Source organism: Demequina lignilytica (assembly GCF_030418305.1).
GTDB lineage: Bacteria > Actinomycetota > Actinomycetes > Actinomycetales > Demequinaceae > Demequina > Demequina lignilytica.
Genome location: NZ_JAUHPX010000003.1, coordinates 1 through 55389, shown reverse-complemented (window position 1 = coordinate 55389; position 55389 = coordinate 1). Strand labels below are relative to the sequence as shown.

Here is a 55389-nt window from a genome sequence, read left to right as displayed (position 1 = left end):
GCGCCGACCGACGCCGTCCCGACCGACACCGTGCCGATCGCCGTCCGACGCTCGCCCTACGCCGACCTGGCCCCGCGCGACGTCGACGAGGAGCCGCAGCCGGTCCGACGGTCGCCCTTCGCCGATCTCGCGCCACCGGCCGACACCCCTCCCGCGCAGGAGCCCGCCCCCGTGACGCCCACCTTCCTGGTGGTGCCCCCGCTGCCCGCACCGCCGACCGAGGACCTGCCCGTCGCCGCGCCGGTCGCAAACGCGCGGACCGAGGGCATCGCATCCGTCGAGCCCGACACGCCGGCCGACGCTCCGGCGGCGCTTCCCGGACCCGACGCCACGCCCGCGGGCCCCGTGTCGCCGTACATGCGTGGAGGCGCCGCCGCTCCGCCCGCCGCGCCCAGCATGGTGCCGTCGTTCGCCCTCCCGGTCGCCGTCGAGCCGGAGCCGACGGTCGAGCCCGAGGCGGAGCCTGAGCCCGAGACTGAGCCTGTGCCCGCGCCGTCGCCCGACCCCGCTCCTGCCCCGGCCCCCGGTGCCGACGTCCCGCGCGAGGCGACGCCAGCATCGTCCCCCGCCGCGGCCCGGATCGCTCTGCCCCCGGCGGAGCCGATCGCTCCGCCGCCTCCCGCACCTCCCCGCGCCGCCGAGGCGCCCCCGACCGTGCTCGATCCGGTGCCGGACGAGGGCGGCTCGCCGGCGTGGGCGGGCGGCGCGGCGTTCCCGGGCATGGCCGGCGCGGCCGCCTCATCCGCGGACGCACCCGCGCAGGACGATGCCGCGGAGGACGATCGCACTCAGGTGGCCGCCCGGGTCCGTGAGCGGTGGGAGCTGGTGACGGCGGAGGGGCGCGCCTACCCGCTCACCCCGCCGGCGGTCCTGGTGGGCCGGCCCGGCGGCTTCCCTCCGCTGGACGGCACCCCTCGCCTCGACATCGACGACGCGACCCGCACGGTCTCGAAGTCGCATGCCCGGCTCGCGCTGGACCAGGGACGATGGACGGTCGAGGACCTCGGGTCGACCAACGGCACCTACCTGATCGACGCGAACGGTGGTGAGAGCCAGGTCGAGCCAGGCGCGGCCCGCGTCGTCGAGGGCAGGCTCGCGTTCGGCGACGTCGAGCTCGAGCTCAGGCGCAGGGACGGCGCATGACGCAGGAGTCGCCCGCGCGGTTCCGGGGCGCCGGACGCACCGCCGTCGGCGGCCGCCAGCGCAACGAGGACGCCTTCGTGGCGGAGGCGCCGGTGTTCATCGTCGCCGACGGGATGGGCGGCCACATCGGCGGTGCCGAGGCGGCTCAGGCGACGGTGCACGCGTTCCGCGCGCTCGCGGGTGGCGAGCCCGTCGCCCCCGAGGAGGTGGCGGCGGCTCACCTCGCGGCCCGCGGCGGCGTCGCCCAGGTGTGCGAGGACCTCCACGGTGACGCCGGCGCGACGCTCACGGGCGCGATCGCGGTCACGCACGCCGGCGAGCCCTGGTGGATGGTGATCAACGTCGGAGACTCGCGGGTGTACGCGCTCGACGGCGGCGTCCTGACCCAGGTGACGCACGACCATTCGCGAGTCCAGGAGCTGGTCGACTCCGGGACCATCTCGGAGGCGCAGGCGCTCGTCCATCCGGACCGCAACCTGCTGACCCGCGCGATCGGGGACGACTACCCCGAGATGGACGCGTGGCTGGTGCGGCTCGTGCCGGGCCGCCGCCTCGTGATCGCCAGCGACGGGCTCATGAAGGAGATCGAGGACCCGGTGATCGGTCGCATCGCCGCGCTTCACGGGGACCCCGCGGCATGCGCGGAGGCCCTGGTCGACGCGGCGCTCGCGATGGCCGCCCGGGACAACGTGACGGTCGTCGTCGCCGACGCGCTCGGGGCGACCGACCCGGCCGCCGACCCCGCGCCGTGGCCCGAGTGGCCGCCGGTCGCGACGGAGGACGACGACACGACCCCACGCACGCGACGGGCATCGTGACCGACGGTCGGGGAGAAGCCGAGGAGCCGGCCTCGCGCGACGGCGCTCCCGCCGAACCCGCGGAGGTGGCCGAGGAGCCGACCCAGGCGGACGACTCGACCCGTCTGGCGGCTCGCGGACTCGATCAGACGCGTATCGCGAGCCGCGGGCCCGCCCGGGAGGCCGAGGAGCGGATCGAGGCGCCCCGCTTCGCCCCCCGCCCCCCCGAGACGGACGGACCGAGCTCCGCCCGGCGCCGCGACACCTACGCGCCTCGCACCGCCGTGCCCCACGGCTCCGGGGACGCCGCCCGGCCCATCGCCGCGTCCCCCGGGACGCCCGCCGCCGACGGTGCCGGCATCGTCACCCCGGAGGGGCGCGCCGATCGTGAGCGCCACGATCGCTGGACCCGGGCGCGGCGGGTCGCGGCCCTCACCGGCGGCGCGGTGCTGGCGATCGGCGCGGCGATCGCGCTCGCGGTCGCCCTGCTCTGACGCGGGCGCCGCGCGTCTACGCTGGAGCCATGGCAGACGCTCCGCTCCGGTCCCCGCTGCACGACGAGCACGTGGCGCTCGGCGCCACCCTGGTCCCGTTCGCCGGCTGGGAGATGCCCGTCCGGTACACCGGTGACATCGCGGAGCACACCGCGGTGCGCACCGCGGCCGGCCTGTTCGACCTCTCGCACATGGGCGAGATCGCGGTGCACGGCGACGGCGCCGAGGACTTCCTCGACCACGCGCTCGTCGGCCGCATGTCCGCGATCGCCCTCGGCGGCGCGAAGTACACGATGCTCTGCACGCCCGACGGCGGCGTGATCGACGACCTGATCGTGTACCGCCGCGACTGGGACCACTACGTGATCGTGGCGAACGCCGCGAACAAGGACGTGGTCGTCGCCGAGCTGGAGTCCCGCCTGGACGACTACGACGCACGGCTCGAGGACATCTCCGCGGAGATCGCCCTGATCGCCGTGCAGGGTCCGCGCGCCGAGCGGATCGTCGCGGCGATGTGCGCGCGCGGCGACGACGACATCGTCGCCATGAAGTACTACTCGGCAGCGAACGTCCTGCTCCGTGGCGACATCCACGCCTTCGCCGCCCGCACCGGGTACACCGGGGAGGACGGCTTCGAGCTGTTCGTCAACGCCGCCGACGCGGTCGCCGTGTGGCGCCTCGCGTTGGAGACCGGCGCGTCCGACGGCCTGATCCCGTGCGGGTTGTCGGCGCGGGACACCCTCCGGCTCGAGGCCGGCATGCCCCTCTACGGGCAGGAGCTGACGCGCGACACGACCCCGTTCGAGGCCGGTCTCGGGCGCATCGTGGTGTTCGGCTCGGCGGCCCGCCCCCGCGGGCCCTTCGTCGGCCACGACGCGCTGCTCCGGGCCAAGGTCGAGGGGACCGCGAGCACCCTGGTGGGCCTGGTCGGCGACGGTCGGCGCGCCGCCCGCGCCGGGTACCCGATCGTGGACGAGTCCGGCGACCAGGTCGGCGTCGTGACCTCCGGGGCTCCGTCGCCGACGTTGGGCCGGCCGATCGCGATGGCCTACGTCCCGCACGCCATGGCCGAGCCCGGCACCGAGGTCGCGGTGGACGTGCGGGGGCGGCGCGAGCCGATGACGGTCACGTCGCTACCGTTCTACCGCCGAGACTCGTAGGCTCATCCCGAGGCCCCGCCGCGCGGCGCAGGACCCCCATCCGTTCCGAGAGAGGTGCAGGCCATGACGAACGTTCCCGACGAGCTGGCGTACTCCGCCGAGCACGAGTGGGTGTCGGGCGACCCCGACGCCGGTGCCGTCGTCACGGTGGGGATCACGGAGCACGCCGCGGCCGCCCTGGGCGACATCGTCTACGTCGAGGCGCCGCGCGTGGGCGACGCGGTCGTCGCCGGCGAGGTCTGCGGCGAGCTGGAGTCCACCAAGGCCGTCAGCGAGCTCTACTCGCCGGTGTCCGGCACCGTCACCCAGGTGAACGAGGCGCTCGAGTCCTCTCCCGAGACCATCAACTCGGACGCGTACGGCGAGGGCTGGATCTTCAAGGTCGAGCTGTCCGAGTCCGCGACCGACCTCCTCGACGCCGAGGCCTACGCCGCGACGATCGAGTAGACGATGGGCGTCAACACGCGGCTCGTGGTCGCGGCGGCGATCACGGACTCGCTCGACGCCCCGCGACAGCTGCTCGCCGCGCGCCGGTGCGCCCCGGCCGCGCTCGCCGGCCTGTGGGAGTTCGCCGGCGGCAAGGTCGAGCGGGGAGAGACCCCGGAGGCGGCGCTCCGCCGTGAGCTGCGTGAGGAGCTCGGCGTCGAGGTCGAGATCGGCGACGAGATCGTCGGACCCGACGACGGCTACGGGGTCGAGGCCTCCTGCGGTCACGAGCCGGTGTGGATGCTGCGCCCCGGCGACGCCGACGTCGAGCGCCTGGTGATGCGCGTGTGGTGGGCGCGGATCCTGCCCGGAGCGGACGGGGCCCCGGTCGAGCCGCGGCCGCTCGAGGATCACGACGAGCTGCGCTGGCTCGAGCCCGGGGCATGGCGCGACGTGCCGTGGCTGCCCGCTGACAAGCGCATCGTCGAGGCGCTGCTGCTCGACGCGATCGAGCGTCATCGCCGCGCGTACTGCTGATCCGCCGTCAAGGATTCCTCACGCGGGACCAAAGCCCCTGGATCAATCGGACATTTCCCACATCGGTGGACAACGCGGTGGAAAAGTCCGCGCGAATCATGCGTCCACGGCCACGCAGTCCGCGAGATGGTCGTCGACCAGGCCGCACGCCTGCATGGCCGCGTACATCGTGGTGGGACCGACGAACACGAATCCTGCGCGCTTGAGCGCCTTCGCGAGAGCGATCGACTCGGGGGTCGCCGCGGGCACGTCCTCCCAGGTGGAGAGCCGGGTGCCGCGCGGCTCGGGCGCGAACGACCAGAACAGCTCCGTCAGCGATCCCCCCGCCTCCCGCAGGGCCACGGTCGCGCGCGCGTTGGTGATCGCGGACTCGATCTTGCGGCGGTTGCGGACGATCCCCGGGTCGGCCATCAGCCTCTCCACATCCCCGTCCGAGTACGCGGCCACCGCGGCGGGCTCGAACCCGGCGAACGCGGCCCGGTAGCCATCGCGCTTGCGCAGGATCGTGAGCCACGACAGCCCCGACTGCGCGCCCTCGAGCACGATCCGCTCGAGCAGCGCCGCATCCCCCCGGACCGGCCGCCCCCATTCGTGGTCGTGGTACGCCTCGTACAGCGGATCACCGGTGCCGAAGCAGCGGACCGGGGCGGTGGTGTCGGTGCTCATGTGCCGAGTCTGCCGTGGGGGTCCGACGCCCGCGAGCGGCGCGACGACTCCGCCGGGACGGCGAGCGGTGCGCGGGCGTCGGGGGACATCGGGGATGGCGGGTGCGGCACGCAGGCGTTATCGTGAGGCCCGCCATGACGATCCGTGACCTGCTCGCCCTGCGTCGCCCGACGCTGTCGTACGAGCTCTTCCCTCCGCGCACTCCTGCGGCGGAGTCGACCCTCGAGGAGACCATGCGGCTCCTCACGGCCACGCGTCCGGACTTCATCTCGATCACCTACGGCGCCTCCGGCTCGACGCAGTCGACCTCGCGCGCCGTCGTGCGGGGCCTCGCGGAGCACCACGTGGTGCCGCCGCTCGCCCACCTCACGTGCGTCGGGCAGTCGCGCGCGGAGCTGACGCGGGTGATCGAGGACTACCTGGCCGAGGGCGTCCGCGACTTCCTCGCGCTCCGCGGCGACCCGCCGCAGGGCCAGACCGACTGGCGGCCGCACCCCGAGGGGCTCCTGTACGCGTCGGACCTGGTGACGCTGCTGCGCGAGGTCGCCGGCGCTCACGGGATCCGCGATCTCAGCATCGGCGTGACCGCGTTCCCCGCGCAGCATGCCCAGGAGGGGTCGCGCGGGCTCGGGCTCGAGGTGCTCGAGGCGAAGGTTCGCGCGGGTGCAGACTTCGCCATCACCCAGGTGTTCTACGAGGTCGAGCAGTACGCGAGGCTGGTGGCCGACGCGGCCGCGCGCGGGCTCGACCTGCCGATCGTGCCGGAGGTCATGCCGCTCGTCAGCAGCCGTCGCGCGCATCGCGCGGAGGAGCTGACCGAGGTCGCCACCCCGCCCGCGCTGCTCGCGGAGCTGGAGGCGGCGCCCGACGCGGACGCCGCACGCGCGGTCGGCGTCGCCCACGCCGCCGCGCTGTCGCGCGGTCTCGTCGACGCGGGCGCGCCCGGCATCCACATCATCACGTTCAACCAGTCCGCCGCGGCGCTCGCCCTGGTGGATGCGATCGGGCTCGCGCGCACGTAGCCGCGACCGTCCGAGGCCCGTCCGGCGAGGCCGTCACGCCATGCGAGGATCGACGCATGACCCGTGAAGCCACCCCCCGCACCGTCACCCTCGCCCGCGAGTCCGAGGGCGTGTACATCGCGACGAACGCGAAGGGCCACGAGCTGCGCTTCGGCCGCGGCGAGGGCCTCCTCAGCCCGGTGGAGCTGCTGCTCGCCGCCATCGCCGGATGCTCGAGCATCGACGTCGACAAGATGACCTCGCGACGCGCCGAGCCCGAGCGCTTCGACGTGACCGCCACGGCCGACTACGTCACCGAGGACGGCGCCAACATCCTCGAGAACATCCAGGTGCTGTTCGACCTGGCCTTCCCCGCGGGCGAGGACGGCGATGCCGCGCGCAAGCGGGTCGGCGCTGCTCTGCGCGCCTCGCACGAGCGCCACTGCACGGTGTCGCGCACGGTCGAGGCGGGCGTGCCGGTCGCGCTCGTCGAGGCGCCCGCAGCCGAGTGAGCGCGGCGGGCCTCGACCTGATCCTCGACGCCCCGGCCGCGGATCTTCCGGCGGCCGTCGCGGTGATGCATCGGGCGTTCGCCGAGTATGCGCGCACCGGCACCCCGTCGGGCGCGATGCTCGAGACCGCGCCGAGCCTGCTCGCCGAGCGTGAGGACGGCGTTCGCGTCGCGCTGGCCCGCCGCGACGGCACGGTGGTGGCGATGGTGAAGCACCAGGACGCTGCCGACGGGAGCCGATACTTCGGCAGGCTCGCGGTGGACCCCGGGCAGCGGGGTCGAGGCGTCGCGCGGGCGTTGATCGAGGCGCTGAGGGACGATGCGCTGGGTGCCGGACGCTCCGGTCTCACCTGCCTCGTGCGGGCCGACGAGCCTCGCGCCATCGCCTTCTACCAGGCGTTGGGCATGGTGGTCGAGGGCAGCGGGGAGCGCGTGAGCCGGACCGGCGCGACCATCCGGGTGGTCGAGATGGCGGACCCCCGCGCACGCACTGTTTGACCACTGTTCGGGACGCCTTGTCCGCATCTTGGACATTCCCCTTGGACTTGCGCGGAGCGCCGGGATATGATCTCTCGGCAACCTCGGCACCACGACGTGTCGATCAAGCGCAATGGCGAGCCCGCCGCGCACCGAGCCTCGTTGAGGAATCATGACTGAGCAGAACACCGTCCCTGCCCCTGCGCCCGCCTTCCCCGGTGGCACCATCCTCGGATACCCGCGCATCGGTCGAATGCGTGAGCTGAAGAAGGCGCTCGAGTCGTTCTGGACGGGCGCCACCGCCGCCGACGACCTCGAGGCCTCCGCCAAGGAGCTCCGGCTCGCGACCCTGGCCCGCCTCGCCGAGCTGGGGCTCGACAAGGACGCGTCCGCGATCCCGAGCAACTTCTCGTTCTACGACCACGTGCTCGACGCCGCGGTCACGCTGGGCGCCGTCCCGACCCGCTTCGCGGACCTCCGTCTGGCCGACGGCAGCGTCGACCTCGCCGGCTACTCGACCATCGCCCGCGGCGAGGGCGCGAAGGCGCCGCTCGAGATGACCAAGTGGTTCGACTCGAACTACCACTACCTGGTTCCCGAGATCGGTCCCGAGACGCACTTCGCGGTCTCCAGCACGCGCTGGGTCGACCAGTTCGTCGAGGCCAAGGAGGCCGGCTACCTCACGCGTCCCGTCATCACGGGTCCCCTCACGTTCCTGTACCTGTCGAAGCCGTCTGACGAGGCCCCCGAGGGCTTCCGTCCCATCGAGCGTCTCGAGGACGTGCTCGAGGTGTACGGCAACCTGCTCGAGGCCTTCAAGGCCGCGGGCGCGGAGTGGGTGCAGATCGACGAGCCGATCCTGGTGGCGGACATCGACGCCGACCGTGACGAGGTGCTCGCGAACGCTGCGAAGGTCTACGGGTCGCTCGCCACGCTGGCCAACCGCCCGCAGCTCTTCGTCGCCGCGCCGTACAACTCGCTCGACGACGCGCTGCCGGTCCTCAAGGACTCGGGCGTCGAGGCGATCGGGCTGGACCTGGTGCGCGGCGGGGTCCCGTCGGGCACCGACCTCTCGGGCGTGACCGTCGTGGCCGGCGTGGTCGACGGTCACAACATCTGGCGGACGGACCTCGACGCGGCGCTGCGCAAGGCCGCCGAGATCGAGGCGCTGGGCGCGACCGTCGCCGTCTCGAGCTCGACGTCGCTGTTCCACGTGCCCCACACGCTGGACGGCGAGGAGCACCTGGGTGCCGAGCTGCTGAGCTGGCTGGCGTTCGCGGAGGAGAAGGTGGCGGAGGTCGTCACCCTGGCGACCGCGCGCGCCGAGGGTGCGGACGCCGTAGCCGATGCGCTCGCGGCCACCCGTGCCGCGCTCGCGTCGCGGAAGGCGCACCCGGGCACCAACAAGGCGGACGTCCGCGCGGCGCTCGCGGCCGTCACCCCCGCCGACTTCTCGCGACCCGCGTACGCGGTGCGCGAGGCGGCGCAGGACGCGCGTTTCGGCCTGCCGGAGCTGGCGACCACCACGATCGGCTCGTTCCCTCAGACCACCGACATCCGCAAGGCTCGCGCGGCGTGGGCCAAGGGCCAGATCGACGATGCGGCCTACGAGGAGGCGATGAAGGCCGAGATCGAGCGCGTGGTGCGCCTGCAGGAGGACCTCGACCTCGACGTCCTGGTGCACGGTGAGGCCGAGCGCAACGACATGGTCCAGTACTTCGCCGAGCTGCTCGACGGCTTCGACGTCACCGTCAACGGCTGGGTGCAGTCCTACGGCTCGCGTTGCACGCGCCCCTCGATCCTGTGGGGCGACGTCACCCGACCGGAGCCGATGACGGTGCGGTGGACCGCCTATGCGCAGTCGCTCACGGAGAAGCCGATGAAGGGCATGCTCACCGGCCCCGTCACCATCCTCGCGTGGTCGTTCGTGCGCGACGACCAGCCGCTGGGCGTGACGGCCAACCAGGTGGCGCTCGCTCTTCGCGACGAGATCCGCGACCTCGAGGCGGCCGGCATCGGCATCATCCAGGTCGACGAGCCGGCGCTTCGTGAGCTGCTGCCGCTGAAGAAGAAGGACCAGGCGGCGTACCTCCAGTGGTCCGTCGACTCGTTCCGTCTGGCGACCGCGGGCGCTCACGACGAGACCCAGGTCCACACCCACCTGTGCTACTCGGAGTTCGGCGAGATCATCGACGCGATCGACGGCCTCGACGCCGACGTGACGTCGATCGAGGCGGCCCGCTCGCGCATGGAGGTGCTGCCGGCGATCCGCGACCACGGCTACGAGCGCCAGATCGGCCCCGGCGTGTGGGACATCCACTCGCCGCGCGTGCCCTCGACCGAGGAGATCACCGAGCTCCTCGCGCTCGCGAAGGAGTCGATCCCCGGCAAGCAGCTGTGGGTCAACCCCGACTGCGGCCTGAAGACCCGTGCGTACGCGGAGACCACGGCCTCCCTCGAGCACATGATGGCGGCGACGCAGGCCGTACGCGCGTAGCGCCATCCGCCCGAGAGCCCGACGGCCCGGTTCCCGCGAGGGGGCCGGGCCGTCGGCGTGTCGGGGTGCGCGTGCCGGAGGCTGAACCCGCCCGGGCGTCGCCACGGGGCGGAGGGGGCGTGTACGAATCGCTCCCGATTTCATGCACGAACGCACCGTCGTCGCGGGCGCTCGCGCGGACGAGCGAGACGCGTCCGTTCGTGCATGAATACGGGAGTGCTGGGCGGGGCGGTGCCGGGCGGCCCTGGGCGGTGCCGGGGCGGCCCGGTGCCGGGGCGGCCCGGTGTCGGGCGGCCCGGTGCGGCGTGCGTGGTGTGGTCGTGCATGAATACGGCAGCGGCGCGGACTGCTTGTCCCCGTACCGCGCACCGGCGTGGACGCGTTGCGACCTGAGGGGGACCGCTTGCTGCGTGCGCTCGGACCGATGTCCCGAGGCGCCGTCGCGATCCGGGGCATCACGCGCCCGCCGCGGCTCGCCACGTCTGTCCGACCTCGCCGTCCATGCTGGCGTCGAAGGAGGTCGACGCGATGAGCGATGCCGGTCGACCCGCAGAGGGTCCGGGGGCTCGTGCGCCGTTCGATTCGCCCCAGCTGTGGCGCGCGCTGGTCGGCGACCACAGCGCCGCAGCCCCCGTCGCCCTCCCCCTGTTCTCGACCCGAGAAGCGCTCGCTGCCGGGCTCACCGCTCGCCGCCTCACCAGCCTCCGAAGCCGGCGACGTGTCGAGCCGATCGCCCGTGGCCGCCACATCCTGATCCCGCCAGGTGCGCCTCGCGACTGGCGGATCGCGCCGCTCGAGGCAGCGTGGCTGGTCGCGGTCAGCGTGTTCGGATGGGACCTCCCCTACCTGTCGGGGCTCACGGCCGCAGCGTGCCACGGCGCGATCGCGCACCCGCCGGGCGTCGTGCACATCACCGGCCCGAGCCAGGTGCGTGACATCGACCTGCCCGGGGTCGGATGCACCGTGCGCTTCCATCAGCGCAGCGAGCGCACGTGGAGCGAGTCTCGTGGCGCCCACCACGGCGACCCCGCCGCAGTCGACATCCTCGCAGGAGAGCTGTGTCGCATGCGGATCACCACGGAGAACCAGACGTGCCTCGACCTCGAGCACAGCCTGCGACGCACGGGACATCCCCGCGTGGCGGCAGCAGCGCGCCTCACGCTCCAGCGCCGCGCCGCGTACCGAGCCCTCTGGGATGCCTGCCAGCTGCAGCGCCGGTGGACCGCCTACGGCAGGCTCACCGGGTGGCGAAGCCAGGAGCCGATCGATCCGCGCGAGACCTACCGGAGCTTCTAGCAGGCGGCGTTCTCGACGTACCCGTTCTTCGAGTCGAACCGCACGCCCGGGCTCGCCGAGTGGTAGCCGCGGGGGTGCTTGAGCTGGACGCACCACTCGTCAATGGCTCCGCCGGTCCACTTCACGAACTCCACGCCAGGGGACACGCCGAGCACGGGATCGCCGTCGATCGTGTAGCTGTCGCCGTCGGTGTCGACGTCGAGAGCTCCAGCCTGATCCTCGTCGAAGGCGGCGCGGATCATGATGCCGAGGTTCATGGCGTCCGACTGAGCCGCCGAGTCGGAGGCCTTCGCCTGATGGTCCAGATAGAGCGGGATCGCGATCGCCGCGAGTATCCCGATGATGATGATGACCACGAGCAGCTCCACCAGGCTGAAGCCGTTCTCGTCGTCGCGCAGATCCCCCCACATGTCGTCCCCCTCAAGACTCCCTGTCACGCCAGTGTGGCCCGCGACGCACGGTGCCGCAAGGGTGGGCGCTCAGAGCACCAGCTGCCAGAAACCCACATCGATCCACCGGTCGAGCTTGTAGCCCGCCTGCGCGACGGTGCCCACGTGCTCGAACCCCAGCCGCTCATGGAGCGCCACGGAGCCAGGATGAGGCAGCGCGAGCACCCCCAGGACGGAGTGAACGGGCGCGTGAGGGGATTCATCGAGGCGCCTCAGCCGATCGAGCAGCTCCGTGTACAGGGCGGTGCCCCACCCGCCGCGTCGTACCTGATGGTCGAGGTACACGGTGGACTCGAGCGTGTGCCGGTAGGCCGCGCGGTCCCGGTAGGGACCCGCGTACGCGTAGCCGACCACGCTGCCGGAGTCCTCCGCGACCAGCCATGGCAGCCCGCGGCCCTGGATCGCCTCCACCCGCGCCCACATCGCGTCCGCGGTGACGGGCTCGGTCTCGAACGTGGCCGTGTCGTGGACCACGTAGTGGTTGTAGATCTCGGCGAGGCGGGCGGAGTCGGTCGAGGCCGACGCGGAGCGGATCACGCGCCCATTATGCGCGCGGCTCGCGCGCCGAGGCCGACGCGGGGCCGTGGAGCGACGGGCACGCTCACGGCACGGCGAGCGGGGCGTCTCGCGACACGGACTCCTCGTACGCACGCCGCGACCGCAGGTAGCGCCAGGACACGGCAGCGATCGCCACGCCGGTGAGCCCCGCGATCGACGTCACCAGGAACCCGCCCGACGAGCCGTGCCGGTCGATGATCCATCCGGCGAACCACGCTCCCGCGGCGACGCCCATGTCCATGCCGGTACGGGTCCAGGTCATGCCCTCGGTGAGGCGCGACCGCGGGATGAGCGCGTGCACGACGCCGTCGCTGACCGCCATGGTCGGCGCGATCGCGAGCCCGGTGAGGAACATCAGCACGCCCAGCCACAGCATCGACGGCGCGAGGATGAACGTGGCAGCGCCCACCCCCGTCGCCGTGACCCCCCACAGCAGCCGCGACGCGAGCGTCCGGCTCCACATGCGCGATCCGTAGGCGAGCCCGCCGACCAGCGAGCCGAGCGCCCACACCGCGAGCACGACGCCCGACCACTGCTTCTGGCCCAGCTCCTCCGCGAAGGCCACCGTTGCGGCGTCGGTCGACGCGAAGACCGCGCCCTGCGTCGCGAAGATCGCGGTGGTGATGACGAGCGCCGGCGTGGTGACGAGCAGGTGGCCTCGCAGCGCGCCGCGGTACCGGCGCAGTCCGCGCGGCGCGGGCGGCAGCCCCACACGCTCCATCGATCCGTCGACGACGAGCGCCCGTGAGGCACCGTCCCGTCCCTGACGCCGGCGGGCGTCGCGCCGGAGCGCCGGCGGCTCGGTCGCCTTCAGGCTCAGGAACGCGTAGCCGCCGATCGCGAGCGAGACCACCGCGATCGCCGACGGCACCCAGGAGCCGACCTGCGTGGCCAGCACGGTCGCGAGCGCCGGCCCGGCGATGAAGAGCACCTCCTCGAGCGAGGACTCGAGCGAGAACGCGGTGTTGAGGGCGTGCTTGTCGGGGACGATGTGGGTCCACCGCGCGCGCGTGTGCGTGGACTGGGTCCCGCCGGCGGCGAAGAGCGGCGCGAGCACCACCAGCACCCACACGGGCTGATGCGTCAACGCGGCGGCGATCATCGCGAGCCGCCCGAGGATCGCGACGGCGAAGCCCCAGCGGAGCACGCGGCTCTGGCCGAACGCGTCGACCAGGCGGCCCACCTGCGGCGAGACCACCGCGTAGGACACCGCGATCGCGGCGAGCACCATGCCGCCGTACTCGTAGCGGCCGTACTCGATCTGGACCAGCAGGAAGGTCGACAGGCCGGTGAGGCCCATCTGCAGGCGCGCGACCAGGCCCCAGAGCGTGAAGGCGCGGGCACCGGGCAGCGCGAGGATGCCCCGGTAGGGGGAGAGCATGACACAACCTCACAGGAAGGAATGAGAAGTCGCGCGTCCTCGCGCGGAAGCCACACCAACTGCGCGACGTGGCCGGCGCATCGTCCCGGCGCCGGGCCCGAGGGCCCGGCGCGGCACGACCGGAGCATCGTCTCACACCGCGGGTGGGACCCCACGCCGTGGAGGGGCCTTGAGCGGCGACGGGATCCGGTCCGCGAACCGCATGAGGATCGAGCCCGCGACCGCGAGGATCAGCACGTACGCGGCGGCGAACGGCCCGAGCATCGCCTCCGCCCCGGCCGCGACTCCCAGGCCGGCGATGACGATCGAGAACTCGCCGCGGGGCACCAGGGACAGGCCCGTGCGCCACTGGCCCTTGGGGCCGATCCCCGCCTGCCGCGCTGCCCAGATCCCCGTGCCCACCTTGGTCACCGCGGTCACGAGCGCGAGCGCGAGCGCGGGCAGCAGCACCGGCACCAGGTCCCGCGGGTCGATGCCGATCCCGAAGAACACGAAGAAGATCCCGCCGAAGACGTCGCGGAGGGGAGGCATCAACCCGCGCACCTGGTCGGCGACGTTGCCGGACAGCGTGAGGCCGAGCAGGAACGCTCCCACCGCAGCGGAGACCTGCACCGCCTCCGCGAGGCCCGCGACCAAGAACGCGAGGCCGAGCACGCCCAGCAGCAGCAGCTCCCGCGAGTGCGAGTGCACCACGGTCGAGACGTGGCGCGAGAACTTGAGGGCGAAGAAGAACGCCGCCGCGACGATCGCGATCGCGATGCCCGCCGCGATCGCGCCCTGCACGATGGTCGCCCCGACCAGCAGCACGGCGAGGATCGGCAGGAACACCGCCATCACGATGTCCTCCATCACCAGCAGGCTGAGGATGACGGGGGTCTCGCGGTTCGCGAGCCGGTCGAAGTCGTCGAGGAGCCGCGCGATGATGCCGGAGCTCGAGATGTACGTGACGCCGGCCAGCAGGATCGACGCGGTCACGGACCAGCCGAGCAGGAGGCCCACCGCGAATCCCGGCACGGCGTTGGCGACCCCGTCGAGGATCCCGGCCTTCCAGGTGGTCCTCAGGCCCACCCGCAGGTCGTCCGGCGAGTACTCGAGGCCCAGCAGCAGCAGGAGCAGCACCACGCCGATCTGCGCGCCGATCGCGAGGAAGTCCTCTCCCGCCGCGATCGGGATGAAGCCTCCCTCGCCCATGATCAGCCCGGCGAGCAGGTACAGCGGGATCGAGGGGATGCCGATCCGGCTCGCGAGCCGGCCGAGCAGCGCGAGCACCAGGAAGACCACGCCGAGCTCGATGAGCACGGTCGAGGTCTCCGAATGCGGGCTGGCGGCGACGACGCGCAGGCCCGACAGGGGTGCGGTCGCGGTGAGCATCGTCTACCCCGTGAGGATGTGCGCCGCCCTGTCGACGGCCTCGTCGGAACCCATGACCAGGACGGTGTCGCCCGCCTCGAAGACGAACGACGGCTCGATGCCCGGGATGCCCTGGTCGCCGCGGATCACCGCGACGACGCTGGCCGAGGTGAGCGTGCGGATCTTGCCCTCCGCCAGGGTGCGGTTCACCAGGCCGCCTGCCGCCGGCATCGTCACCCATTCGATGGCGAGGCCGACGATGCTGTGCCGCAGGTCCTCAAGCCGCGCCGTGATGTTCGTGCCGCCGAGAAGCTCCGCGAGCTTGCTGGCGTCGCCCTCGGACAGCTCGAGGGTGCCGCGGCAGGCGTCGGGGTCCTCGCGGTCGTACAGCGCGATGTCCCGCTTGCCGTCGCGGCGGACCACCACGCCGACGTGGTCGCCCGCCTCCGCGGTGAACTCGTAACGGACGCCGACTCCGGGGAGAGGGGTCTCGTAGATCTCCATGGGCCTACTGTTCCACGCGGGGGCGTGCCAGGGCTACGCCTCGCGGGCCGGATCCTGCCCACGGAGCGGATCGGGGCCGGTCGGGAGGGACAGCACGAAGGCCGCTCCGGCGCCCGGGCCGGGGGACGATGCGGTGACGTCTCCGCCGTGCGCGCGCGCCAGGGAGCGCGCGATGGTGAGGCCGATGCCGCGGCCGGCGGCGCCGCGGCCGGCGGCGCCGCGGTAGAAGCGGTCGAACACGCGGTCGAGCTCGTCGGCGGTGAGCCCGGCGCCGGTGTCGACCACCCTGACCGTGGCCATGCCTCGGGCCGCGCCCACCGCGACCGTGACGGAGCCCCCGGCGGGCGTGTGGGTGAGCGCGTTGCCCAGCAGGTTGAGCAAGATCTGCGTGATGCGGTCGCGGTCGACCACCACCGGCACCGGGGATCCGGCGTCGACCTCGAGCCGCACCCCGGCGTGGTCGAACTGCGGCTCGAGATGGGTGGCGGCGTCCCTGGCGATCGCCGCGAGGTCCTCGGGCGCGGTGCGCAGCTCGACGGCATGCTCGTCGGCGCGGGACAGGGTGGACAGGTCCTGGGCGAGACGCTCGAGCCGGGAGGCCTCGGCGGCGACCCGCTCGTAGGCCTCCGGGGAGGGCTCGATCACCTGGTCGGCGAGCGCCTCCATGGTGCCGCGGATGGTGGTCAGCGGCGTGCGCATCTCATGCGCGACCTCGTCGATCAGCCGCGCCCGCGTCTCCTCGCTGCGCGCGAGCCGTTCCGCGAGCTCCTCCAGATCCGCCGCGACCGCCGCCAGCTCGGCGTCGTGCGGGCGGGGCACCTCCTGCCGGTAGTCGCCGCGGGCTATCCGGTGCGAGGCCTCCTGGATCGCGGTCAGCGGGGCGACGATCCGACGGGACAGCAGCAGCGCGAGGGCGGCCGCGACGGCGGCGGCGGCGACGGCACCCCACGCGAGGGCGACCGGCAGCACCGACCGCACGGCGTCCTGCGCCGCCTGCGCCTGGCCGCCGCCCATGGCGCCCCGCATCATGCCGAGCTGACGGCCCACCAGGGTGCTCGTCAGCGCGCCGCCGATCACCACGGCGACGAGCGTGCCGGTCAGCGCGACCGCGAGGTGCGACGCGAGCAGGCGGCTCCGCAGCGACCTCATGGCGCCGCCAGCTTGTAGCCGACGCCACGCACGGTGAGGATGAGCGCGGGCGAGTCCGCGGGGTCGTCGAGGGCCCGGCGCAGCTTCCTCACGTGGACGTCGACGATCCGCTCGTCGCCGTAGAAGTCCCAGCCCCACACCCGCTCGATGAGCTGGCGTCGGGTGAAGACCCGGCCCGGCGCGGAGGCGAGCGCGGCGAGCAGGTCGAACTCGAGCGCGGTGAGCGTCACGGGTCGGCCGTCCAGCCGCACCTCGCGCGCCGCGAGATCCACGACCAGGGGGCCGGCGCCCAGCGTGTCGGGTGCCGCTCCCGCGTCGCCACGCCGCAGGATCGCGCGCACGCGCGCCGCGACCTCGCGCGGGCTGAACGGCTTGGTGACGTAGTCGTCCGCGCCCACCTCCAGGCCGACGATGCGGTCGGCCTCCTCGGCCCGCGCGGTGAGGAGCAGCACGGGGACGTCCGAGGTCTGCCGGAGCCGGCGGAGCGTCTCGAGCCCGTCGATGCCCGGCAGCCTGACGTCGAGCACCACGAGCGCCGCGCGCTCGCGTGCGAAGGCGGCCAGCGCGTCCTCGCCGCTGCCTGCCTCGACCACCGCGAAACCGTCGCGGCGCAGGTAGCCGCCGACGATCTCGCGGATGTTGGGCTCGTCGTCGACCACCAGCACCGTGCGTGCGGCCATGTCTCTCATCCTAGGGAGCAGGCACGCCCGTGAGGTCCTCGACCTCGGCGGGGTCGAGGACCTGCGCCGTGTAGTCGACCCCGCGGGCGTCCAGCTGGCGGACGAACGCCGCGAGGTGCTGCTCCGACGCGCTCTCGAGCGCGGCGTACACGGTGGCGATCGCCGCGGACTCGGCATCCTGGTCGCGCAGGTCGGCGATGTCGGTCTCCTCGACCAGGGCCGCCGCCCCGAGCGCCGCGGTCACGGACGCGGAGCCCTGGGCGAGCAGCTCGTCGTAGAGGTCCTGCAGCACGGGGTCGGACAGCTCGCCGGCCGCCGCCTCCTCGGTCGGGTCGGCGACGCCATAGGCGTCGAGCAGCCGGCTCACCGCATCCATGTGCTGCTGCTCGGCGTCCGCGATGCGGTCGAGCACGCGGAGCCCCCAGAGCTCGTCGAGAGCCGTGTAGAGGTCGCGTGCGAGCTTCTCCTCCTCGATCATGAACGCGAGGCTCGCGGCATCGTCGGCGTCCACGCTGGACCCGTCGGCGACCACAGCCTCGTCGAGGAGGCACGTGCCGTCGCCGTAGGCGCCCGAGGCGGCGGTGCCCGCGCCGGCGCGGGCGCGCATGCCGCCCACGCCCCACGCATCGTCCGCATCGTCGGCCATCATCCCGCCCATCCCGCCCTGCTGGACCTGGCGCGCGACGGTGCCGCCGCGGCCCACGGGGGCGTCATCGTCGGTGGCGGTGCTCACGCCCCACGCGACGGTGGCGGGGACGGCGATCGCGGCGGCCCCGACGGCCGCGCCGATCGCGAGGGTGCGCATCCTGATGCTCATGGCGGTCTCCTTCGTCTCGATGGCTCCAGTCCATCGCCGCCGTGTGAAGGAGCGGCCGTCGTGCGCGTGAAGATTCCGTGAAGGCTAGACGGCGAGCGCCTCGCCGCGGGCCTGCCAGTCGCGGGCGAGAAGCCCGAAGAACGCGTCGTCGGACACCTCGTCCTCGACCCAGTACGCCTCCCGCTTCACGCCCTCCTGCTGGAAGCCGAGCCGTTCGAGCACGCGGATCGAGCGGATGTTCTGCGGGTGCGTCGAGGCCTCGATGCGGTGCACGCCGTGCACGGTGATGAGGTGCTCGATCAGCGCCGCGGCGGCCTCCGTCGCGTAGCCCTTGCGGCGCGCCCAGGTGTGGAGGGTGTAGCCGATCTCGGCGGTGTGACCGTGCTCGTGGAGGTAGACGGCGACGTCGCCGACCGTCATCCCGTCGGCGCGGCGCTCGACGTCCAGCTGGTACCAGCCGCCCGGCGTCGGGCCGTCCTTGCGCGCCACGTCCTGGATGAGCGCGAGAGCCCTCTCCACCGAGTACGGGACCCTCCAGGCCTGGTAGGCGGCGGTGTCCGGGTCCGACCGGCGCAGGGCGAAGTCCTCCGCGTCGTCCTCGGTGAACGGGCGGAGCACCAGTCGCTCCGTCACGAGCGGGGTGAAGGTCACGCCGCCACTCTAGGGAACATAACGACGAAATCCCAGTGTTCACCGCATTTCCGGTTTAGGTGATGACAGCGTTGCGGAAATGACTTAGAGTCTCCGGGTGAGGTGAGCCTCACCTCACCACCCCGGAGGGAGTCCCATGGAGACCGTGCACGACGCCACCGTCGCCCGCGTCGAGCGCCTGAGCGAGCGCATGGTGCGGATCTCCCTCGCGCTGGACGAGCCCTCCGCCTGGGTGACCACGGGACGTCCCGACGAGTTCGTGCACGTCGAGGTCGGCGCCGACACGCTGGACCCCGACGGCCACAGCTCCCGGCACTACACGGTGAGCGCGGTCACGCCCGACGGCTTCGAGCTCGAGATCTTCCTTCACGGCGACGGACCCGGTGCGACCTGGGCGCGCGCCGTCGTGGCGGGTGACCGCACGCGGGTGTCCGACCCGAAGGCCTACTACGGCGTTCCCGCCGGGTCCGGCGTCCGGATCCTCGCGGGCGATCTGACCGCCCTGCCCGCCATCGCGCGCGCGCTGGCCGAGGCGCACGCGGACGAGGTGTTCCGCGTGATCGTCGAGGTGCCGTCGATGGACGATGCGCGGGATCTGCCGACCGCCGCGTCCGCCCGGATCGACTGGGTCGTCGGCGGCAACGGGCAGGGGGCCTCGGTGCTGCGCGATGCGCTCACCGGCCTCGCCCAGGACTCGGATCTGCTCGATCCCGAGTCGCTGTCCTACGTGTGGGTCGCCTGCGAGTCGGTGCATTCGCGCAGGATCCGCCAGCTCCTGCGCCGGGAGTTCTCCCTGGTCCTGGGCCAGTACCGGATCGTCGGCTACTGGCACGCGGATCTCGAGCGCGCGCTGCGCGTGTGGGAGGAGGCGTCGGACGAGCAGAAGGCCCAGTACGCCGCGCTGTGGCGCGAGGACCGCTCGGACGAGGAGAACTGGCTCGAGCTCGAGCCGTTCCTCCAGCGGATGGGCGTCTGACCCGGGCTCAGCCGGGGAGCACGCCCAGGTCGGCGAGGCCCCTGCGGCCCGCGCCGGCGTACGGCTCGTCGTCGACCGAGGCGAGGGTCATCGCGTAGCCGAGCGCCTCCGCTCGGGTGCGGAGCATCGCGGCCTCGTCGAGGCGCACGCTGCCGTGCCGGTATCCGCTGAGCACGTCGCGGAATCGCGATGAGCCGACCAGCACCCATGCCTGTCCGAGGTCCGTCGCCGGGTCGCCGGCCGCCAGGTCGCCCCAGTCGATGATGCCGGCGAGCCGGCCGCCCGCGACCAGGACGTTCTCGCCGTGCAGGTCGAGGTGGCACCACGTCTCGTAGCCGCGCCGCAGGCTCGCGCCCGCGAGGTACTCGGCGCGCGCCGCGTCGGCGTCGATCGCGAGTCCTCCCTCGACCAGCCGCTCGATGCGGTCGTCGAAGCGCTCGGCGCGGGCGGCGAGGGTCGTGGACCGGTAGGGGTTGCGCGGGGCGTCCGCCGGGGCCGGCATGTGCACCTGGGCGAGCGCGCGCCCCAGGTCTCCGGCGCCCTTGGAGCTGAGCGCCAGCTGGTACGCCGGCACGCCCTCGATCCAGCGGGCGATGGACCACGCCCACGGAAGGTCGTCGGTCGGGGCGCCCATCCGGACGGGCGCGGGCACCGCGAAGCCCCATGCCGGCGCGAGCTGCGGCAGCCAGGTGTGCTCGGCGCCCGCGTGGGCGGCGGCGGCCGCGTGGCGCGGGATCCGTACGGCGAGGTGCGGGCCGAGCCGGTGCACGACCGTGTCCCACCCCTCGATCGCCGGTCCGAGCTCGAGGTCGGCGAGGTCGGGATGCTGGCGTCTCACCAGGTCCAGCACCTGCGCCTGGTCGAGACGGACCTCGGTCTCGGGGCGTGCCCAGGGCGGGGTGCTCATGAGCCGAGGCTATGCGCGCCGTCCCCCAGCCGCCACTCGACAGCCGGGTCCGTGACCCAGTCGAGCATCGTCTGCCATGGTCCGTGGCCGTCGTCGACGTTGAGGTGGCCGCTGCCCGGGAGGGTCACGGCCGGCACGCCCCAGGCCTCGGCGAGCTCGGTGAGCGGTGCCGGGCGGTAGTCGTCGGTCTCCCGCGCGAGGATCGCCGTCTCGCGGGAGGCGCGGGCCGCCGCATCCTCCAGCCGCGCGGGTAGCGCCATGTCGCCGAGCGGGCCGACGAGCCTGCTCGGGTGAGGGGGCGCGACCATCAGCACGCGGTCGACGCGCAGCCGCGGGTCGAGCCCCGCGCCGTCGAGTCCCATGGCCGCGTGCAGCCACAGCACGCCGCCGAGCGAGTGCGTGATCACCACGCGCTCGCCGTCGCCGAGCATCTCGAGCTCGCCGAGCAGCACCTCGTGCTGGTCCGCCAGGCGCGGCGCGTCCGGACCCGGGAGCTGCGGGTACTGCACCGGGATCCGCGCGAGGCGGAGCTGCTCGCCCAGCCACCAGAGCCAGTGACCGCTCGGGCGATGGTGCACGAAGCCGTGGAGGAGCAGCACGCGGATGTCGGTCATCGCGCCATCGTGGCACGGCGCCCCGGGCTCAGAACAGGGTCTCGCCGACGAATCCTCCCTGCTCGCAGCCGGGAAGCACCGCGAACACCGCCGAGCCGATCGGAGTGGTCCAGGTGTTCATCAGGTCCGCCTCCGCGAGGCGGTCCTGCACGGGCACGTACTGCGCGGCCACGTCCGCCTGCCACGAGCCGAACAGCAGGCCGACGTTCGAGACCGCCGGGCGTCCCAGCGAGTCGAGCGCGCCGGGCTCCACGTCGTCGTCGTACGAGTACGAGAGACGGACGATGCGCCTCGCCGGGTCGGTCTCCCGCGCTCGCGCCGCGTGCGCGGCGGGGTTGATCACGGTGAAGCCGTTCGGGCCGGTCGCCTCCGGATCGATGTCGTCGTGCTCGCCGCCGCCGGTGAGCGGCGCGCCGTCCGACAGCCGGCGCCCGACGGCGTTCTCGCGGCCGGCGACATCGACGGCGTCCCAGCCCTCGAGGTCCATCGCGATGCGGCGCAGCACCAGGGACGTGCCGCCCGCGAGCCAGGCGGGCGCATCGTCGCGCGCCCAGACGGCGGCGTCGAACTCGGGGTCGCCCGGCCCGGGGTTGCGGGAGCCGTCGACCTGGCCGAACAGGTTGCGCATGGTGGTCCCCTGCGGGTCCGACCCGTACGCGCGCCGGAAGCCGCTCTGGCGCCAGCGCAGCTCGCCGTAGGCGCGCGAGTCGCGCACCAGCATCCGCGCGAGGTGGGAGATCGAGGTCGGGTCGTCGCCATGCAGGAGCACGAGCAGGTCGCCGCCGGACCACCGGTCCTCGAGGCGGTCGATGGCGTAGCCCGGCAGCGGTCCGAGCCACGCGGGCGCCTCGGCGCCCGCGAGGGCGACCGCGGCGGGCCCGACGCCGAACGTGGCGGTCAGCCCCGCGGGCCTCACCGCCAGCTCCGGCTCGAGGTCCGCGAGGGCGCCACGGCCCTGCGTGATGCGCGCCGCGTCGTCGCTCAGCAGGCGCAGCCAGCGCTCGAGGCCCGCGCGGTCCGTGGCGGGCAGCAGGTCGAACGCGAGGTAGGTGGCGTGGGCGCCGGGGCTCGACGTCACGCCGGCCTGGTGAGGTCCGTGGAACGGCGTGACGCGGTCGCCGTTGACGCCGGCTGTGTCCGCGGTCGGGCCCGGGCTCGCCAGGGCGCGATCGGCGCCGAGCGCGACCGCGGCGCCCGCGCCCGCGGCGGCCCCCCCGAGGAGGAGCTGCCGCCGGCTCGGGCCGCGGCGGATGCGGTCGTCGGGCATCAGCCGTCCGAGGGGTCCGCGGACGAGCCCATGTCCATCTCGCCGTGGTCGGCGTCCATGGAATCGCCCTCGTAGTCCTCGTTGCCGCCGTCGAAGTCCTTCGCGGGGGCGGTGAACTCGAGGGTGCTGCCGTCGGCGAGCTCCAGCGTGACCGTGATCTCCTCCCCCGCCAGGATGTCCTCGGGCAGGGCCATCAGCATGAGGTGGAGGCCGCCGGGCTCGAGCGAGAGCTCGCCGCCCGCCGGGACCGTGAAGCCGCCGTCCTTCTCCTGCATGGTGCCGTCGACCACCTCGTGGAGCTCGACCATGCCGGCGGCGTCGGAGGAGGCGCCGGTGACGGTGACGTCGGCGTCGGTGGGGTTCTCGAGCGTGCCGAAGACGGCCGTCATGCCGTCGGCCGCGGCGGTCTTGACCCAGGGGTCGATGAGAGTGAGCGAGTCGGCTGACTCACTTGCGCCGGAGGCGCAGGAGGACAGGGTCGCGGCGAGCGCCAGCGCTGACGCGGTCGCGAGAGCGCGGGTGTAGGGACGGGGACGGGTACGCATGGTTCTCCTGAGATGGGGGTGCGCGGGCGCGCACGGGTAGGCCTGAGATGGGGACGGCGCGCGAGGCGTCGAACGAGGATGGGTCAGGCGATCCCAGGAGGCCCGCGCGTGGCGGGGGAGCGCACCGCGAGCCGGCCGGACAGGCCGGGGCGGGGTGCGAGCACGACCGCCGTGGCCCCGGTCGGCGTGACACGCGGCGTGCCGAGCCGGAGCCGCGCGGAGATCGCGCGGGAGACGAGGGCGGCGAGCCGGCGGAGCGCGCGGACGAGGCTGTCCGCGCGCCGGATGGCCGCATAGGACACGAGCGCCGCGGCCACGTGCGCGACGGGCATGGAGCCCGCGTCGCCGGCGAGCGTGACCGAGCCGAGCGTCACGGCGCCGTGGTGGGCGTGGGCGGCCGGGGCGGCCGAGCCGCCGAACGAGAACGCCGCGTGGAAGGCCAGCTGGCTCGCCCCGAGCAGCACGGCGAGCCGCAGCCGCCCGAGCGGTCTCCCGGCGAGCTGCACGCCGACGGCGAAGGCCACCGCGAGAGGCACGAGCACGCCGGCCGCGGCGGGCGCGTGGCCCCCGGCCAGCACGTGCATGGTGAGCGCGGCGAGAGTGGACAGCGCGGCGGCGCCCGCCGCGCGCGCCATTCGGGTCCCGCCTGCCATGGATCCATGGTGGCACGCCCGGGACCCGGGCCCCGCATCGTCGCCTCCGCCGTCACGAACCGCCTCCCGCTCGGGGGACAATGGGTGACCATGAGCGAGCAGATGTCCGAGGCCCCGACGGAGCGGCCCGACCACCAGCGCTGGAACTACAACATCCACTACCAGCGGCCGCTGGTGGCGGACCTGCCGACCGCCGCGCGCACGGCCCTCGACGTCGGCTGCGGCGAGGGCTACCTCGCCCGCCGCCTCGCCGAGCGCGGCCTCGAGGTCACCGCGATCGACTCCGACCCCGCCGCGATCGCCCGCGCACGCGCCCAGGGGCACACGGTCGACCTGCTCGACTCCGAGGACTCCGAGCACCCGTCGCCGTCGCCCTCCATCACGTACCGCGTCGGCGACGTGATGACGGAGGAGCTCGGCACCTACGACGTCGTGACCGCGGTGACGACCCTGCATCACCTCGACCTCGAGGCCGGCCTCGAGCGCCTCGCCGCGCTGGTCGCGCCGGGCGGGCGCCTGGTGATCGTGGGGATCGCCGCCTCGAACTGGCCGCAGGACCTGCCGCGCGACGTGTGGGCGACCTTCGTCGACAAGTTCCAGCGCCTGTTCCGCGGCTACTGGGATCACGGCTGCGAGTGCGTGTGGCCCGCCCCGCACAGCTTCCGCGACGTGAGCGAGGCCGCGGAGCGGCTGCTGCCGGGCTCGGTGTACACGCGCGAGCTCCTGTGGCGCTACACGCTCACCTGGGACCGTCCCGCGGGCTGAGCGGCCCCGCAGGCCCGGTCCGCGGGGGGCACGGGGACCGGTGCGGCCGCGCTGCTGTTCTCATGCGGGAGCGCACGGATCGCATCGGTCGTCCGCACGCTCGCGCATGAATACGGCAGCGGGCGCGCATCACCCCGCCCTGCCCCTCAGGAACCGGAGAGCGCCGTCCCGATGCGCCGGGCCGCCTCCGCGAGGATCTCGGGCGACGTGGCGATGTTGAGCCGCGCGTGGCCCGCTCCGCCGGTGCCGAAGTCGAGGCCCCGGTTGAGCGCCACCCGCCCACGCTCGAGCAGGGCCGCCGCCGGATCCTCCCCCAGCGTGTCGCCGAAGTCGAGCCAGGTCAGGTACGTCGCCTCGGGCACGCGGTAGTCGACGCCGGGCGCGTGGTCCGCGAGCAGGTCGCGCACCAGGAACCGGTTGCGCTCGAGGCCCGCGAGCATGCCGGTCAGCCACTCGTCCCCGTGCAGGTACGCCGCGGTCTGCGCGATCACCCCCAGGTGGGCCGGCGCATGGTGCTTGCCGGCACGGAACGCATCGAGCAGCGGGCCGGACTCCACGCCTCCGACCATGAGCGCGGCGGGCACCGCCGCGAGGTTGAACGCCTTGGACGCGGCGTGCAGCGACACGGCCGTCGGGTCCACCGTGACGTAGGGAACGAACTGGTGGCCCGCGTGGACCACGGGCGCGTGGATCTCGTCGGACACGACGGGCACGCCGTGGCGACGGGAGAGGTCGGCGAGCGTCTGCAGCTCGGCGCGGGTGTGCGCGGTGCCTCCCGGGTTGTGCGGGTTGCACAGCAGGTAGGCGGCGCGTCGACCCTCGGCCGTCGCCTCGGTCATCGCGCGCTCGATCGCGTCGGGGTCGAGGCGTAGCGCGGAGTCCAGCGGCGCCTCGACGATCTCGCGGCCCGCCTGGATCAGGTACGAGTAGAACGGGGGGTACACGGGGGAGTTGACGATCACGGCGGAGCCCGCGTCCGTGTGCTCGAGCAGCGCGTCGACGTAGCCGAGGATCACCGACTGCACCGGGATCACGCGCGACGCGTCGAGCCCTGGCCAGTCCCACCGCCGCGCGAACTGCGCGAACGCCTCGGCGTAGGGCGTCGAGCCCGGGTAGCCGAGGTCGCCGTCGCGCACCGCGCGCACCATGGCCTCCTGTACCGGCTCGGCGAGCTCGACGTCCATCTCCGCCACCCACAGGGGCAGCACGTCCGGCGAGTAGTGGCGCCACTTCGCCGAGGTGCGCTCGCGCAGGCGGGACAGGGGTACGTCGAAGGGGTCGGCGGTCATGAGCCGAGCCTAGGCGACCCCGCGGGTGCCGCCGGTGCCGCTCAGCGCATGGTCTGCAGGAGCGCCGCAAGGCGCTGGATGGGCTCGCGCATGCGGTCCATCCCGCCCAGATGGATGAAGCCGTCCCGGTGGTAGAGGTCGGGGAAGATGTGCGAGGTCACCAGCACGGTGCCGCCCTGCGTGGGCGACATCTCGATCCGCATGTGCGTGCGGACCTCGGTGAAGAGCTCCGCGGTGAACGTGCATTGCAGCAGGTGGAGCGGCTCGACCTTCTCGAACCGCCCGAAGAAGGAGAACGCGTTCCCCTCCGGGTCCGACTGCACCACGCGCCAGGCGCCGCCCTCGGTCGCGTTGATCTCGACCTCACGGTTGATGTAGCCCGCCGGGGCCCACCACTGCTGGACGTAGAGCGCCTCGATGTGCGCGGTCCAGACCTTCTCGACGGGGGCGTTCAGCCGCGCGGTCGCGACGAGCGCGTACGGCTCGGCGGGAGCATCGAACACCACGTCGACCACGGTGCGCCTCTCGATCCGCGGGCTCCGAGATGCCCGATATGTCCAGACTGGCCAGGCCGGGGGGCCTCGTCAAGCACCGGGGCGCAGGATGTTCTTCCCGATCCTCAGCCCGCGGGCCGCCTTGGAGTCGGGACCGCGCCTCTCCTCCACCTTGTCGGCGATCATCCCGAGCGCCGCCGCCGTGAGCGGGATGGCGATCGCCATGAAGATCCAGCGTCCGAACCGTCGTCTCATATGTGCACCTCCGTGGCCGTCAACGCGGGCCGACCCCCAGGGCTTCCCGGCGGGCGTCAGCCCGCGTCCGGGCGGCCCGGCCCGGGAGCCGGGTCGACGAAGGCGTGGTGGTCCGCGGCGGCCGCCTCCTCCTCGGCGCGCCGCGACGCGCGTAGCGACGTCACCGTGGTCACCGCGAGCACGCCGACGATCACGACCAGCGACCACAGGGTGGGCACGGTGGGCACGGCCGGCCAGACGCCGTGGGCCCAGTGCAGCACCAGCTTCACGCCGATGAACGCGAGGATCACGGACAGCCCGTAGCCCAGGTGGACCAGCTTCGACAGCGCGCCCTCGAGCACGAAGTACAGGGCGCGCAGGCCCAGGAGGGCGAACGCGTTGGTCGCGAAGACCAGGTACGGGTCCGCGGTGATGCCGTAGACGGCGGGCACCGAGTCGACCGCGAACACCAGGTCGGTGGTGATGATGGCGGCCATCACGAGCGCGAGCGGGGTCAGCGCACGGCGGCCGTTCATCAGGACGGTCGCCTTGGTCCCGTGGTAGTCGCCGGTGACGGGGAACACCTTGCTCATGACCTTCACGATCCGCATCTCGGCGGGGTCGACGTGCTCGTCCTCGGTGCTGCGGGCGTCGCGGAGGACCTTCACGGCGGTGGCGAGGAGGATCGCGCCGAACAGCAGGAAGGTCCAGTCGAAGGTCGCGATGAGCCCGGCGCCCAGCGCGATGAAGATGCCGCGGAGCACGATCGCGCCGGCCACGCCGATCAGCAGCACGCGCTGCTGCAGGACACGCGGCACGGCGAACGCGCCCAGGATCAGGATGAACACGAACAGGTTGTCGACGGACAGCGACTTCTCGACGATGTAGCCGGTGTAGTACTTCACGCCGATGTCGGAGCCGTGGGCGAGCCACACCCACGCGCCGAACGCCAGCGGCAGCGCGATGTAGAACGCGGACCAGCCGAGGGCCTCCTTGAAGGAGACCTCGTGCGGCTTGCGGGTGATCAGGAAGTCGAACACCAGCAGCGCGATGACCGCGGCGATGGTGCCGGCCCACAGCCCTGGGGTGGCGATGGTGGTGAGCGCGGAGGGGTCCGGCACGGCGGACTCGAGAGCGAGCGGGGACATGGGTCTCCTCAGGTACGACGACGACCTGAGGTCTCCTTCACCGCCGCCTCAGCGAGGATGCGGTGCCCGCCCGGGAGAATCCACGGAGATCTCGTACTGACCGGAGCGGGGCTTGGGAAGTACTCCCCTCGGGGGTCAACAGTAGGTCACGCGGACGCATCCGTCACGCTCCCCGCTCCGCCACCGAGATTGCTGCGCACGGAATCGTCCGCGACACGCGGACGGGAGGGGACGATGCGGGCGCTCGGGTCGGCGTGTCGCCCACCGATCCGTGCGGAGCATCTTCAGGGGTGGGGGTCAGTCGAGCAGGGCCCGGAACGCCTCCGCCGCGCTTTCTGCGGCCCCCGGGTGCATCGCGAGGAACAGGCTGGGCTCCGTGAGCTCGAGCTCGAGCACCATGGGACCGTCGTCCGAGGGGAGCAGGTCGATCCGCGTGTACGCGAGGTCGCCGTGACCCAGGCCGGGCAGCGCGGCCACGATGCGGTCGGCGAGCTCCCGCTCGGCCTCGGTGGGCTCGGCGGGGGCCACCTTCTCGTCGGCGTAGAGCCCGGTCTCCCATGACATGTCGCGCGACAGGATCGCGGCCTTGCGCGCGGCGTGGGAGAAGCGGCCGCCCAGGTAGATGAGCGCGGTCTCGCCGTGGGTGTCGACCTGCGCGAGGTACGGCTGGAGCATGGCGACCTTGCCGTCGGCGTGCAGCGCCGCGACGTGGGCGGCCGCGCCCTCGGCGTCGCCGTCGAACAGCCGCGCGCCGTTCGAGCCCGCGCCCACCGACGGCTTCACCACCAGGTGCCCGTCGAGCGCGATCACCGCATCGTCCGGCACCTGCTCGCCTGGGAGCACGAACGTGGTCGGCACCACGGGGATCCCCGCCGCGGCGAGGTCGTGCAGGTAGCGCTTGTCGGTGTTCCACTCGACCGTCGCGACGGGGTTGCGCAGGCGCGTGATCTCGGAGACGCCGCGCGCCCAGTCGAGGAAGTCCTCGAGTCGGTCGTGGTAGTTCCAGGTCGACCGCAGCACGGCGACGTCGAACTCGGCCCAGTCCACCGCCGGGTCGTCCCACGCGACCAGCTGGGCCTCGGGGAGGTGCGGCAGGAGCAGCTCCTCGTCGGCGTCCGGGACCGACAGGTCGACGGTGGTGACGATCGCGATGCGGGGGGTCATGGCGCTCACGCTAGCGCCTCGCCGGGGTGCCGCCGTCGCGTCGCGTGGCTCCGCGGGGCCGGGACGAGGCGGCGATACGCTCGCGATGGAGGTGCGGCGATGGCGGCATGGCAGCAGGCGGTGGCGGTGGTCGCGGCCCTCGCGGTCGGCGGCGGCCTCGCCTACGGCACGTACTCCCTGGTACGTGACACGGTGCTCGCCGAGCCCTCCCCGTCACCGAGCGCGACGGCCTCGCCCGAGCCCAGCGCATCCTCCGATCCGTGTGAGTGGGACGCGCTGCCCGAGGAGGCACGGCCCGCGCTCGCTGAGCAGCCCGACGGGCTCCCCGAGGCCTACGCGCTCACCCCGGACGTCTGGGCATGCGCCGACGAGACGTGGAGCGTCGAGGTCGAGGTGGTCGAGGGTGACGGCTACCCGATGGGGATCCAGTGGCAGTCGCTGTACCTGCGGTCGCCGTCGGGCGACCGGGTGCTCCTGTACGGGCTGCGCAACGACGTGCAGATCGAGGTGGTGGGTCAGGACGTCCCCGCGCGCGCGGCGTGGCTCGCGCGCGTCACCGGTGGCGACTCGTTCCAGGTGGTCCAGATGGACCTCGCCGACGGACTCGTGGTCGAGGACTGGGGCGGCGGCATGCTGCCGGCCTCCCAGGTGCACGACGGCGGCGTCTGGGACGTGTGGGCGGCGCAGCCGCTCGACTCCGGCGCCGAGCTGTGGCTCGGCGCCCGCTACACGGGAGACGCGTCAGCGGTGTTCATGCGGACCGCCGGTCGCACGTTCCAGCCGTACTCCGCTCAGCGGATCATCGACCAGATGACCGCGAACGGCTCGATCACCGCGTCCGGGATCGGGGGCGTGGCCCTCTGGCTGTCCTCCGACCTGACCTACGCCGTCGGGCTCGAGCAGATGCCCGCGGGCGACGACGGGATCACGACCACGGGGTCGGCCACCTGGGTGGTGATCGACCTGGTGAGGGACCAGTGGCGGCTCGAGTCATCGTCCGCGCCCACGGGCGTGTGCGCGCCTGTGCCCGAGGCGGCGCTGGGCGGCACCTACGACGCGCCGGGCCCGATCCCGGCCGTGTGCGCGACGGGCGGCTCGGGGTCCGAGGCGTGGACGCTCGCCGTCGACGCGGGCCCCGTCCTGGCCGGCTAGGTCGCGGCTCCCGCGCCCGCCCGCGATCCCGCCGGGACGCTCAGTCCTGCTCCTGCGGCCCGCCGGCCTGCTCCTGCGGCCCGCCGGCCTGCTCCTGCGGCCCGCCGGCCTGCTCCTGCGGCCCGCCGGCGCCCTGCGGGACGGTCAGTCCTGCGTCCGCGGCGAGCGCCGGGCGGGTGCGCGTGACGGTGCGCCCGAGCAGCCCGGCGAGCGAGCGGCGGTCCTTCCGCACCAGCACCACCACGAGCTCGACCGCCCAGATCGCGATCCCCAGCCCGGCGTTCACGGAGTACATCAGCCATCGCACGGCGTACCGGATCAGCGCGGCGCGGCGCGGAGCCGGACGCTCGGGATGGGCCGCGTCCGCCGGAGCGATGTTCAGCACCAGCATGCCCGGGGTCGCCCGGTCACGTCGGATCAGCGGCACCGCGAGCAGCAGCGCCGCCCCGACCAGCACGTCGATCGTGATCGCAACCCCCGTGTGCTCGAGCACCTCGACCGCCCGGTCGAGGCCGGCCGCCGCGATGAACCCCGCCGCGATCGCGCTGCGGACGGCCACGGCCCCCGCGAGCACCAGCATCGCGTCGACCAGGGAGGCCGCCACGCGCCGGGTCCGGCGCGGCGCCTCGAGGTCCGGCACGGGCTCGGGCCGGGATCCCCGCCACCACCGGGACAGCAGGACCGAGAGGCCCACGCCCACCGCGCCGCCGGTCGTGTTGATCAGCAGGTCGTCCACGTCGAACAGGCGGTACGGGCAGTCGTACGCCCCGTAGAAGGCGGTGCCCTGCGTGACCTCGATGAGCAGCGAGGTCACCAGGCCCACCGCGATCACCACCCAGGCGCGCCAGCGCGTGACCTGGTGGAGGAAGAAGCCGTACGGGACGAACAGCAGGATGTTGAAGAACACCTGGAGGAATACCCCGGAGGTGACGGCGGCGAGACCCTGCTCGCGGACCGCGTCGGCGATCGGGGCGATCGAGGCGAACGGCCGGGTCTGCCAGTAGGTCAGCAGCGCGCGGGCCTCGCAGTCGAGCGTCCCCGGCGCAGGCAACGGGAACACGGTGAAGGCCGCGAGCGAGACCGCGGAGCCGAGCAGCCCGAGCGACGCCAGCAGCGGCCAGCCGCGCAGCCGCCCGTAGCGTCGCACCACGGTGCCCAGGATGGGCAGCATCGCGATGGGGATCAGGGCCACCGTCGCGAGGACGGTGAGCAGCGCATCGGCGCCGTAGACGCTCATGCGCCCACCCTAGAGAGGTGGGCGCATGAGCGGAACGGTCAGATGAACAGGGTCTGGGCCCCCTCGGAGAGATCCATGAAGTCGGCGGCGGTGATGATGTCCTCCACGTCGTCGCGGAGGTCGGCCATCGTGAGCTTCTGCATGTCCGCGCTCATCCTGCAGGCCCACAGGCGTCCACCCGACGCGACGATCTGGTCGAGGAACTCGTCGACCGGCGGCACGCCCAGGTCGTCGATCTGCTTCTTCATCATCTTGGTCGCGACCCAGGTCATGCCGGGGAACGGCGACAGCCATTGCGGCATGCGCCCGCCGACGGGCAGGTGCATCGCGGTGTTGCCGACCGGTGAGAACTTCAGCTTGGTCTGCCGGTCCTTGGTGATCATGTCGAAGCCCCAGAAGGTGAAGAACAGGTCCACCTGGATGCCCTCGCCGAGCGCCGAGTTGGCGAGGATCAGGCCCGGGTAGGCCATGTCGAGGTTGCCCTTGGAGCAGATGATCACGAGCTTGCGGTCGGTCTCCTCGTCGTCCCCGAAGTCGGGGACGATCGCGGGACGGGTCTCCACGTCGGTCATGGCGCGCCTCCTCAGACGCATCCGGCGGGCTTGGGGAGGCCCGCGATGTAGGACATCTTCTTGCCCGGCTTCTTGGGGAACAGCGCGAACTGCTGCTTGACGGGCACGCCGCCCACGGCCTGCACGCGACGGGTCGTGGCGGTCTGACCGGTCTGCGCGAAGTCGGACCGCAGGAACCGGATCACGTCCCAGTGCTCCGGCGTCATCTCGACGCCGATCTGGGTGGCGAGCTCGAGCGCGAGGGACTCGTCCCATTCGTCGTACTCGGTGAGGAAGCCCTCCCCGTCGACGTGGATCTCGCGTCCGGCGAGCATGGTGGTGGACATCTTCTCCTCCTAGGCGGGGGCGCGCTTGCCGCGCATCGACATGTGGGCGGGCAGGGGCAGCGGCCGGCCGGGCAGGAGCATCGACCAGTAGACGGGCTCGAAGGCGAGCTTGCCCCAGTGGTTGAACCGCGACTCCTTGAGCAGGGGCAGCGGCCCGACGGCCGGCACCGGGAACTTCCCCGGCAGCGGCTCGGTGGTGTAGTTGAAGTCGATCAGCATGGCCTTGCCCGCTCCCGACTCGATGAAGCACGTGGCATGGCCGTCGAAGGTGTCGACGGGTTCCTTCCCCTCGATGATGCGGGCGAAGTTCTCGGGGAAGATGTCGAGCTCGAAGTGCGCGACCGCGCCGGCCTTCGAGGTCGGGACCGCCGCCGCGTCGCCCACCGCGAAGATCTCCGGGTGGTCGGGGTGACGGAGCGTGCCGTGGTCGACGGTGACGAAGTCGAGCTCGTCGCCGAGTCCTGACCGGCCCACGTACTCCGCGCCCTTGTTGAGCGGCACCGTGACCAGCAGGTCGTACGGCACCTCGCGCTCGTCGTACGAGTTCAGCGTGCGCGCCTCCGGGTCGATCGACTCGATCATGTAGTCGGCCTCGACGGCGATGCCCCGGGTGTCGAGCATGTCGCCGAACGCGGCCGCGGCGACCGGCTTGGTGAACGCGCCCGACAGCGGGGTGACGAACGTGATGTCGACCTTGTCGCGGATGCCGCGCCGCTTGAAGTAGTCGTCCGCCAGCAGCGTGAACTCGAGCGGCGCGACCGGGCACTTGATGGGCATCTCGGTGATGTGCACCACGAGGCGTCCGCCGGAGAAGCCGGCGAGGGCGTCCCGGAGGGCCACCGCATCGTCGAACGTGTAGAAGGAGTGCACGGCGCCGTGCCAGTCGTCGGCCATCCCGGGCGTCTCCTCGGGGTGCGGGGACGTGCCGGTCGCGATGATGAGGTACTCGTAGCCGAGCTCACGGCCGTCGGCGAGGCGCACGGTCCGGGCGTCGGGATCGACGCGGTCGATCGCGCCCTCGACGCGGGTCACGCCGTCGGGGATGAGCGGTGCCGCCTTGCGGCGTGCCTTGTCGGGCCGGTAGCGCCCGAACGGGATGAAGAGGAAGGCCGGTTGGTAGTAGTGGGTGCCGCGCTGGTCGACGATGGTGATCTCCCACTCGTCCTTGGTCAGCAGCCGCCGCAGCTTGTTCGCCGCGATCGTGCCCGCCGTGCCCGCTCCGAGGATGACTAGCCTGCGCATCGTGGATCCCTCCATCGGGTTCCGCGCCCTCCCCGTTGAGGGCGTCGATACTCCCGACCGTATTCCTGGGAGTTTTCGAAAACGCGGGACCATCGTCCCCGCGTCCGCGGAACCTGCGCGCGGGCATGAGAAAACCGGCCGCGGCGCCCCTGGGGGAGGGAGCGGGGCGCCTGCGGCCGGAATGGGGTGCGGCTCGGGCGGCCAAGTCCCCGGATGGACGCCCGAGCCACGGATTGCGAGGGGGCTTCTGCGCCTCCTCAAGTCCCTGTGTCTGCAAAGGTACGCCGCCCGGCGGGGGCCGCGAGGGGACCTAGGTCCCGTCATTTCAGGGACCCGTCATCCACCTACAGATGAGGGGGGATCGGGGGCTGCTCGACGGTCTCCTCGAGCTGCTCGAGCTCCTCCTGCTCGGCCTCGAGCGCCGCCTCGTCGGTGGGACGTCCGCGCTCGGTGTCGCGGCGCACGACGCCGATGAAGGCGAGCGCGAGCACCAGCGACAGGAGGCCGCCCGCCGCGGAGGCGGCCAGGCCGGCGCGGGACCCCACGGACTCGATCAGGCCGCCCGCGACCCACGCGCCCAGCGCGACGCCGACCCCGAGTCCGATGCGCAGCCAGGCCATCCCCTCGGTGATCTGGTCGCGCCGGACCACGCGCTGGACCACCGCGTCGGCGTTGGTCATGGTCGGCGCGATCGTGGCGCCGGCGACGAACCCCATCAGCGACAGCAGGAGCACGTTGGGGGCGAGCGCGAGGGCGCCGAAGCCGATCGCGAGCGCGGCGGCACCGATCAGGGTGCGCTTCCACAGCGGTGAGCGCCAGTGCCGGGCGCCGTAGAGCAGCCCGCCCACGAGCGACCCCGCGGAGATGATCCCGATGATGAGGCCGGAGAGGGTCTTGTGGCCCGACTCGTCGGCGAAGGCGACCACCGAGATGTCGAAGGCGCCGAACATCGCGCCGATGCCGAAGGACACGAACGCGACGCCGATGACGGCGCCCGGCAGCCTCAGGCCCAACGAGGTCCCGCCCGTGCCGCGCCGCGGGGCCGGCTCGGTCGCGCGCTGCGCGAGGAGGATGGTCATGCCGATCACCAGTCCGGTGAGGCACACGACCACGCCCAGGGGCGGCCAGACCGTGGTGGCGAGGATGGTCGCCGCGGCGGGGCCCGCGACGAACAGCACCTCGTCGAGCGAGCCCTCGAGGGCGAAGGCGGTGTGGATGTCCTGGTCCCGCTCGAGCAGGTGCGACCAGCGCGCGCGGGTCAGCGAGCCCAGCGGGCCCTGGATCGAGGCGATGGCCACGGCGAGCCACAGCAGCCACTCGGGTCCCCGCGTCATCGCCGTCCAGATGGCGAGGCTCGCGCCCGCGACGAAGGTGATGGTGAGCGGGATCATCGCCGCGCGCTGGCCGATGCGGTCGACCAGCCGGGCGGTCGGGACCGTCTGCAGGGCCCACACCAGGACCCCCACGGCGGCGACGCGGCCCGCGATGGCGTAGCTCGAGTACTGGATCTGCACCATCAGGATCACCGAGATGTTGAACATCGAGATGGGCAGGCGCGACAGCAGCCCGGCGAAGGCGAAGGCCTTGGCGCCGGGGAGCGTCAGGATCGAGCGGTAGGGAGCGAGCACCGGGACATGCTCTCACCCCGGGGGTGCATCGTCCTTCCCCAGGGTGCCCATCCCGCCCTCGGCTCCCGGGCGGGGCGGCGGAAGCGCCGTCGAGGCGCGTCGGCGCCGGTCCTGCAGCACCAGCAGCGTCGCGCCGCCGACGACCACCACGACGGCGAGCCCCACCAGCCCCCACCGCAGGAACGGTCCCCAGTCCACCTGCGGCGAGGCGCCGCCGACGATCCGGATCGAGTCCGCGCTCAGCAGGTCGCTGAGCCCCAGCGTGACGGTGGAGCCGTCCACCTCGCCGGCGGTCGCCTCCGTGATCAGGCCCGGGAACGTGAACGCCACCGCGACGTCGACGGCGTTCTCGATCAGGCGCAGCTGGGACGCCTGCGCGCCGAGGCCCTCGAGCTCCGAGGCCGCACCCGACTCGAGCGTCACGACGTACGTGTCGCCGTCCCGGACGATGCCCGTGGCGCCCGCGAGCGGGACGGTCGCCGTCGCGTCGCCCGCGTCGGCGAGCGGGACGCCGGTGACGGTGAGCTCGACGCCGGAGCGACCCTCGTCGTCGGAGTAGGGCTGCACGTCGACGGACCCCGGGTTGGCCTCCTCGAGCGGCGCGAGCTGCTCGCGGAACGTCTCGGGATCCAGCAGCGACTCCAGGTCGAGCTGGTCGAGCGCGTCGGCGGGCAGCTCGCCCGGATCGACCTGGCCGAGCTGCTGCCGCAGCGCGGTGAGCGCCTCGGGGGCGACCGCGATGACCGCGTGCTGGTCGAACGTGTCGTCCGTGCCGAGCGTGGTCTCAGCGGTCACGCGCACGCAGCCGGCCAGCAGCAGCGCGGCGGCTGCGGCGGCGAGGATCCGGGTCGCGACCTTCATGGGATCAAGCCTCGCATGCGCGGCCCGCTAGGGACGGTCGGGCTCCTGCGGCGGCGCCCAGGGTGACTCCTCTGTCGGGAGGGGCTCGGTGGGGGCCGGGTCCGACGGGGCGGCGCCGGGCCACGACTCCGACGGCGCGGGAGGGGAGTAGGGCAGCTGCTCGGTCGGGGCCGGCTCGGGAGCGGCGGCAGCCTCCTCGACAGGGGCCGGCTCGAACGACTGCGGCTCGAAGGTCTGCGGGGCGTACGTGCCTGCGGCCGCCGCATCGGTGCCCGCCGCGGCCTGCGCCGGCGCGTAGGGGGCCGCGGCGCCGCGGCGCCTGCTCAGCACCACGCCGAGCACGATCCCGAGCGCCGCGAGCAGCAGCGTGCCGCCCCCGGCGTACCAGGCCCATGTCGGCAGGCTGAAGCCGGCCGTGGCCCTGCCCTTGGCGTACATCGGCTCGTCGAGGGTGAGCAGGTCCCACGTGACGGTGGTGCCCTCGACGGCGCCGTTGGTCTCGACGACGTCACCCGGGAAGGTGACGCTCATGGTCGCCTCGGCGCCCGGGAGGCCGCCGAGGTCGCCGTCCTCGCCCTCGGACTCCGACGCCAGCGGGTCGCCCTGCACGACGAAGAAGCCGTCCTCGCGGACCACGGTGAGGCCCGCATCGTCCTCCGACGCCTCCGCGATCGGCAGGCTGTCGAAGACCACGCGCTGGCCCACCCAGTCGTCATCCTCGTAGGGCTCCACGGTGGCGCCGTCGAGGTCGCCGGCGTCCATGTCCTCGGTCATCTGCGACAGCAGGTCCTCGTCGCTCATGCCCATCGAGTCGCCGATGCCCTTCTGGACCGCGATCAGGAACGTGCCGTCGATCGTGTCGTCCTCGTGCAGCACGAACGACCCCTCGATCTTGAGGCAGCCGGTGAGCGCGACCACGGCGAGCAGGGAAAGAGCGATGCCCCTCAGCAGCTTCTTCATGGCCGTCACCCTGCCACAGGTAGCAGGAGCGACGCTAGGGTCGGCGGGGTCCGGCGGGACGCGCCGGGGAGGCTCCGACGGGTCGCGTGGCGGGTGCCGGGACGGCGCCCCGCGTGGCCCGCCGGAGGCCCTGCCGGCGCACCACCTCGGCGCGGCGCGCGGCCACCGCCGCGGCTCCCGCCGCACCCAGCACCACGAGCGTCGTCAGCACCGCCGGCACCGGGGACGTGGTCCGGAGCGCGGACGCGCGCGCCGTCAGCTCCTCGGGGCCGCCGACCAGGTCCCACGTCACGGTGGTCCCGTCGACCGTGCCGTTGGCCTCCGACACGGGCCCGGGGAAGGTGATCGAGACGGTGAGCTCCGCACCCTCGAGCGAGTCCGCGTCCTCCTCGCTGATCGCCGAGGCGCGGCCGGACACGACGTACTCGTCGCCCTCGCGGGTCACGCCGAAACGGTCGGCGGTGGGCGCGAGGGCCTCCACCGGCTGGTTGCGGAAGGTGACCTCCGTGCCGGCCAGGCCGTCGGCCGCGAAGCCGTGCTCCCGGATGTCCGTCAGGGGGTCGAGCAGCCCCGACTCCTCGAGGATCTGCAGGGACGCCTCGCGATCCGATCCGCCGAGCGCGGCGCCGGCTCCCTCCTGGAGCGCCACCACGTACTCGCCGTCGACCGTGCCGTCCTCGGCGATCCGCAGGTCGGCGGAGAACCGCATGCAGGCGCTCAGCGTCAGCGCGAGGAGCGTCAGCGCGCCGATGCGGAGGACGGCCGTCATGCGCACAGGGTGGCACGGTGCCGGGCGCCGCCTGTGGAGGCGCGACGGGTCAGCCGTCCAGGTCGTCGGGCGGGCCGTCGATGCCCTGCTCACGCGCGTACACCGCCGCCTCCTGCGCGGCCCTCTCCAGCTCCGGGCTCGCAGTCGGCCCGTCCTGGAGCGCCTCCACGGCGACGATGGTCTCCGCCACCTCCTCGACCACCGCGAAGGAGGTCGTCTCGGGACGCGGCTCGAAGTCGGGCTCCGGCAGCTCGGGCTCGGTCGCCACCGGTCAGCCCTCCAGCGCCTCGGAGACCACCTCGCGCGCGGCGGCCTGGACCTCGCCCAGGTGCGCCTCGGACACGAAGGACTCCGCGTAGATCTTGTAGACGTCCTCGGTGCCGGAGGGCCGGGCGGCGAACCACGCATCGTCCGTCGTCACCTTGAGCCCGCCGATCTTCGCGCCGTTGCCCGGCGCCGCCGTCAGCTTGGCGGTGATGGTCTGGCCGGCGAGGGTGGTCGCGGGCACCTGCTCGGGGGACAGCGCGCCCAGGCGTGCCTTCTCCTCCTTGCTGGCGGCCGCGTCGACGCGGGCGTACCAGCTCTCGCCCAGTCGATCCGTGAGCGACGCGTGCAGCGCGGACGGCGAGGCTCCGGTGGTCGCGATGATCTCGGAGGCCAGCAGCGACAGGATCAGCCCGTCCTTGTCGGTGGACCACACGCGCCCGTCGCGACGCAGGAACGATGCGCCGGCCGACTCCTCGCCGCCGAACGCGATGTCGCCGCTGAGGAGCCCGGGCACGAACCACTTGAACCCGACGGGCACCTCGACCACCTCGCGGCCGATGTCCCGGCCCACGCGGTCGATCAGGCTCGAGGACACGAGCGTCTTGCCGATCCTGGCACCACCGGGCCACTGCGGACGCGCGCCGCCGTACAGGTACGCGATCGCGGCGGCCAGGTAGTGGTTCGGGTTCATCAGCCCGCCGTCGCGGGTGACGATGCCGTGGCGGTCGGAGTCGGCGTCGTTCCCCGTCGCGACGTCGTAGGGGCTGTCGGCTCCCGCCATGAGGGTCCGCAGGCTCGCCATGGCCGACGGCGACGAGCAGTCCATACGGATCTTGCCGTCCCAGTCGAGGGTCATGAAGGACCAGGCGGGGTCCACCTTCGGGTTGACCACGGTGAGGTCGAGCTTGAACTCCTCGCCGATCGCTCCCCAGTAGTCGACGGCCGCGCCGCCGAGCGGATCCGCGCCGATCCGCACCCCGGCCTTCGCGATCGCGTCGAGGTCGATCACGGACGGCAGGTGGTCCAGGTAGAGGTCGAGGAAGTCGAAGCCCTGCGTGGTGTCCGCGGCCTGCGCCTTCGCGAGCTGGAAGCGCGGCACCTGGCGCCAGCCGCCGGCGAGGAGCTCGTTCGCACGGGCGGCGATCCAGCCGGTGGCGTCGGTGTCGGCGGGGCCGCCGTGAGGCGGGTTGTACTTGAAGCCGCCGTCGCGCGGCGGGTTGTGCGACGGGGTGATGACGATGCCGTCCGCCAGGCCCCGCCCGGAGGTCCGCAGGCCGCTGTCGGAGACGGCGCCGTTGGCCACCAGGATCGCGAGCGAGATCGCGGGCGTCGGCGTGAAGCCGTCCCGGGCATCGACGCGCACCTCGACGCCCGCCGCGGCCAGCACCTCGAGCGCGGTCTCCTGCGCGGGGCCGGACAGCGCGTGCGTGTCCTTGCCCATGAAGAGCGGCCCGTCGATGCCCAGGTCGCGGCGGTACTCGACGATCGCCGCGGTGATGGCGACGATGTGCGCCTCGTTGAAGGCGGTGTCGAAGGCCGACCCACGATGGCCGGAGGTGCCGAACGCGACCCGCTGCGCCGGGACCGTGGGGTCCGGCACGAGGTCGTAGTAGGCGCCCAGCAGGGCGTCGACGTCGATGAGGTCCTCGGGAAGGGCAACCGTGCCCGCGCGATCATGCATGGGGTCCACTCTTCCACCCCGGGGCCGAGGCGGCCAGTGATCGCCCCGACCGGGAGTCACAGAACGGTCACGGCGAGGCAAAGAACGGTTCGCGACTTCGCCACGTATCGCTAGGCTTGCCACGTGTCCGAGAGCGCCGCGTCCGAGCAGCGTCCGCGGAGGTCCCCACGCGGGTCCCGCGGCCGCCGCGGCACGCCGCCGCGCGGCCCGGCGGTGGCCGCGCTGATCGTGGCGCACGACCAGGCGCGGCGCATCGCCGCGACGGTGCGGGCCGCGCTCGCCATCCCCGGCGTGGACCTGGTGCTCGTGGTCGACGACGGCTCGACGGACAACACGCAGGACCTGGCGCGCAACGCGGGCGCGGTGGTGGTGCGCCACCCGCACATCCGCGGTCGCAGCGCGGCCGTGGAGACGGGCGCGTCCGTGATCGCGATGCGTGACGAGCCGGGGGCCACCCCCCGCGCGATCCTCATGCTCGACGGGAACCTGGGCCACCACGCGATCGGCGCCGCCCCGCTGGTGCCCGCCGTCCTCGAGGGCGTGTGCGACCTCGCGGTCGCGCTCACCGAGGCGCAGGAGATCGCGCAGGGCATGCCGTCCGGCATCGCGCGCACCGCCGTCGAGCGGGCGACCGGGTGGTCGCCGCGTCAGCCGCTGGGCCGGATCCGCTGCGTCACGCGCGAGGCGCTCGAGGTCGCGATGCCGCTCGCGCGGGGCGCGGGGCTCGAGGCCGCGATGACGCTGGACGTGCTGCAGGCGGGTCTCACCATCACCGAGGTCGAATGCGAGATCCGGCACAAGGGCCACGCCGCCGACGAGCGCACCATGCTCGCACGGGCCAACCGGTACCGTGAGGTGCTGACGGCCGTGAGCTCGCGGCGCCTCAGGAGCACCGCATCGTCCACGCGCGCGTCCGTCGACCGGCGCCTCCATCCCGCACGGGGGGAGGCCGCGACCGCGAAGGAGGACCGGTGACCGCACCGCGCTACGCCTATCTGGGGCCGTCCGGCACGTTCACGGAGGCCGCCCTGCGCGCGATGGTGGACCCGGCCGAGATCGAGGCGACGCCCGTCATCGATGTGCCGGCGGCGCTCTCGGCGGTCCGCGGCGGCGATGCCGACTTCGCCGTGGTCGCGATCGAGAACACCGTCGAGGGCGGCGTGACGGCGACGCTCGACACCCTCGCCGAGGGCAGCCCCCTCGCGATCCTGGGCGAGGTGGTGCTCGCCGTCTCCTTCGAGCTCGTCGCCCGTCCCGGGACGGCGCTCGAGGACATCACCGCGGTGGCCGCCCACTCCCACGGTCTCAACCAGTGCCGGCGGTGGCTCGCCCAGCGCCTTCCCGGCGCCGCGCAGATCCCCGCATCGTCCAACGCGGCCGCCGCCCGCGAGCTCGCCACGGGCGACGCGCCGTTCGACGCGGCGCTGGCCCCGCCGGGGGTGGGCGTGTCGCTCGGCCTCGAGGTGCTCGCGTCCGGGGTGGCGGACAACCCTCACGCCGCGACCAGGTTCGTGAAGGTCGGCCGGCCCGCCGCGGTCCCGTCGGCGACCGGTGCCGACAAGACGACGCTCGTGGTGCACCTCCCCGACGACCGGGCGGGCGCGCTGCTGTCGATGCTCGAGCAGTTCGCGGCGCGCGGCGTCAACCTGTCGCGCATCGAGAGCCGCCCGCGCTCCGACCGGCCCGGCGAGTACTCCTTCTCGATCGACGCGCTCGGCCACATCGACGAGCCGCGCATGGCGGAGGCCCTGGTGGGCCTCAAGCGGACCAACCCGACCGTGATCTTCCTGGGCTCGTACCCCGCCGCCACCGGCTACCCGACCCCGGTCGCGCCCGGCACCTCCGAGCAGGAGTTCGCGGACGCGCGGTCCTGGGTGCAGGGCCTGCGCGCCGGCAGGCGCTGAGCGCGCGGCTCAGTCCGGCGGGTCCCCGGCGGTCGGGCTCGGATCCGGGAGCGACGACCTCGGCACCCGCAGCGTGAGCGCCCCCGCCTGGACCGAGGCGCGCAGCCGTGTCGCGCGACCCATCGACTCCCCGTCGACCTGCACGTTCTGCGGCTCGCGGATCCGGATGTCGATGCGTTCGCCGGTCGCGTAGTCGATCCGCGACGTCTGGAGCACGCTGAGGAGCCACGGCTCCCGGATCCCGGAGCTCTTCGCTACCACCACCCCGAACAGCTCGGTCCAGCCGACCAGGCCGCCGCGGGCGTCGATGGCCGCGACATCGATGCGGCCGTCGTCGAAGGAGGCGTCGGGGATCAGCCGGAGCCCGGCGGGCAGCCGCCCGACGTTCGCCAGCAGCACCGTACGCATGGTCGACTCGGCGGGCGGCTCCGCGTCGACCGCGATGGTGGCGTCCATGCGCTTGCCCAGGTGCCGCGCGGCCGCGAAGAAGTAGGCCAGCCAGCCGAGCCGCCGCTTGAGCTGGTCGGTGGCGCCGGCGACCATCTCCGCGTCGAGCCCCGCTCCCGCGATCACCAGGAAGATGTGACGGTCGCCCTCGCCCTCCCCGTCCGGGGACCGCACCAGCTCGAGCCAGCCCACGTCGGACAGGCGCTCGCCACCCTCGAGCACCGTGCGCAGCAGCGCCGCCGGGTCGTCGAGCGGCAGGTCGAGGTTGCGCGCGAACAGGTTGCCGGTGCCCAGCGGCAGGATCCCCATCGGCACCCCGGTCCCCGCGAGCGCCTCGGCGACCGCGCGCACCGTGCCGTCGCCGCCCACCGCCACCACGAGGTCCGCGCCGGCCGCGAGCGCCTCGCGCGCCTGACCGACCCCGGGATCGTCCGGGGTCGTGTACAGCCACATGGGCTGCGGCAGGTAGCGGATCGCGCAGGCCCGGAGCGCCTGCTCGCGCAGCTCCGCGACGTTCGCCTTCGTGGGGTTCGCGATGAACGCCACCCGCTCCTGGCGGTCCGAGCGCTCGGTCGCGGCGCCCAGGTCCATGGCCGGCAGCGGCCGGATCCGCAGCACGCGCCTCCACAGCGGCGGCACGGCCACGGGGTCGCGCAGCCCGATGCGGCGCGTCATGGCGATGGCCAGCGACAGCGCCGCGATGGCGAGCGCCAGCGCGACGAGCGCGATCACCAAGGCCGGCATGAGGAGAGCCTATGTCGGGCGTCGATAGACTTGCGCGCATGATCGACCTCAAGCTGCTGCGCTCCACCCCCGACGTCGTGAGGGCCAGCCAGGTGGCCCGGGGCGACGACCCGTCCGTGGTGGACCGGGTGCTCGCGGCCGACGCCGCCCACCGCGCCGCGCTGCAGGAGTTCGAGACCGCGCGCGCCGAGCAGAAGTCGATCGGCAAGGACGTCGCCCGCGCCCAGGGCGAGGAGAAGCAGGCGCTGCTCGCGCGCACCAAGGCGCTCGCGGCCCGCGTGAAGGAGCTCCAGGCGGGCGCCGATGCGGCGGCCGCCCAGGCGGTCGAGCTCGCCCGGTCGCTCGGCAACATCCCGGAGCCCGGCGTCCCCGCCGGCGGCGAGGACGACTACACGGTGGTCAAGACCGTCGGCGCGCCGCGCGACCTCGCCGCCGAGGGCATCGACGTGCAGGACCACCTCGCGATCGGCGAGGGGCTCAAGGCGATCGACATGGAGCGCGGCGCCAAGGTGTCGGGCGCACGCTTCTACTTCCTCACGGGCATCGGCGCGCGTCTCGAGCTGGCCGTGCTCAATGCGGCGATGCAGACCGCGCTCGAGGCGGGCTTCAGCCCCATGATGACGCCCACGCTGGTCCGCCCCGAGGTGATGGCCGGCACCGGCTTCCTGGGCAAGCACGCCGACGAGATCTACCGGCTCGAGCGCGACGACCTGTACCTCACGGGCACCTCCGAGGTGGCGCTCGCGGGCTACCACTCGGGCGAGATCCTCGACCTCGCGGACGGCCCCCTGCGGTACGCCGGCTGGAGCGCCTGCTACCGCCGCGAGGCGGGATCGGCCGGCCGGGACACCCGCGGCATCATCCGCGTGCACCAGTTCCACAAGGTCGAGATGTTCAGCTACTGCCGTCCGGAGGACGCCGCCGCGGAGCACGCGCGCTTCCTCGAGACCGAGGAGCGGATGCTGCAGGCCCTCGAGCTGCCGTACCGCGTGATCGACACGGCGGCCGGCGACCTCGGCTCGAGCGCCGCCCGCAAGTTCGACTGCGAGGCGTGGCTGCCGTCCCAGGAGCGCTGGATGGAGGTCACGTCGACCTCGAACTGCACCACGTTCCAGGCGCGTCGACTCGCGATCCGCGAGCGCCGCGAGGACGGCAACGAGCCCGTCGCGACCGTCAACGGCACCATCGGCACCACCCGCTGGCTGGTGGCGCTGCTGGAGAACCACCAGCAGGCCGACGGCTCGGTCCATGTGCCGCCCGTCCTGCGTCCCTACCTGGGCGGACTCGAGGTGCTGGAGCCGGTGCGCTGAGCGCCGCCCGCCCATGAAGCCCGACGAGATGCGGCCCCCGCTCACCCCCGACACCTGGCGCCTCGTGGGCCTCGACATCGACGGCACGCTCATGCACTGGGGCGGCGAGATCTCCGGCACCGTGGTCGATGCCGTGGAGCGCGCCCGCATGTGCCGCAACCATGTGATCCTCGCGACCGGCCGCAACATCGTCGGGATGATGCCGGTGGCCGAGCGCCTCGGCATTCGTCGCGGCTTCGCGGTGTGCTCCAACGGGGCGGTCACCGTGAAGCTCAACCCGGCGCACCCGGGCGGCTACGACATCATCGAGAAGGTCACCTTCAACCCGCGCGCGGCGCTCGAGCTGGTCCGCAGCGAGCTCCCCGACGCGTACTACGCGGTCGAGGACCTGGGCGTGGGCTTCCTGGTCAACCGCCCCTTCCCCGACGGCGAGCTGATGGGCCGCCAGCGCGTGGTCGAGGACTTCGAGGAGCTCTGCCACGACGAGGCCACCCGCGTGGTGGTGCGCGCCCCCGGCGTCGACGTGAGCCACTTCGACGACCTGGTGCACCGGATCGGGCTCAACGACGTGACCTACGCGGTCGGCTGGTCGGCGTGGCTCGACCTCACGCCCCCCGGCGTGTCCAAGGCGTCGGCGCTCGAGGCGCTGCGCCGCCACCTGGGCGTGTACCCGGACCACACCGTCGCGGTCGGCGACGGCAACAACGACATCGACATGCTCGAGTGGGCCGGCCAGTCCGCCGCGATGGGCACGGCCCCCGAGCACGTGCAGCGGGTCGCGGACGAAGTGGTCGGCTCGGTCGAGGAGGACGGGATCCTGACCGTGCTCAACCGGCTCATCGACCCCGAGCGGCTCGCGGTCCTGTAGCCCCTCAGGGGACCGTCAGCACCACCTTGCCGAACACCTCGCCGGACTCCAGCGCGGCATGCGCGTCGCCCGCGTGAGCGAGGGGGAAGGTCGCGTGGACCACGGGACGGACGATGCGCGGGACCAGCGGCCACACCTCGTCGCGCACGCGCGCGACGATCGCCGCGCGCTCGGCGAGCGGACGGGCGCGCAGCGTGGTGCCGAGGAGGGTCGCCCGCTTCGTGAGCAGGGCGCCCAGGTCGAGCTCGGCCCGCGCGCCCTTCTGCAGGCCGATCACCACGAGACGTCCGCCGGTCCGCAGCGCGCGGACGTTGTCCGCGAGGTAGGCCGCCCCCACCACGTCGAGGATCACGTCGGCGCCGCCGAGCGCCCGGACCTCGTCCACCCAGCCGCCCGCACGGTGATCGAGCGCGTGATCGGCCCCCAGGGCCGCGCATCGTCCCGCCCGCGCAGCTCCGCCCGCGGTCGCGATCACCCGCATCCCGCGCGCCTTCGCGATCTGGATCGCGGCCGTGCCGACGCCCCCCGAGCCGCCGTGGACGAGCAACGTCTCGCCGGCCCGCGCTCCCGCGGCGTCGAGGTTCGACACGACGGTGCAGGCGGCCTCGACCAGGGACGCGGCCTCGACGTCCGTGACGCCGGCAGGCACGGGCAGCAGCAGCGAGGCGTCGACGGCCACGCGCTCGGCGTAGCCGCCGCCGGGCAGAAGCGCGCACGCGCGGTCGCCGGGACGCCAGCCCGTCACCGCGGCGCCCACCTCGGCCACCGTCCCCGCGGCCTCGAGGCCGGGCCACTCGGGGGCGCCGGGGGGCGGCGGGTAGAGGCCGCGTCGCTGCAGGATGTCCGCGCGGTTGACGCCGGCGGCTGTGATCCTCATCACAGCGTCATCGGGCCCGCACCGCGGATCTGGCCGTTCTAGCAGGGAAAATGCCGCATCGTCGCCCGAATCGGACACGACCGCTGCGCGCATTCGACCACTCCTGGGCTTTTCTCCGTCATAGAGGTGCGCGACTATCCTCTCAAACTGCAGTCCGTGCAGGCGCGGGCCTCAGGTTTGGCCGGTTCGAGCCGATAAGCCAGGGGAGCGCCCGCCCGCAGATGGCGACGGAGCGTCGCACGGACCGTTGATGAGGGGAAGGTTCCATGCTTCAGAAGGTCAGCATCCGATGGAAGCTGGTGGCCGTCGTCGCCCTGCCCGTGCTGCTCCTCATCTCGACGATGGGCTACATCGTCTTCAGCAACGTGCAGACCTACCAGACCAACGCCAACGCGCAGCAGCTGATCGAGACTCTGGGCATCTCCCGCGTGGTCAAGGAGGACCTGCAGACGGAGCGCCGCGCGGGTGTGAACTACGCCCAGACCGTCCAGGTCGCGAGCGAGAGCCTGCGGTCGCAGACCGTGGAGACGGCGACCCTGTTCGGCGCGCTCGCGGAGGCGGCCGGACAGGCCGGCTCCGACGCTGAGACGGCCGAGGAGGCCCAGGACCAGGCGGAGCGCGCCGCGCAGGTGGTCGCGGACGTCACCGCCGCGCTCGGCGGCACCCCCGGCGAGGGCATGCTCGACGCCCAGCACGCGCTGACCATCACCCCGCCCAGCGCCGCCGGCGAGTGGCTCGGCTTCCCCTCGGAGGAGGAGATCCAGGCGCAGCAGGACTCCTACGCCGACGTGGTTGCGCAGCTGCAGGCGATCGGCGACTCCATGGCCGACGACCTGGACTTCGGGCTCAAGCTGGTCTACCTCACGCAGTCGGTTGAGCGCGAGGCCGAGATCTACCTCGACCTGCTGCAGGCCCCGCAGGCCTACCAGGCCACCCTCGAGACCACGTATGTCGACGTCGACAACGGCCTCGACGCGATCGCCGCGGCCGCCGCCGAGGTCGAGCGCACCGAGGACAACGCGGCGGCGCTCGCCGGCGTCGAGGCGGGCTCCCAGCTCCGCGACAGCCTCCCGGACCTGCGCGCGGGCATCATGGCCGCCCAGGTCACGCCGCAGCAGGCGATCTCCTACTACTCGGACATCATCGCCGCGTTCGAGCAGGCCACCGCGGCCATCGCCATCGCGGCGCCGGACACGGACCTGGTGGCCGCCATGCAGGCCTTCGCCTCGATCGACGCCTTCATCGAGGACCTCCAGTACGAGGAGATCGCCTTCGAGCGCATGATCCGCAACGGCGTGTTCGCCGGTGCGGACGCCGCGACCTCCCGCAACATCGTCGAGCGCACGAACATCGGCCTCGAGACCGCCCAGCAGAGCGCGCTCGGCGTGCCCGGCGGCGCGATCACCGTGCCCGAGTTCGGTGCCTCGGTCGACCTGTCCGTGTCGAGCCTGTCGTCGTTCGAGTCGATCCGCAACCGCATCACCAACGGTCTGGACTCCTCGCTGGTCCAGGCGCAGAGCGACGACTGGCCGGCCCGCGTCGACGAGGAGACCGCGCAGTACACGCCCCTCCGCGACGACATCTTCAACCGCGCGCTCGACATCGCGTCGTCGTCGACCACCGCCGCGCGGAACACCGCGATCCTGCTGACCGCGCTCGCGGGCGTGGCCATCGCCCTGACGCTGATCTTCGCGTTCTTCATCGCGCGCCGCATCGCCGTCCCGCTCCGCCGCCTGACCACCACCGCGACCGCGGTCCGCGACGAGCTCCCCCGACTGGTGGAGCGGGTCGCGATGCCCGGCGAGCAGGTGGACGTCTCCGAGGTCCAGATCCCCGTCGACTCCACCGACGAGGTGGGCCGCCTGGCCCAGGCGTTCAACGGCGTCAACGCCGCCACCCTGGAGATCGCGCGAGAGCAGGCCGCGCTCCGTGCATCCATCTCCGAGATGTTCGTCAACGTCGCCCGTCGCGACCAGGTGCTCCTCAACCGCCAGCTCTCCAGCATCGACGAGATGGAGCGCACCGAGGACGACCCGAACCGCCTGACCAAGCTGTTCGCGCTCGACCACCTCGCGACCCGGATGCGTCGTAACTCGGAGTCGCTCCTGGTGCTCGCCGGCATCGACACCGGTCGCCGCCTGCGTCGCGCCATGCCTCTCTCCGACGTGGTCCGCACCGCGTCCTCCGAGATCGAGCTCTACGAGCGCATCGACCTCGACCTGGTGGTCGACCCGTCGATGCACGGTCACCAGGCGCTGACCGCCGCGCACCTGTTCGCGGAGCTGCTCGAGAACGCGACCGTGTTCTCCGACCCGGGCTCGCGCGTCATCATCCGCACGGGCCGCACGGCCGAGGGCTTCACCGTCGAGGTGATCGACACCGGCATCGGCATGACCGCGGCGGAGCTCGCCGAGGCGAACAGCCGCGTGCAGTCGTCGGCCGCGTCCGAGATCCTCGGCGCCCAGCGCCTGGGCCTGTTCGTGGTCGGTCGCATCGCCCGGCGCCTCGGCGCGCAGGTCGCCATCGCGTCCGAGGAGGGCAAGGGCACGGTCGCGACCGTGCTGCTGCCGTCCGAGCTCTTCGAGGGCGCGGCCGACGAGGCTCCTGCGGCTGACGCCGTCGCGCCCGCCGGCGGCTACGCCCCTGCGGCGATGGTCGAGGGCACGCAGCTCAGCGGCCGCGGTGCCGACGAGCCCGCGGCCGAGGCCGTGCCGGCGGAGGCGGCCGCACCGATCCCCGCACCGGTCGACGAGGACGACTCGATCCCGATGCCGGTGGGCCTGGACGCGCTGATCGCGGCGGACGCCGCCGCGGCGCCCGAGGGTGTCGCGGTCTCCGGTGCGGAGCTGACGGAGGGCACCTCCGCGTCCGGACTGCCGTCCCGTCGTCGTCGCGACGATGCCGCGGCGGACAAGGACGGTGACGAGCGCGCCGTGATCGGCCTCCCCGTCCGTGCGACCGCCGCGCAGCTGAGCGCGCTCGAGGCCGAGTCCTCGGCGTTCACGCCCACCGTCCCCGCGGCGGAGGTCGCCCCGCAGACCCCGGAGGAGCGTGCGGCGATGTTCCGCGGCTTCCTTCCGCGCCGCGAGGCCGAGCCCGGCGACCAGGCCGAGGGCGTCGAGCAGGAGGCCCTCGCGGTCCCCGGCATCGAGCCCGACGAGGCCGAGGAGGCCGCCCCCGAGGCTCCCGCCGCGACGCCGTCCGCGGCGCAGCTCGGCGGCGCCTTCGCCGCGTTCGACGCGATCCGCCGCGCCTCGGCCGACGGTCACCGTGCGGAGGCGCCGGCCGCCGCGCCCGAGCCTGTGGAGCCGGATCCGGTCGCCGAGGTCGAGCCCGAGGTCGAGCCCGAGCCCGCGGGGCCCGCGCTGCCGTCGTTCGCCATGCCCAAGCTGGCGGTCCCGATCGCGCCTGAGCTCGAGCCGGAGCCTGAGCCCGCGGTCGAGCCGGAGCCTGGTGTCGCGCCGGTCGCCGAGGCCGCGCAGCCGCCGGTCGTCGAGTCCTCCTCGCCGCTGCCGACGCGCCGGTCGCTGACCAACCCCTCCCCGGAGGCGGCGGAGCCGGCCGCCGAATCGCCGTTCGCGCGCTCGCCCTACGGCGCGCCGTTCGCCGCCGCCGAGCCCGCCCCGGAGGTGGCGCCGGAGCCCGAGCCCGTGCAGGAGAGCGCCTTCGCGGTGCCGATGCTCGAGCCCGACGAGGAGCAGGCCTTCGAGGCGGAGACCGTCCCGTCGCTCGAGCCCGACGACGCCGCCCCCGCGGAGGCCGCACCCGTCGAGGACGCGCCCGCCGCGGCTCCGTGGCTCGATGCGGCCGCCTTCGGCGCGGCGTTCGGCGCCGCGCAGGCGCAGACCTCCCCGGTGGAGGCGGACGCCGTCGAGGTGGAGCCCGAGCCCGTCGCGTCGGTCGAGCCCGACGTCGAGCTCGAGCCCGAGCCCCAGGCGTTCGAGGCGCCGCCCGCGCCCGCGCCCGCGGCGCCGGGCGTCGAGTCGGTCGCGCTCGGCGAGCCGATCCCGGCTGAGGTCGTCCCCGACCAGCCGAGCCTCGACGACCTGATCGCGCAGGCCTCGGGCGAGGAGGCCGGTCGCGCCGGCTTCTTCGGCCGCCTGTTCGGACGGCACCGCCACGACGACGCGCCCGCGGCACCGCAGGTGCAGCGCTCGGCGCCCTTCGCCCCGACGTCGTTCGAGGCGCCTGCGGAGCCCGAGCCCGCTGCCGCCGCTCCCGCGTTCGCCCCGGAGCCCGAGCCCGCGCCCGAGCCCGCGCCGATGTCCTTCACGCCCGCCGAGGGCGTGGCCGAGGCGCCCGTCTTCGAGCCTCGGCCCGCGCCGGCCCCGGCCGTCGAGGAGGAGGCCCCGGCCACGGCATCGTTCACCCCCGAGCAGCTCGCCAACCCGATGGGGTGGGAGGCGGCCGGCCAGAGCGCGATCGCGGAGGCGGACGGCGACTCGGGCGTGTACACGCCGATCATCGACACCGAGAGCCCGTCGGGCCGCTCGGCGGCGGACGACGAGGCGGACCTGGCGCGCGACGTGTTCGCCGAGCTCAGCTCGCTCTCCGAGTCCCGTCCCAAGGTCGAGAAGACCAAGGCCGGCCTGCAGAAGCGCCGCAAGCCCGCCGAGGTCGAGCCCGAGGTGACCCCTCTCGACGAGGAGGTCACGCTCGCCCACAAGGAGCGCGACGCCGAGGCGGTCCGCAACCGCTTCAGCAGCTTCTACTCGGGGACGCAGCGCGCCCGCTCCGACGCGGCCGAGCTCGACCTGCAGGCCGCCCCGCAGCACGCGAACGAGTAGACCCATGACCACCACCGACACCCACCACCCGGCCCAGCCGGCCTGCAGCATCACCCCCAAGGAGGACAAGTGACCGCCCTCAGCACCGAGGCCACCAACTTCGGATGGCTCCTGGACAACTTCGTCGAGTCGGTTCCCGGCACGCGTCACACTCTCGTGGTGAGCGCGGACGGCCTGCTCATGGCGATGTCGAAGAACCTCGACCGCACCGAGGGGGACACCCTCGCCGCGATCGTGGCCGGCATGTCGAGCCTCACCCGTGGCGCCGCCCGCCAGCTCGGCGCCGGCGAGGTGCGCCAGTCGATCGTCGAGATGGACGAGCTGTTCCTGTTCCTCATGAGCGTGTCCAACGGGTCGGTGCTCGCGGTGGCCGCGGACTCGACGTGCGACGTCGGTCTCGTGGGCTACGAGATGACGCTGCTCGTCTCGCGCTTCGAGAACGCGCTCACCCCGCAGCTCATCACCGAGATGCGCCAGAACCTCCCCACCGACGGTCAGACGCGCGTCTGATTCTCGTGACGGGGGATGGCGATGGCGCACGACGAGGACGAGGCCTACACGGTCAGGCCGTACGCGGTGACGGGCGGGCGCGTGAGCGCCGCCTCCGCGGACCTGCCGATGGAGGCCCTGGTCGAGGCGACGACCAGCACCGAGGCTTTGACGGGGCTCACCCCTGAGAAGAAGAAGATCCTGCAGCTTGCTACAGGTCAGTACCAGTCCGTGGCCGAGCTCTCGGCCCACACCAGGCTTCCGCTGGGTGTGGTCCGGGTGCTGGTGACGGACCTTGCCGAAGTCCATTACCTGAAGATCCACATCGGCGGAACCGCGCAGGACGCACACACGCACGACGCGTCCGGCGGTCTGTCCCTGAGCCTCCTGGAGAGTGTCCTCGATGGCATCGCAGCCCTTTAACGCGGCCGTGGCCGCGCCGCCGGCCCAGACCGCTCCCACCGTCGTCAAGATCGTCATCGCGGGCGGCTTCGCCGTCGGCAAGACGACCTTCATCGGCTCGATCTCCGACATCGACCCCCTCAACACCGAGGCGGCCATGACGGAGCACTCGGTCGGCGTCGACGACGCTGGTGGCGTGACGGACCGCAAGACCACCACCACCGTCGCCATGGACTTCGGCCGCATCGCGCTGCCGGGCTCCCTCTGGCTCTACCTGTTCGGCACGCCGGGCCAGGACCGCTTCCTCTTCATGTGGGACGACCTGGTGCGCGGCGCGATCGGCGCCGTGGTCCTCGTGGACACCGAGCGTCTCGACCAGTGCTTCCCCGCCGTCGACTACTTCGAGGGTCGCGGCATCCCGTTCGTCGTCTGCGTCAACTGCTTCGACGGGGTGGCGCGCCACACCCTCGAGGACGTGCGCGAGGCGCTGGGCATCCCGGCCGACGTGCCGGTCATGTACACGGACGCCCGTGAGAAGGCGGCCACCAAGCAGGCCCTGATCGCCGTGGTGCAGCTCGCCATGCGTCGCATCAAGGACCGCTGAGCGGTCCACCACCAGCTGAGACAGGAAGCGCCCCCGCCGCCGGCGGGGGCGCTCCCGCGTCTGCGGGGCCTCGCGTCCCTGCCTGAGCCGCGCCGCCCTGCCCCTCCCGCCGAGTCCCTCGCCTGAGTCCCGCGAAATGGAGGATCGGTGCACGAAAGCGGGTGGATTCGTGCACCTAGGCTCCATTTCGCGGGTTGGGGCGGGACGATGCGCGGGTCGGGGCGGGACGACGCGCGGGAAGGGGGCAGGACGATGCGCCCGAGGGGGCAGCGACGATGCGTCGGGTCCCACGCGGTGCGGCGCTACCCTGTGAGCGTGATCTACGTCGACGGCTCCGGGCTGTGCCGCTTCCTCCCCGGGGTGCGCTACTTCGACGAGTTCACCGACTTCGCCGTCCCCCGCATCCACGAGCTCGCGACCACCCAGCTGGGCTTCACCGAGCTGCGTCAGGCCGCTGAGCTCTACCCTCGCGAGACCAAGCCCAAGGCGTTCGAGGTCCTCGAGATGGTGCGTTCCTCGATCCCGGTCATCCGCTTCTCGGAGCACAACGTCTCGGTCTCCACGCACGCGAGCGCGGTGCTCAAGCCGTTCGCCGCGCTGCACCTCGGCGCCGCCGTGGCCCACCCGGAGATCCACGCGGTGCTGACCTATGACGCCGAGCTCGCTCGCGTCGCCGAGCTCTACGAGCTCCAGGTGCTCAGCCCGGGCCTCGCCCCGGGGTGGTACTCGCTCGACTGAGCCCGCGCATCGTCCCGCGCCACGCCTGGCACAATGGCTGCGGCGCCCCGCGCGCCGAGGAGAGTTGACCGAGCGGCCGAAGGTGACAGTCTTGAAAACTGTTGAGGCGTGACCCGCCTCCGCGGGTTCGAATCCCGCACTCTCCGCGTTTTCGCCCTGGTCCGGAGGTCCGGTATCCTGGGCAACCTTGGAGACGTCGCATAGTCAGGTCTAGTGCGCGGTCCTGCTAAGACCGTGAGGGGCTTAAACCCCCTCCGTGGGTTCAAATCCCACCGTCTCCGCTGATGCGAAGGCCCCGCTCCGGCGGGGCCTTCCGCGTTCCCGGAGGGACGATGCGGGGGCTCAGTCCCGCGCGAGCCGCAGCGGACGCGCCGGCTCGAGCTTGCGGTACAGGTGCTGGTTGAAGAAGGCCCGCATGAGCCGCTCCATGTCGATCGCACGCCGGTCGAGGAGCCACTGCACCTGGAGGCCGTCGAGCAGCGCGAGGGCCTGCGTGGCGACCGTCGCCGGGTCGGCCCGTCGGCGCAGCTCGCCCTCCTGCTCGAGCTCCTCGAGGGCGTCCTCGACCATCCCCCGGAGCCAGGCGTAGCGCTCGCGGAAGTAGTCGTGGCCCGGGTGCTCCGGGGACGTGGCCGCCGCCGACAGCATGGTGAACAGCTCGACGGTGCCGGGGGTCGCCACGTTGTAGCGGATGATGTCCAGGAACCCGCGCAGCAGGCCGCGACCGTCGGCGTGCGCGTCCGGCATGGTCGCGGCGCCGAGCGCGTCGCGGTACCGCATCGCGTCGACGAGCAGCACCCGCTCGTCGGGGTAGAGGTCCTCGAGCTCGGCGGCGGTGAGCCCCGCGCGGGTGGCCACGCGCGCGAACGACCCGGCGTGGTAGCCGTCGGCGCTGATGGTCTCCAGCATGGCCTCGAGCACGCGCCTCTCGACGGGGGAGACGTCCGTGGGGCCGCCGCCGGGGCCCGGGATCTGCATGTCCACGGACATGTGCCACCTCTCTCCGCCGCATCGTCGCGACCCTGTCGACTCTACGCCCGGTCGGCACGCCCGCCGGAACGCATATCCATTCCGCCCCGATAACGAATCGATAAATACCTTGCGCTCACTTGGGTTTTAGAGTTACCGTCGTCCCGACAGCCCGACGAGGGGCTCGTCCCCCCACCATGGAAGGAACGACGATGTTCTCCAAGAAGCGCGCACTGGTCGCCACGGCCGCGGCCACCGCGATCGCGCTCCTCGCCGGATGCTCCGGCGGCAGCTCCGACACCGACAGCAGCACCGGCTCGACCTCCGGTGGCGAGACCGTCTCCGGTGGTACCCTGACCATCGCCACCGCGACGCCCCCCACCAGCCTGTCGGCGCAGAACACCGGCTTCGGCTCCGAGTCGCTCTACACGCAGGCCGTGTACGACTCGCTGCTGCGCGCCGAGCCCGACGGCACCATCTCGCCCCACCTCGCGACCGAGTGGTCGTGGAGCGAGGACCGCCTCACCCTCACCATGCAGCTGCGCGACGACGTGACCTTCACCGACGGCGAGGCGTTCAACGCCGACGTCGCGGCCCAGAACGTGCTGCGCTTCCGCGACGGCACCTCCTCGAACGCCTCCTGGCTGTCGCGCGTCGCCGATGCGCAGGCCACCGGAGACTACGAGCTCACCATCACGATGACCGAGCCCGACCCGTCGCTCGAGTGGTACCTCACCATGAACGCCGGCATGCAGGAGAGCCCCGCGGCCTTCGACAGCCCCGACGTCGAGACGACCCCCGTGGGCTCCGGGCTGTACGTCCTCAACACCGATGAGACGGTCGTCGGCACCACCTACGTGTACGACAAGAACCCCGACTCCTGGATGCCGGAGGAGCAGTACTACGACAAGCTGGTGCTGAACCTGTACGCCGACTCCTCGGCACTGATCAACGCCATCCAGGGCGGCCAGGTCAACGCCGGCCTCATCAACGACACCACGACGGTCCCGCAGGCCGAGGCGGCGGGCTTCTCGATGGTGCAGTACGAGCTCGACTACCAGGGCCTGCTGCTGATGGACCGCGACGGCACGCTCGCCCCCGAGCTCGCCGACGTCAAGGTGCGTCAGGCGATCAACATGGCGTTCGACCGCGAGGCGCTCGTCGACGCCTTCGTCTCGGGCTACGGCACCCCGACCACCCAGATCTGGCCCGTCACCTCGTCGAGCTTCGACGAGTCGCTCGACAGCTACTACAGCTACGACCCTGAGGGTGCGAAGGCGCTGCTGGCCGAGGCCGGCTACCCGAATGGTTTCACGCTGTCGATGCCGAGCTCCTCGGCCTTCCCGACCCAGATCTTCCCGCTCATCCAGCAGCAGCTGGCGGACATCGGCATCACGGCCGAGTACACGGATCTCGCGATCGGCGACTTCATCAACGACATGATCGGCGCGCAGTACCCGGCGGCGTTCATGCAGCTGCAGCAGGACCCGACCGACTGGCAGATCGCGACCTTCGAGCTCACGCCCGAGGCGATCTTCAACCCGTTCCGCGTCGAGGACGAGACCGTGGCCGAGCTGGTCGACCGCATCCAGCAGGGTGACGAGGCGGCCGGCGCCGAGCTCAACACCTACGTGGTCGAGCAGGCCTGGTTCGCGCCGTTCTACCGGATGACCACGAACTTCGCGGTCGACGGCAGCACCACGGCCGAGGCCCAGACCGGCAACGTCTACCCCTACATCTGGAACATCAAGCCGGCGGCGTAGCCGGCAGGGGTGGGGGGCCCCCCCGCCCGGGGGGGGCGGGGGGCCCCCCCCCCCCCCCCCCCCCCCCCCCCCCCCCCCCGCCCGGGGGGGTTGGTGGGGGGGGGGGGGGGGGGGGCCCCCGGCGGGCCGCCGAGAGGTGCTCTACCAGGCCTTGTGGTCCCGGATCTGCACCTGGCAGCAGGTGCGGAGAGC

57 protein-coding genes and 2 tRNA genes (1 of these 59 only partly in view) are annotated in these 55389 nt (G+C 73.0%); 26 read left to right on the top strand and 33 right to left on the bottom strand.

What is annotated here, in order from left to right:
- The 6 genes from QQX10_RS05665 to QQX10_RS05640 form a co-directional block, all read left to right on the top strand.
- Positions 1-1143, top strand: partial view of an FHA domain-containing protein gene (locus tag QQX10_RS05665; RefSeq protein ID WP_301118991.1) — the 3' portion only. The gene continues 597 nt to the left of window position 1, outside the view; 1143 of the gene's 1740 nt are visible here — the last part of the coding sequence; its start codon lies off the left edge, out of view; its stop codon occupies positions 1141-1143.
- A complete protein-coding gene (locus QQX10_RS05660; protein ID WP_301118990.1) occupies positions 1140-1961 on the top strand; it encodes a PP2C family protein-serine/threonine phosphatase in 822 nt (273 codons plus the stop codon). Before QQX10_RS05665 ends, QQX10_RS05660 begins: the two co-directional genes overlap by 4 nt.
- Positions 1958-2434: a hypothetical protein gene (locus QQX10_RS05655; RefSeq protein ID WP_301118989.1), complete on the top strand. Its 477-nt coding sequence runs from the start codon at positions 1958-1960 to the stop codon at positions 2432-2434. The genes QQX10_RS05660 and QQX10_RS05655 overlap by 4 nt, the downstream gene beginning before the upstream one ends.
- Positions 2435-2463: 29 nt before the next feature.
- Positions 2464-3594 carry a glycine cleavage system aminomethyltransferase GcvT gene (gcvT, locus tag QQX10_RS05650; RefSeq protein WP_301118988.1) on the top strand — a complete coding sequence of 377 codons (1131 nt, stop codon included), beginning with the start codon at positions 2464-2466 and terminating at the stop codon, positions 3592-3594.
- A 63-nt stretch (positions 3595-3657) separates the two neighbouring features.
- A complete protein-coding gene (gene gcvH, locus QQX10_RS05645; RefSeq protein WP_301118987.1) occupies positions 3658-4041 on the top strand; it encodes a glycine cleavage system protein GcvH in 384 nt (127 codons plus the stop codon).
- 3 nt (positions 4042-4044) lie between these two features.
- Entirely contained in the window at positions 4045-4557 is a 513-nt protein-coding gene (locus QQX10_RS05640) for a (deoxy)nucleoside triphosphate pyrophosphohydrolase (protein ID WP_301118986.1), read from the top strand.
- Between the two features lie 96 nt (positions 4558-4653).
- On the opposite strand, the gene QQX10_RS05635 is transcribed toward QQX10_RS05640, so the two are convergent.
- Entirely contained in the window at positions 4654-5223 is a 570-nt protein-coding gene (locus tag QQX10_RS05635) for a DNA-3-methyladenine glycosylase I (RefSeq protein WP_301118985.1), read from the bottom strand.
- A 134-nt stretch (positions 5224-5357) separates the two neighbouring features.
- On the opposite strand from QQX10_RS05635, the gene QQX10_RS05630 reads away from it, so the two are divergent.
- The 5 genes from QQX10_RS05630 to QQX10_RS05610 all read left to right on the top strand — a co-directional run bounded on the left by QQX10_RS05630 (position 5358) and on the right by QQX10_RS05610 (position 11005).
- Positions 5358-6245: a methylenetetrahydrofolate reductase gene (locus tag QQX10_RS05630; RefSeq protein ID WP_301118984.1), complete on the top strand. Its 888-nt coding sequence runs from the start codon at positions 5358-5360 to the stop codon at positions 6243-6245.
- 56 nt (positions 6246-6301) lie between these two features.
- Positions 6302-6736 carry an OsmC family protein gene (locus tag QQX10_RS05625; RefSeq protein ID WP_301118983.1) on the top strand — a complete coding sequence of 145 codons (435 nt, stop codon included), beginning with the start codon at positions 6302-6304 and terminating at the stop codon, positions 6734-6736.
- Positions 6733-7233, top strand: coding sequence for a GNAT family N-acetyltransferase (locus QQX10_RS05620; protein WP_301118982.1), 501 nt, complete (start codon positions 6733-6735; stop codon positions 7231-7233). Before QQX10_RS05625 ends, QQX10_RS05620 begins: the two co-directional genes overlap by 4 nt.
- A gap of 151 nt (positions 7234-7384) precedes the next feature.
- A complete protein-coding gene (gene metE, locus QQX10_RS05615) occupies positions 7385-9709 on the top strand; it encodes a 5-methyltetrahydropteroyltriglutamate--homocysteine S-methyltransferase (protein WP_301118981.1) in 2325 nt (774 codons plus the stop codon).
- A 528-nt stretch (positions 9710-10237) separates the two neighbouring features.
- On the top strand, positions 10238-11005 hold the full coding sequence (locus tag QQX10_RS05610) for a hypothetical protein (protein ID WP_301118980.1): 768 nt from the start codon (positions 10238-10240) through the stop codon (positions 11003-11005).
- Here the strand turns inward: QQX10_RS05610 and QQX10_RS05605 are convergent.
- The 9 genes from QQX10_RS05605 to QQX10_RS05565 form a co-directional block, all read right to left on the bottom strand.
- Positions 11002-11415: a prepilin-type N-terminal cleavage/methylation domain-containing protein gene (locus QQX10_RS05605; RefSeq protein ID WP_301118979.1), complete on the bottom strand. Its 414-nt coding sequence runs from the start codon at positions 11413-11415 to the stop codon at positions 11002-11004. The two genes, QQX10_RS05610 and QQX10_RS05605, sit on opposite strands and share 4 nt — an antisense overlap.
- Positions 11416-11484: 69 nt before the next feature.
- Positions 11485-11991, bottom strand: coding sequence for a GNAT family N-acetyltransferase (locus QQX10_RS05600; RefSeq protein WP_301118978.1), 507 nt, complete (start codon positions 11989-11991; stop codon positions 11485-11487).
- A 64-nt stretch (positions 11992-12055) separates the two neighbouring features.
- Positions 12056-13393: an MFS transporter gene (locus tag QQX10_RS05595; protein WP_301118977.1), complete on the bottom strand. Its 1338-nt coding sequence runs from the start codon at positions 13391-13393 to the stop codon at positions 12056-12058.
- 132 nt (positions 13394-13525) lie between these two features.
- Positions 13526-14764 carry a cation:proton antiporter gene (locus tag QQX10_RS05590; RefSeq protein ID WP_301118976.1) on the bottom strand — a complete coding sequence of 413 codons (1239 nt, stop codon included), beginning with the start codon at positions 14762-14764 and terminating at the stop codon, positions 13526-13528.
- A gap of 3 nt (positions 14765-14767) precedes the next feature.
- Positions 14768-15247 carry a cation:proton antiporter regulatory subunit gene (locus QQX10_RS05585; RefSeq protein ID WP_301118975.1) on the bottom strand — a complete coding sequence of 160 codons (480 nt, stop codon included), beginning with the start codon at positions 15245-15247 and terminating at the stop codon, positions 14768-14770.
- Between the two features lie 33 nt (positions 15248-15280).
- A complete protein-coding gene (locus tag QQX10_RS05580; RefSeq protein WP_301118974.1) occupies positions 15281-16396 on the bottom strand; it encodes a HAMP domain-containing sensor histidine kinase in 1116 nt (371 codons plus the stop codon).
- Positions 16393-17076, bottom strand: a complete 684-nt coding sequence (locus tag QQX10_RS05575; RefSeq protein ID WP_301118973.1) for a response regulator — start codon at positions 17074-17076, stop codon at positions 16393-16395. The genes QQX10_RS05580 and QQX10_RS05575 overlap by 4 nt, the downstream gene beginning before the upstream one ends.
- Before the next feature lie 10 nt (positions 17077-17086).
- Positions 17087-17893, bottom strand: coding sequence for a DUF2202 domain-containing protein (locus QQX10_RS05570; RefSeq protein ID WP_301118972.1), 807 nt, complete (start codon positions 17891-17893; stop codon positions 17087-17089).
- Positions 17894-17977: 84 nt separating this feature from the next.
- The gene (locus QQX10_RS05565) at positions 17978-18544 is read right to left on the bottom strand and encodes a GNAT family N-acetyltransferase (protein WP_301118971.1); all 567 of its coding nucleotides are present in this window, start codon (positions 18542-18544) and stop codon (positions 17978-17980) included.
- Between the two features lie 136 nt (positions 18545-18680).
- Here QQX10_RS05565 and QQX10_RS05560 point away from each other — a divergent pair, with 136 nt between their 5' ends.
- Positions 18681-19520: a siderophore-interacting protein gene (locus QQX10_RS05560; protein WP_301118970.1), complete on the top strand. Its 840-nt coding sequence runs from the start codon at positions 18681-18683 to the stop codon at positions 19518-19520.
- Positions 19521-19527: 7 nt separating this feature from the next.
- Here the strand turns inward: QQX10_RS05560 and QQX10_RS05555 are convergent, their stop codons facing one another.
- The 5 genes from QQX10_RS05555 to QQX10_RS05535 all read right to left on the bottom strand — a co-directional run bounded on the left by QQX10_RS05555 (position 19528) and on the right by QQX10_RS05535 (position 23506).
- On the bottom strand, positions 19528-20427 hold the full coding sequence (locus QQX10_RS05555) for a phosphotransferase (RefSeq protein ID WP_301118969.1): 900 nt from the start codon (positions 20425-20427) through the stop codon (positions 19528-19530).
- The gene (locus QQX10_RS05550; protein WP_301118968.1) at positions 20424-21041 is read right to left on the bottom strand and encodes an RBBP9/YdeN family alpha/beta hydrolase; all 618 of its coding nucleotides are present in this window, start codon (positions 21039-21041) and stop codon (positions 20424-20426) included. The genes QQX10_RS05555 and QQX10_RS05550 overlap by 4 nt, the downstream gene beginning before the upstream one ends.
- A gap of 28 nt (positions 21042-21069) precedes the next feature.
- Entirely contained in the window at positions 21070-22308 is a 1239-nt protein-coding gene (locus QQX10_RS05545) for a Dyp-type peroxidase (RefSeq protein ID WP_301118967.1), read from the bottom strand.
- Entirely contained in the window at positions 22308-22853 is a 546-nt protein-coding gene (locus tag QQX10_RS05540) for a copper chaperone PCu(A)C (protein ID WP_301118966.1), read from the bottom strand. Before QQX10_RS05540 ends, QQX10_RS05545 begins: the two co-directional genes overlap by 1 nt.
- A gap of 83 nt (positions 22854-22936) precedes the next feature.
- Complete coding sequence (locus QQX10_RS05535) at positions 22937-23506, bottom strand: hypothetical protein (protein ID WP_301118965.1); 570 nt, start codon at positions 23504-23506, stop codon at positions 22937-22939.
- A 90-nt stretch (positions 23507-23596) separates the two neighbouring features.
- Between QQX10_RS05535 and QQX10_RS05530 the strand changes: the two genes are divergently transcribed.
- The gene (locus QQX10_RS05530; protein WP_301118964.1) at positions 23597-24271 is read left to right on the top strand and encodes a class I SAM-dependent methyltransferase; all 675 of its coding nucleotides are present in this window, start codon (positions 23597-23599) and stop codon (positions 24269-24271) included.
- Between the two features lie 146 nt (positions 24272-24417).
- On the opposite strand, the gene QQX10_RS05525 is transcribed toward QQX10_RS05530, so the two are convergent.
- The 5 genes from QQX10_RS05525 to QQX10_RS05505 all read right to left on the bottom strand — a co-directional run bounded on the left by QQX10_RS05525 (position 24418) and on the right by QQX10_RS05505 (position 28600).
- Complete coding sequence (locus tag QQX10_RS05525) at positions 24418-25560, bottom strand: MalY/PatB family protein (protein WP_301118963.1); 1143 nt, start codon at positions 25558-25560, stop codon at positions 24418-24420.
- A gap of 41 nt (positions 25561-25601) precedes the next feature.
- Complete coding sequence (locus QQX10_RS05520; RefSeq protein ID WP_301118962.1) at positions 25602-26075, bottom strand: SRPBCC family protein; 474 nt, start codon at positions 26073-26075, stop codon at positions 25602-25604.
- 69 nt (positions 26076-26144) lie between these two features.
- Positions 26145-26309: a hypothetical protein gene (locus tag QQX10_RS05515; protein ID WP_301118960.1), complete on the bottom strand. Its 165-nt coding sequence runs from the start codon at positions 26307-26309 to the stop codon at positions 26145-26147.
- Positions 26310-26365: 56 nt separating this feature from the next.
- The gene (locus QQX10_RS05510; RefSeq protein WP_301118959.1) at positions 26366-27436 is read right to left on the bottom strand and encodes a TerC family protein; all 1071 of its coding nucleotides are present in this window, start codon (positions 27434-27436) and stop codon (positions 26366-26368) included.
- Positions 27437-27733: 297 nt separating this feature from the next.
- Positions 27734-28600, bottom strand: a complete 867-nt coding sequence (locus QQX10_RS05505; protein WP_301118958.1) for an ATP-grasp domain-containing protein — start codon at positions 28598-28600, stop codon at positions 27734-27736.
- Between the two features lie 99 nt (positions 28601-28699).
- Here QQX10_RS05505 and QQX10_RS05500 point away from each other — a divergent pair, with 99 nt between their 5' ends.
- Positions 28700-29752, top strand: coding sequence for a hypothetical protein (locus QQX10_RS05500; RefSeq protein ID WP_301118957.1), 1053 nt, complete (start codon positions 28700-28702; stop codon positions 29750-29752).
- Between the two features lie 40 nt (positions 29753-29792).
- Here the strand turns inward: QQX10_RS05500 and QQX10_RS05495 are convergent, their stop codons facing one another.
- From QQX10_RS05495 to pgm, 10 genes are all read right to left on the bottom strand, one after another.
- Positions 29793-30989, bottom strand: a complete 1197-nt coding sequence (locus tag QQX10_RS05495; protein ID WP_301118956.1) for a VanZ family protein — start codon at positions 30987-30989, stop codon at positions 29793-29795.
- A 38-nt stretch (positions 30990-31027) separates the two neighbouring features.
- Positions 31028-31561 (bottom strand): DsrE/DsrF/DrsH-like family protein, encoded by a 534-nt coding sequence (locus QQX10_RS05490; protein WP_301118955.1) that lies wholly within the window; start codon positions 31559-31561, stop codon positions 31028-31030.
- Between the two features lie 11 nt (positions 31562-31572).
- Positions 31573-31887 (bottom strand): TusE/DsrC/DsvC family sulfur relay protein, encoded by a 315-nt coding sequence (locus tag QQX10_RS05485; RefSeq protein WP_301118954.1) that lies wholly within the window; start codon positions 31885-31887, stop codon positions 31573-31575.
- A gap of 9 nt (positions 31888-31896) precedes the next feature.
- Positions 31897-33129 carry a type III sulfide quinone reductase, selenoprotein subtype gene (gene sqr / locus QQX10_RS05480; protein ID WP_301118953.1) on the bottom strand — a complete coding sequence of 411 codons (1233 nt, stop codon included), beginning with the start codon at positions 33127-33129 and terminating at the stop codon, positions 31897-31899.
- 344 nt (positions 33130-33473) lie between these two features.
- Positions 33474-34757 carry an MFS transporter gene (locus QQX10_RS05475; RefSeq protein ID WP_301118952.1) on the bottom strand — a complete coding sequence of 428 codons (1284 nt, stop codon included), beginning with the start codon at positions 34755-34757 and terminating at the stop codon, positions 33474-33476.
- Between the two features lie 12 nt (positions 34758-34769).
- Positions 34770-35618, bottom strand: coding sequence for an LppM family (lipo)protein (locus tag QQX10_RS05470; RefSeq protein ID WP_301118951.1), 849 nt, complete (start codon positions 35616-35618; stop codon positions 34770-34772).
- A gap of 27 nt (positions 35619-35645) precedes the next feature.
- Positions 35646-36578, bottom strand: coding sequence for an LppM family (lipo)protein (locus tag QQX10_RS05465; protein ID WP_301118950.1), 933 nt, complete (start codon positions 36576-36578; stop codon positions 35646-35648).
- Between the two features lie 34 nt (positions 36579-36612).
- Positions 36613-37347, bottom strand: coding sequence for an LppM family (lipo)protein (locus QQX10_RS05460; RefSeq protein WP_301118949.1), 735 nt, complete (start codon positions 37345-37347; stop codon positions 36613-36615).
- 49 nt (positions 37348-37396) lie between these two features.
- Positions 37397-37615 (bottom strand): hypothetical protein, encoded by a 219-nt coding sequence (locus tag QQX10_RS05455; protein ID WP_301118948.1) that lies wholly within the window; start codon positions 37613-37615, stop codon positions 37397-37399.
- 3 nt (positions 37616-37618) lie between these two features.
- Positions 37619-39295 carry a phosphoglucomutase (alpha-D-glucose-1,6-bisphosphate-dependent) gene (gene pgm / locus QQX10_RS05450; RefSeq protein ID WP_301118947.1) on the bottom strand — a complete coding sequence of 559 codons (1677 nt, stop codon included), beginning with the start codon at positions 39293-39295 and terminating at the stop codon, positions 37619-37621.
- Positions 39296-39418: 123 nt separating this feature from the next.
- On the opposite strand from pgm, the gene QQX10_RS05445 reads away from it, so the two are divergent.
- Together QQX10_RS05445 and pheA are read left to right on the top strand one after the other, a co-directional pair.
- The gene (locus tag QQX10_RS05445; RefSeq protein ID WP_301118946.1) at positions 39419-40270 is read left to right on the top strand and encodes a glycosyltransferase family 2 protein; all 852 of its coding nucleotides are present in this window, start codon (positions 39419-39421) and stop codon (positions 40268-40270) included.
- Positions 40267-41199 (top strand): prephenate dehydratase, encoded by a 933-nt coding sequence (pheA, locus tag QQX10_RS05440; protein ID WP_301118945.1) that lies wholly within the window; start codon positions 40267-40269, stop codon positions 41197-41199. Before QQX10_RS05445 ends, pheA begins: the two co-directional genes overlap by 4 nt.
- Before the next feature lie 9 nt (positions 41200-41208).
- Here pheA and QQX10_RS05435 read toward each other — a convergent pair whose 3' ends face one another.
- A complete protein-coding gene (locus QQX10_RS05435) occupies positions 41209-42390 on the bottom strand; it encodes a diacylglycerol/lipid kinase family protein (RefSeq protein ID WP_301118944.1) in 1182 nt (393 codons plus the stop codon).
- A 38-nt stretch (positions 42391-42428) separates the two neighbouring features.
- Between QQX10_RS05435 and serS the strand changes: the two genes are divergently transcribed.
- Both serS and QQX10_RS05425 read left to right on the top strand, forming a co-directional pair.
- Positions 42429-43700: a serine--tRNA ligase gene (gene serS / locus QQX10_RS05430; RefSeq protein WP_301118943.1), complete on the top strand. Its 1272-nt coding sequence runs from the start codon at positions 42429-42431 to the stop codon at positions 43698-43700.
- A gap of 13 nt (positions 43701-43713) precedes the next feature.
- Positions 43714-44568, top strand: coding sequence for an HAD family hydrolase (locus QQX10_RS05425; RefSeq protein WP_301118942.1), 855 nt, complete (start codon positions 43714-43716; stop codon positions 44566-44568).
- A 4-nt stretch (positions 44569-44572) separates the two neighbouring features.
- Here the strand turns inward: QQX10_RS05425 and QQX10_RS05420 are convergent, their stop codons facing one another.
- Entirely contained in the window at positions 44573-45538 is a 966-nt protein-coding gene (locus QQX10_RS05420; RefSeq protein WP_301118941.1) for an NAD(P)H-quinone oxidoreductase, read from the bottom strand.
- A gap of 173 nt (positions 45539-45711) precedes the next feature.
- Here QQX10_RS05420 and QQX10_RS05415 point away from each other — a divergent pair, with 173 nt between their 5' ends.
- The 7 genes from QQX10_RS05415 (at position 45712) to QQX10_RS05385 (ending at position 52746) form a co-directional block, all read left to right on the top strand.
- Positions 45712-50232: a HAMP domain-containing histidine kinase gene (locus QQX10_RS05415; RefSeq protein WP_301144527.1), complete on the top strand. Its 4521-nt coding sequence runs from the start codon at positions 45712-45714 to the stop codon at positions 50230-50232.
- Between the two features lie 69 nt (positions 50233-50301).
- The gene (locus QQX10_RS05410) at positions 50302-50742 is read left to right on the top strand and encodes a roadblock/LC7 domain-containing protein (RefSeq protein WP_301118939.1); all 441 of its coding nucleotides are present in this window, start codon (positions 50302-50304) and stop codon (positions 50740-50742) included.
- Between the two features lie 21 nt (positions 50743-50763).
- The gene (locus tag QQX10_RS05405; RefSeq protein ID WP_301118938.1) at positions 50764-51144 is read left to right on the top strand and encodes a DUF742 domain-containing protein; all 381 of its coding nucleotides are present in this window, start codon (positions 50764-50766) and stop codon (positions 51142-51144) included.
- On the top strand, positions 51125-51727 hold the full coding sequence (locus QQX10_RS05400) for a GTP-binding protein (protein ID WP_301118937.1): 603 nt from the start codon (positions 51125-51127) through the stop codon (positions 51725-51727). Before QQX10_RS05405 ends, QQX10_RS05400 begins: the two co-directional genes overlap by 20 nt.
- 315 nt (positions 51728-52042) lie before the next feature.
- A complete protein-coding gene (locus tag QQX10_RS05395) occupies positions 52043-52465 on the top strand; it encodes a hypothetical protein (protein ID WP_301118936.1) in 423 nt (140 codons plus the stop codon).
- A gap of 58 nt (positions 52466-52523) precedes the next feature.
- Positions 52524-52611, top strand: a tRNA-Ser gene (locus tag QQX10_RS05390).
- 43 nt (positions 52612-52654) lie between these two features.
- A tRNA-Ser gene (locus tag QQX10_RS05385) sits at positions 52655-52746 on the top strand.
- Positions 52747-52807: 61 nt separating this feature from the next.
- Here QQX10_RS05385 and QQX10_RS05380 read toward each other — a convergent pair.
- A complete protein-coding gene (locus QQX10_RS05380) occupies positions 52808-53455 on the bottom strand; it encodes a TetR family transcriptional regulator C-terminal domain-containing protein (RefSeq protein ID WP_301118935.1) in 648 nt (215 codons plus the stop codon).
- Positions 53456-53646: 191 nt separating this feature from the next.
- Between QQX10_RS05380 and QQX10_RS05375 the strand changes: the two genes are divergently transcribed.
- Positions 53647-55197 (top strand): ABC transporter substrate-binding protein, encoded by a 1551-nt coding sequence (locus tag QQX10_RS05375; RefSeq protein WP_301118934.1) that lies wholly within the window; start codon positions 53647-53649, stop codon positions 55195-55197.
- The last annotated feature ends 192 nt before the right edge of the window (positions 55198-55389 follow it).

Coding starts and splice junctions, on each gene's coding strand:
- QQX10_RS05495 (WP_301118956.1), bottom strand. CDS start 30,989: ATGAGCGTCTACGGCGCCGATGCGCTGCTCACCGTCCTCGCGACGGTG.
- QQX10_RS05530 (WP_301118964.1), top strand. CDS start 23,597: ATGAGCGAGCAGATGTCCGAGGCCCCGACGGAGCGGCCCGACCACCAG.
- QQX10_RS05640 (WP_301118986.1), top strand. CDS start 4,045: ATGGGCGTCAACACGCGGCTCGTGGTCGCGGCGGCGATCACGGACTCG.
- QQX10_RS05545 (WP_301118967.1), bottom strand. CDS start 22,308: ATGCCCGACGACCGCATCCGCCGCGGCCCGAGCCGGCGGCAGCTCCTC.
- QQX10_RS05405 (WP_301118938.1), top strand. CDS start 50,764: ATGGCGCACGACGAGGACGAGGCCTACACGGTCAGGCCGTACGCGGTG.
- pgm (WP_301118947.1), bottom strand. CDS start 39,295: ATGCATGATCGCGCGGGCACGGTTGCCCTTCCCGAGGACCTCATCGAC.
- gcvH (WP_301118987.1), top strand. CDS start 3,658: ATGACGAACGTTCCCGACGAGCTGGCGTACTCCGCCGAGCACGAGTGG.
- QQX10_RS05580 (WP_301118974.1), bottom strand. CDS start 16,396: ATGAGGTCGCTGCGGAGCCGCCTGCTCGCGTCGCACCTCGCGGTCGCG.
- QQX10_RS05380 (WP_301118935.1), bottom strand. CDS start 53,455: ATGTCCGTGGACATGCAGATCCCGGGCCCCGGCGGCGGCCCCACGGAC.
- QQX10_RS05500 (WP_301118957.1), top strand. CDS start 28,700: ATGGCGGCATGGCAGCAGGCGGTGGCGGTGGTCGCGGCCCTCGCGGTC.
- QQX10_RS05415 (WP_301144527.1), top strand. CDS start 45,712: ATGCTTCAGAAGGTCAGCATCCGATGGAAGCTGGTGGCCGTCGTCGCC.
- QQX10_RS05575 (WP_301118973.1), bottom strand. CDS start 17,076: ATGGCCGCACGCACGGTGCTGGTGGTCGACGACGAGCCCAACATCCGC.
- QQX10_RS05425 (WP_301118942.1), top strand. CDS start 43,714: ATGAAGCCCGACGAGATGCGGCCCCCGCTCACCCCCGACACCTGGCGC.
- QQX10_RS05400 (WP_301118937.1), top strand. CDS start 51,125: ATGGCATCGCAGCCCTTTAACGCGGCCGTGGCCGCGCCGCCGGCCCAG.
- QQX10_RS05510 (WP_301118959.1), bottom strand. CDS start 27,436: ATGTCCCCGCTCGCTCTCGAGTCCGCCGTGCCGGACCCCTCCGCGCTC.
- sqr (WP_301118953.1), bottom strand. CDS start 33,129: ATGCGCAGGCTAGTCATCCTCGGAGCGGGCACGGCGGGCACGATCGCG.
- QQX10_RS05585 (WP_301118975.1), bottom strand. CDS start 15,247: ATGGAGATCTACGAGACCCCTCTCCCCGGAGTCGGCGTCCGTTACGAG.
- QQX10_RS05505 (WP_301118958.1), bottom strand. CDS start 28,600: ATGACCCCCCGCATCGCGATCGTCACCACCGTCGACCTGTCGGTCCCG.
- QQX10_RS05435 (WP_301118944.1), bottom strand. CDS start 42,390: ATGCCGGCCTTGGTGATCGCGCTCGTCGCGCTGGCGCTCGCCATCGCG.
- QQX10_RS05560 (WP_301118970.1), top strand. CDS start 18,681: ATGGAGACCGTGCACGACGCCACCGTCGCCCGCGTCGAGCGCCTGAGC.
- QQX10_RS05535 (WP_301118965.1), bottom strand. CDS start 23,506: ATGGCAGGCGGGACCCGAATGGCGCGCGCGGCGGGCGCCGCCGCGCTG.
- QQX10_RS05595 (WP_301118977.1), bottom strand. CDS start 13,393: ATGCTCTCCCCCTACCGGGGCATCCTCGCGCTGCCCGGTGCCCGCGCC.
- QQX10_RS05470 (WP_301118951.1), bottom strand. CDS start 35,618: ATGAAGGTCGCGACCCGGATCCTCGCCGCCGCAGCCGCCGCGCTGCTG.
- serS (WP_301118943.1), top strand. CDS start 42,429: ATGATCGACCTCAAGCTGCTGCGCTCCACCCCCGACGTCGTGAGGGCC.
- QQX10_RS05635 (WP_301118985.1), bottom strand. CDS start 5,223: ATGAGCACCGACACCACCGCCCCGGTCCGCTGCTTCGGCACCGGTGAT.
- QQX10_RS05555 (WP_301118969.1), bottom strand. CDS start 20,427: ATGAGCACCCCGCCCTGGGCACGCCCCGAGACCGAGGTCCGTCTCGAC.
- QQX10_RS05375 (WP_301118934.1), top strand. CDS start 53,647: ATGTTCTCCAAGAAGCGCGCACTGGTCGCCACGGCCGCGGCCACCGCG.
- QQX10_RS05610 (WP_301118980.1), top strand. CDS start 10,238: ATGAGCGATGCCGGTCGACCCGCAGAGGGTCCGGGGGCTCGTGCGCCG.
- QQX10_RS05515 (WP_301118960.1), bottom strand. CDS start 26,309: ATGAGACGACGGTTCGGACGCTGGATCTTCATGGCGATCGCCATCCCG.
- metE (WP_301118981.1), top strand. CDS start 7,385: ATGACTGAGCAGAACACCGTCCCTGCCCCTGCGCCCGCCTTCCCCGGT.
- QQX10_RS05660 (WP_301118990.1), top strand. CDS start 1,140: ATGACGCAGGAGTCGCCCGCGCGGTTCCGGGGCGCCGGACGCACCGCC.
- QQX10_RS05605 (WP_301118979.1), bottom strand. CDS start 11,415: ATGTGGGGGGATCTGCGCGACGACGAGAACGGCTTCAGCCTGGTGGAG.
- QQX10_RS05570 (WP_301118972.1), bottom strand. CDS start 17,893: ATGAGCATCAGGATGCGCACCCTCGCGATCGGCGCGGCCGTCGGGGCC.
- QQX10_RS05540 (WP_301118966.1), bottom strand. CDS start 22,853: ATGCGTACCCGTCCCCGTCCCTACACCCGCGCTCTCGCGACCGCGTCA.
- QQX10_RS05490 (WP_301118955.1), bottom strand. CDS start 31,561: ATGACCGACGTGGAGACCCGTCCCGCGATCGTCCCCGACTTCGGGGAC.
- QQX10_RS05460 (WP_301118949.1), bottom strand. CDS start 37,347: ATGACGGCCGTCCTCCGCATCGGCGCGCTGACGCTCCTCGCGCTGACG.
- QQX10_RS05525 (WP_301118963.1), bottom strand. CDS start 25,560: ATGACCGCCGACCCCTTCGACGTACCCCTGTCCCGCCTGCGCGAGCGC.
- QQX10_RS05465 (WP_301118950.1), bottom strand. CDS start 36,578: ATGAAGAAGCTGCTGAGGGGCATCGCTCTTTCCCTGCTCGCCGTGGTC.
- QQX10_RS05590 (WP_301118976.1), bottom strand. CDS start 14,764: ATGCTCACCGCGACCGCACCCCTGTCGGGCCTGCGCGTCGTCGCCGCC.
- gcvT (WP_301118988.1), top strand. CDS start 2,464: ATGGCAGACGCTCCGCTCCGGTCCCCGCTGCACGACGAGCACGTGGCG.
- QQX10_RS05420 (WP_301118941.1), bottom strand. CDS start 45,538: ATGCGCGCAGCGGTCGTGTCCGATTCGGGCGACGATGCGGCATTTTCC.
- QQX10_RS05625 (WP_301118983.1), top strand. CDS start 6,302: ATGACCCGTGAAGCCACCCCCCGCACCGTCACCCTCGCCCGCGAGTCC.
- QQX10_RS05485 (WP_301118954.1), bottom strand. CDS start 31,887: ATGTCCACCACCATGCTCGCCGGACGCGAGATCCACGTCGACGGGGAG.
- QQX10_RS05630 (WP_301118984.1), top strand. CDS start 5,358: ATGACGATCCGTGACCTGCTCGCCCTGCGTCGCCCGACGCTGTCGTAC.
- QQX10_RS05550 (WP_301118968.1), bottom strand. CDS start 21,041: ATGACCGACATCCGCGTGCTGCTCCTCCACGGCTTCGTGCACCATCGC.